Origin of the sequence: Brachybacterium sp. SW0106-09, from assembly GCF_001293905.1 — a bacterium.
Lineage (GTDB): Bacteria > Actinomycetota > Actinomycetes > Actinomycetales > Dermabacteraceae > Brachybacterium > Brachybacterium conglomeratum.
In genome coordinates this window covers 57360-110364 of sequence record NZ_BCAK01000056.1, presented here as the reverse complement: position 1 = coordinate 110364, position 53005 = coordinate 57360, and the positions used below count along the sequence as shown (strand labels likewise).

Below are 53005 nucleotides of genomic sequence, written 5' to 3'. Positions count from 1 at the left end.
CGCGGGGGCGGGCGCCCCGCCCCCGCGGCCGCCCCCAGTGCGCCGCCTGCCCCGACGCAGGACGCCCCGGCCGCCGCACGGGGCGGGAGTGCGCAGGGCGAGCCGACGCGGACGGCACCCGCCCAGGACTCCTCCTGGGGTGCGCTTGCTGGTGCTGGTGCTGGTGCTGGTGCTGGTGCTGGTGCTGGTGCCGGCCAGGCCTCGGGCGAAGAGCGTCGAGAGCCGCGGGCCGGGCAGGGGGAGCCCGGCGGCCAGGGCGCTCCGGCACCGACAGCCCCGACAACCGCCGACGGCCCGACCGTACCGCTGGGTGCCCCCGCCTCGGGCGGCGGGCTCGATGCCGACGCAGTGCGCGGGCACTGGTCCGCGATCCTCGACGAGCTGCAGCAGATCCGCCGCCCCAGCTGGGCCTTGATCTCGCAGAACGCGCACGTCAACGGGCTGAACGGCAGCACCCTCGTGCTCGGATTCCGCACCGAGGGCCTCGTGAGCGCTTTCCGCCGCGGCACGGCGGCGGAGAACCTCGCCGACGCCGTCCGACGCATTGTGCACGTCGACGTCATGGTCGATGCCGTCGTCGGGGAGGATCCCGGACCCGGCAGCGCTGGCCCCGGCAGCGCTGGCCCCGGTGGCGCTGGTCCCGGTGGTGCAGGCCCCGGCGGAGGTGGCGCCGCAGGTCCAGGCTCCGCCGGCAGAGCTCCTGGAGGGAACGGTCCTGGCGGTGCCGGGCCGGATAACGCCGGTCCCGGCGACCCTGCCGGCTACAGCGGCCCGAGCGGCCCGAGCGGCCCGAGCGGCCCGAGCGGCCCGAGCGGCCCGAGCGGCCCGAGCGGCCCGAGCGGCCCGAGCGGCCCGAGCGGCCCGAGCGGCTCGGGTGGTCCGGGTGGTCGTGGCGGATCGGGCGACTGGGCTCCCCGCGGACAGGGTTCCGTCGGGCAGGACGCTCCCGACCCGGGCGGGCAGGGAGGCGGAGCCGCCGGCGGCCCGAATGCGGCGGACCCGTCCGGCCGCCAGGTTCCGCGGACCGGGGGAGCGCCGTGGGGAGATGCCGCCTCCGCGATCGCGCCGCGCGACTCCGCACCCGCCGCCGCCCCGTCCGCGCCGGGCTCCGCACCGTCCGCGCCGGGCTCCGCAGCTCCGTCGGCAGCTCCTTCGGCTGCGTCGTCGGCCGGCCCGTCGTCGGCCGCCCAACCGGCGGCGCCCGCCGTCGGTGACAGTCCCGAGCGGCAGCAGCCCGCGTCCGTCGGCCAGCGCGCCTCGGAACGAGCGATGGCCGCCGCTGCACGTGCCGCAAGGAACGCTCCGGCCGGACCCTCCTACGCCCCGGCCGACGACTTCCCGCCGGAGCCCGACGACCCCTACCCGCCGGACCCCGAGGAGTACGGCCTGCCCGCGCAGCACCAGCCGCCCGCCGCGGCGCAGGGCGGAGGCCGCTGGTCGGACGCGCTCGAGGACCGAAGCACCGGAACCGGCGCCCCCGCCGCCCCGAACCGATCCGCCGCGCCTGCCGCCCCGTCGGCCCCGTCCGCGTCCAGGGCCTCCGCGTCCACGGAGTCGGCAGCGGGCGATGCTCCTGGCCGGACGCTCCCGGACTCCGCGCCGGCGGGCCCGCCGCCCGAGGTCGAGGACGAGGGGCGCGACAGGCTGCCGGCGGAGGAGCCCCGCACCTTCGGCCAGAACGCGCTCAAGCGCGCCCTCGCGGAGGGTCGCGTGGTCCGCTCGCTGCCCGCCGCGCACCTCGCGCAGGGGGAGGACGCCTCCGCCGCCGGACCGGGCGAGGCCCCGGGCCAGGAGCCGGAGGACGTCGCGCAGGGCGGTGACATGCCGCATGAGTTCACCGCGGCCCCCGAGGTCGCCTCACCCACCTCGCCGGACTCAGCCCCACCGGCCGGGCTCGGCCGTGCCGTCCCGCACGGCGACGACGTCCCGCACGGCGACCCAGCTCAGCCTTCCGGCAAGGTCGCGCCGGGCGGCGCGGATGGCTCCGCCTCCGCACGCGCGTCGAGCTCATGGGGCGCCGCGGCGGCGGTCACCGGCACCGCCTCGGGAGCATCCCCGGCGCCCTCCGCGGCACCGTCGGCTCCGCCCGCCGCAGCTCCGACCACGCCGCCCGCCGCAGCTCCCAGCACCGCACCCGCCGCACCGTCGGCGGCAGACGCGCCGCGCAGCGGTGCCGCGCTCGTCCGCGAGGCCGCGATGGCGTCCCGCACCGCGGGTCAGCGCCTGCGAGGAGGGCGAGGCCAGTCGGATCAGGCACCCGAGGCCGATCTGGACCCGACCGGCGGCGCGACCCGGGACGACGAGGACGCCGTCGTCGCGACCCGGAACGGCCGCGAGGTGATCGAGAAGATGCTCGGCGGCAAGGTCCTCGAGGTCATCGACGAGAACCGTCCGCGCTGACTCGGCGAACGTCGCATCGGCGCATGCCTCATCGGCGCGCGCCGACCTGCATCCTTCTCAGCGGCGCGGCTCGAGCAGGGAGAACAGGTCCGTGCGCAGGGTCGCCGGGTTCATGTCGGGATGCGGCTCGGTGACGTAGAACTCCCAGAACGGGTACGTCATCTGCTCGTCCGACTCCCCGACCTGCTCGGTGAACGCCCCCCACTTCTCCGCGAGGCCGCCGTAGGCACCGATGTGCGAGATCCAGGCGATGCGACCGCCCGGGATGCTCGACCCGATGACCTCGTAGTCGCTGGGCAGCTCGAGGGTCTCGGTCAGCGGCGCGTCCACCGGGAAGCCCACCTCGAGATCGGCCGTCGCGACCGGTGCCCGGTGGTGAAGGGAGAACGCGGGGCCGATCGGGCGGATGCCCTGCGCCGCCAGCGCCTCGGCGAGGTGGGAGAACGTGCCGTCCATCAGGGCGGGCATGTCGTACATCGGGAAGTCGTGCTGGACCACGACGGCCGTCGTGATCTCGGGAGCCTCCGTGATCCGGCAGGAGGTGGCGGGCTCGGCGGCGTCGTACGGGGCGGGCATCGGCGACATCGGGACTCGTCCTGTTCGCGGTCGGCGGCGGGCCGGGCAGGATGGCGGCGGCCCGGTCAGACGCTATCGCGGCAGGCTGGACGCCACCAGCACCGCCGGGGGCCGGCGACCTCCGGGGCCGCCCGCCGTCATCGGTCCCGAGCTCCGGTCGCGCTCCGTCCCGGTCCGCCGCGCTCCGTCCCGGTCCGCCGCGCTCCGGGCTCAGGAGCGCTCCGTCGCTCCCTCGTGCGTGCCGGCACGATCCCTCTCCACACCGGCCAGGTCCAGCGCCAGCTCGCAGAACATCGAGTTCGACCAGGAGAACCACTCCCGCGTGAACACCGTCGGATCGTCCACGTGCACGCCCTCGTGCATCATCCCGGTCCCGCCGTCGGTGCGGGCCATCAGCTCGAGCAGATGCAGCTTCTCGCCACGCTCCGCACTGGTCAGCCCCTCGACCGCGAGCGCGATCGGCCACACATGGTCCTTCGGGGTGTGCGGGGAGCCGACGCCCTCGAGGTACAGCCCCTCGTAGTAGCAGGGGTTGCTGCGCGAGAGCACCGCGGCGCGCGTGGCCAGGTATAGCGGATCATCCTGCGCCACGCAGCCCAGGTACGGCAGGGCGAGCAGGCTCGGCACGTTCGCGTCGTCCAGGAACCGGTGGTCGCCGCGCCCGTCGATCTCATAGGCCCAGACCCGTTCGCCCGTCGGCCCCTCGATCGTGCCGTGCTCCACCAGCGCCGCACGGATCTGCTCCGCGCGCTCCCGCGCCTCGTCCGCCTCCGCCGGGGCGTCCGCGACCTGCTCCAACAGCTCCGCGAGACGCTCCAGGGCGAGGGCGAGGAAGTGGTTGCCGGGGATGTTGTAGCCCAGCTCGCAGGCATCGTCCGAGGGGCGGAATCCCGCCCACACCAGGCCGTTCGGCGTGGTCAGGGAGCCGCGCCCCTCCCGGGCGAGGGTGTCCTGGACGGGCACGCCGGAGCGTCGGAAGAAGTACGCGGAGCGCTCCTCGTGGTGCTGCTCGGCCCGGACGGTGGAGAGGATCGCGCGGGCCGCCGGCAGGAAGCGCTCTTCGGCCCACGAGGTGTCGCCGGTCGCCCGCCACAGCCGCCAGGCGAGGTCGGGGCCGTAGGAGAGGGAGTCGAGCTCGAACTTGCGCTCCCACGCCCAGGGGTTCTCGCGCTCGGTCTCGTCCGCATCCCAGTGGGAGGAGTCCGGGGCGCGGTTGAAGGCGTTGGCGTACGGGTCGATCTCGAGATACTGCCAGTGGCGGCGCAGCAGCCCGGCGAGCAGCGCGACCAGCTCAGCGCGGTCCTCGTCGGCACCCACCCCGGCGACCACCAGCCGCAGCAGCGGCGTCAGCTGCGCGGCGGAGTCCCGCAGCCACATCGCCGGGATGTCGCCGGTGATCACGAAGGTGGTGCCGTCCTCCTCCACACTCACCGTCGTCTCGAAGGTGTTGCGCAGGTACGCGACCACGCGCTGCGCGATCTCGGCGACCAGCGCGTCGGAGGCGCCGAGGTCGGCGAGGCCCTCGAGCACGCGCGCCTGCACCGCGTCGAGGAGGGTGTCGGGAAGCCTGGCCATGGTTCTCCGCATCGAGAGTGGGTCGGGAACGCCAGCGTATCGAGGTCTCTCGCGCCCGGTCCGGCCGTCCGTGAAGCGCGCAGCGATCCACACCACCTCGGCGCCGTCGCCGCACTTCGGCCCCGGGAACTAGAGTGAGACGCGTGTACGAAGGCATCGTCCAGGACCTCATCGACGAGCTCGGCAAGCTGCCGGGCATCGGCCCCAAGTCGGCGCAGCGGATCGCGTTCCATCTGCTGGACGCCGACGACGCCGCCGTGCGCCGGCTCGCCGAGGTGCTCGTCCAGGTCAAGGACACCGTCCGCTTCTGCGAGATCTGCGGGAACGTCTCGGCGGAGGAGAAGTGCCGCATCTGCACCGACCTGCGCCGCAGCGACGAGGTGATCTGCGTGGTCGAGGAGTCCAAGGACATCGTCGCGATCGAGAAGATCCGCGAGTTCAAGGGCCGCTACCACGTGCTCGGCGGCGCGATCGACCCGATCGGCGGCGTAGGCCCGAACGACCTGCGCATCACCCAGCTGATGAGCCGCCTCGGCTCCGGGCAGACCCAGGAGGTCATCCTCGCGCTGGACCCGAACATCGAGGGCGAGGCCACCGCCGCCTATCTCTCCCGCCTGCTCGGACCGCTCGAGCTGACCGTCACGCGCCTGGCCTCCGGGCTGCCCGTCGGCGGCGACCTCGACTACGCCGACGAGATGACCCTGGGCCGAGCCTTCCTCGGCCGCCGCACCGTCTGAGGCGCCGCCGGTTCCCGTGATGACCTCTCCCCACTCCCGGACGCTGCCGCCGCTGACGGACCTGCCCTCGCCGCCGCGCCTGCCGGAGGAGGAGACGCACCTGGTCTCGCCGGGGGAGATCATGGTCGAGTCCCGGCGCGAGATCCTCCGCAGCCTGCTGCGTCGACTCTGGGCGCCGGCGCTCGTGCTGCTCGGCCTCTGGTATGTGCTGCTGACCCTGTACGTCGTCGGCGCCTCGCCGACCTTCTGGCTCTTCTCCCTCCTCGCCGGCCTCGGCGATCCGGCCTACCTGCGCCAGGCGATGAGCGCCCTGAACTTCACCTCCGAGGGGCTGTGGACCGCGTTCCTGCTGCTGCCCGCCCTCGCGACGGTGCTGAGCCTGCTCGGGGCGCTGCTGGTGCCGCGCCTGGTCGCGCCGCTGCAGCCCCGCCGCTTCCTCTCCGAGACGCAGTTCCAGCGCGGCGTCGAGGACCGCACCACCGCGATGCTCCTCGCGCTGCCGGTGCTCACCGTCCTCGCCCTGCCGCTGACGGTCGTGCTCGGCCTGCCGCAGCCCTGGACCGGGCTCGGCGCGGGCCCCCTGTCCGTGTGGTGCGCCGGACTGGTCGCCCTGGAGCTCGCCTGGGTGCTCGTGCGTCGCACCGTGCCCGCCGCGCGGCTGCTCGGGATCACCTCCCACGAGGTGCTGCACACCGAGGCGCGCATCGGCACCGACCCGGAGCGCCGACGCGCCGCCGCCCGGCAGCACCTCGCCCAGGACCGCCGGCACCTGCCGCCGAACCCCGGCACCCCCGCGGCCGACGGGGCGAGGAGCCCCCGCGGCGCCCTCAGCGCGCTCGCCCTCATCGCGCGTTCGGCACTGACCTGGGTGCTGCCCGCCCTGGCCGGGACCTCCTGGCTGGTGCTCGGCATCGCGGACCTCGTCACCGTCCTGGGCTCCCTGTCCGCGACGGGACTGTCCCAGGTCGAGACCCCGCTGCGCTGGCAGCACCTCGCCGTCGGCCTCCCCCTGCTCGGGCTCGTCGCGGCCGGCTGCGCGCTCGCCCCGGCGCTCGCGGTCCCGCTCTCCTCCGGCCACCGCGCCCAGGTGCGGGACCAGCGCACCTACGCCGAGTGGGCGCACCGGGCCCGCGTGAACCCGTGGGAGGCGCGGGTGTGCGCGCTGACCGGCTGGCTCTGCGCGGGCTGGGCGCTCGCCGGGACCGTGCTCGCCGCGGTCCTGCTCCCGCTGCTCGGCGCCGGGACGGCCCTGACCTGGGTGTTCCTCACCCTCCTCGCGCTCATGGCCGTGCCGCTGCTGGGCGTCGCGGCGACGCAGGCGATGAAGAGCGGACTGCGCGACGTGCTCTACGGGCCGGCCGACGGATACATGCGCCGCGAGACCCCGTACGCGCTGGTCGCCCCCGAGTTCGGCACCCGCGCCGACCGCGCGAAGGACCCCGCGGTGCGCGCCGCGCTGCGCAAGCGCCTCCAGGCCGACGGCGGCGACCACGCGCTGGAGATCTTCGACCTCGACGCGGCCGGGGAGCGGCTGTGGGTGGACGAGAACGCCCCCGGCGCCTCCGACACCGCCGTGCGGCAGACCGACCTCGCCCAGGGCGTGCTGCCGGACTTCGGCTCCGAGGGATCGGCCTTCACCGGCGGCGGCAACAGCCCCTCCGAGCAGGCCTCGCACCTGCACGACATCCCCGACACGGTCACCGGGCTGCGCGAGCGCTGAACCGGCGGCCCTGTACCGGCCCTCGGCGCGTGGTCGACTGATGGCGTCCTGCGTCCCGGTACGGATATATCGCCGTACCGGAACGCAGGACGCCATCACCTGACCACGACCGGCCCTGTCGCCTCAGGCGATCCGGGTGCCCGCGCCGAGGTGCCTGACCGGCACGGCGAGCCGCCGCACCGCGACCAGGAGCGACAGCGCCCCGACGAGCAGCCACAGCCCGAGACCCATCGGCCACACCGGACGGTTCGGCGGCGTCCCGAGATCGGTGGGATAGCCGGGGTCCTCCGGCGAGCAGTGCACGGAGTGGACGGGGTGGGTGGTGGTCGCGGCGGAGCGCATCCCGGTCTTCAGCGTCGTCAGCAGATCCGTGTCCGGGTCCTCGAGGGGGTCGTAGTCCGCGGGAAGGGTCGGCGCGGCCTCGGCAAGGAGCACCACCGGGTTCCCCCACAGCAGCGGCAGGGAGAGGTCCAGCCGCGGCACCGTCTCCTCGACCTGCTCCGCCACGCACCGGCTCTTCTCCATCGAGTACTCGTCGTCGTAGACGCTGTAGTAGTTCGTGACCTCCCGCTCCTCGTTCAGCACCACGGCGGTCGAGCCCCACGCGATCGGCAGCACCACCGTCACCCCGAACACGATCACGTAGGCGAGCACCACCGAGCCGAGCTGCCGCGAGGTGAGCGCCGAGAGACCGAGCCCCACCGCGGTCACGCACAGGGTGAGCAGCACGATCACCCCGAGCAGCCGCAGCATGTACAGGATCCCGATGCTGCCCAGCAGCGCGATCGGCACCAGCGAGGGCAGGGCGAGGACCAGGAAGGCCAGGCCGGTCAGGAAGCCTGCGAGCAGCTTGCCGAGCACGATCTCGGCGGGACTGAGCAGGCTCGCCTGCAGCGTCGCGAGGGTCCCGGCGGTGCGGTCGCCGTTGATGGATCCGGCTGACAGCGCCGGCACCACCAGCAGCATCGCGAAGAGCACCAGGATCATCTGCAGGCTGAACACCATCGCCGCGATCGGGCCGACCTCGTCCCACTGCGCGGAGTACAGCGTCGGCCCGAGGCCGAGCGCGCCGATCCCCATCATCACCAGCGTCCACACCGCCAGTGCCACGTACCAGCGCTTGGAGCGCAGGCGCTGGCGCAGCTCGAGCGAGGTGACCAGCCGCAGTCCGCGCCAGCGCAGCGCATAGCGGCCGCGGCCGCGGGGACGGTCGGTCCCTGGACCGGCCTCGAGGGTCTGGGGAGTGCTCATCACAGGGCTCCTTCTCGCTGGGCGGCGTCGGAGGCGAGATAGGCGGCCTCGAGCCTGCCCGTCGTCGGGCCGAAGCCGATGATCTGGGCGCCCGCGGCGGTGAGATCCGCGAGCAGGCGGGCGGCGGTCGCGTCGTCGGGCAGCTCCACCACCGCCTCCGCATGACCGGAGGTGGTGCGGTCGCCGGGCAGCGCCTCGCTGTGGCGCACCTGCAGGTGATCGAGCGCCTCGACGAGCGCCTGATGGTGCAGCGAGGAGATGCGCCACGGGCGCGGCCGGGCGGCGAGGTCGCGGAGGCTCGAGGCGTCCACGGCGCGGCCGCCGTCCATGAAGACGACGTGGTCGGCCATCTCCTCGAGCTCGCCGAGGATGTGGCTGGAGACCAGCACGGTCGCCCCGTCGGCCGCCCGTGAGCGGACCACCTGCAGCAGGCGGCGTCGCGAGGCGGGATCCAGGCCGGAGGCGGGCTCGTCGAGGACCAGCACCTGCGGGTCGTGCACGAGCGCGCGGGCCAGGCCCAGGCGCTGCTTCTGCCCGCGGGAGAGCACGTGCGCGGGCTGCTGCGCGAGCGGCACGAGGTCCAGCAGCTCCAGCAGCTCGTCCACCCTCCCGCGCAGCTGCGCGGTGGGCAGGAAGTAGGCGCGGCCCATCACCTCGAGCACCTCGGCGACCCGCAGCGAGTCCCACGCCCCGAACTGGTCCGGCATCCAGCCCACCTGCGCGCGCACTGCGGCGGAGTTCTCGGCGGGGTCGACGCCGCCGACGAGCACCCGGCCAGAGTCGGGGGCGAGCAGCGAGGCGAGCATGAGCATCAGCGTCGACTTGCCGCAGCCGTTCGGGCCGACCAGCGCCGTGACCGCCCCGCGCGGCGCGGTGAAGCTCAGGTCCGCCACCGCCTGCACGCTGCCGAAGGCGCGGCTGACGTGCTCGGCGACGATCCCCGGCCCCTCCGGACCGGGAGCCCTCTGCGGGGAGGCATGGTCGACCGGCGGGAGGGGCGGAGGCGGGCCGTCCGCGGGTGTGCTCTGTGTCATGGGGCTACATTCCCACGCCCTGACCTGGAGCGACAGCCCTTCCTGGGCACGTTCGGGGCACGAACTGTGAGGGAGCGGTGGAGAGCCCGCGGCTCACTCCGCCATGGCGGCGTTGCCCTCCTCCTGCGCCTGCGGGATCCCGTCGGCGGCGGAGAGCCGGCCGATGAAGACCTCCTGGAAGATCGGCATCGCGGCGGTCAGCCCCGCGTTCGCACGGGCGCCGGTGTCGGCCTCGGCGGGGTTCTTCGCCGCCTCGACGAACACGCTCACGTCCACGCCCTTGCCCTTCCAGAACTCGATGTACGCGTCCTGCGCGTCGACGTGGCCGGGGAAGGAGACGCCCTGCTCCGCGAGCGGCAGCTGTCCGTCCTTCGAGCCGAGCCAGGTCAGCAGCTCGGCGATGCCGGCCTGCTGCTCGTCGTCGGCTTTCGCGTTGCCGACGGCGACCACGCCGTGGACCAGCGACTTCGCCCCGTCGGGGCCGGCGACCGGGGCGGCGAGCGCCCACTCGAAGGAGTCGGCGACGCCGTCGGAGACCGGCAGCAGGTTGTAGGGCCCGGACTGGAACAGGGCGAGCTTGCCCTGGGTGAACAGGTCGCGGGTGAAGTCGCCGTTCTCGTTGGTGTCCGCGGCGCTGGGCGCGATGTTCTCGACGTTGATCAGGTCCGCCATGTACTGGAATGCCTCGATGCCCTCGGGGGAGGCGAAGGTGTACACGTCCTCGTCCTGCCACTGCGCGCCGTTCGAGGCGAGCATCGGGCCGATGATCGCCTGCCGGTCGGCCTGCGAGTTGAAGCCGAACTGCGCGCGGGAGTCCACGTCGAAGCCGTCCTCGCCCGGGTGGCGGCCCTCGCCGTCCGCCGTGAGCTTCCGGCCCGCCTCGCGCAGGGAGTCCGTGTCGGCGGCCGGGTCGAAGGCGAGAGCCGACGGGTCCACGCCCGCCTCCTCGACCAGCGCCTTGTTGTAGAACACGGCGATCGAGTCCCAGATCTGCGGCACGCCCCAGAGCCCGCCGTCGCGCGAGTACAGGTCCACCACGGCCTTCTCCCACTGGGAGGCACCGTCGGGGACGACCTCGTTGATGTCCAGCAGGTCGCCGGAGTCCTTGTACAGCACGTAGTTCGCGGAGTTCATCCAGTACACGTCGGCCGCATCGCCGCTGGCGACGTCCAGCGGCAGGCGCGTCCAGTAGTCCGCCCACGGCACCACGTCGATCGACACGTTCCAGCCGGACTGCTCGGTGAACGCGGCGAAGGACTCCTCGTAGGCGGCCACCGCGTTCTCGTCCCACAGGCGGAAGGTCAGCGTGCCCTTGTCGCCGCCGCTGCTGCCGCCGGCGTCGCTGCCGCCGCCCTCGCCGCCGGAGCCGCTGTCACCGCCGCCCGACGGGGAGCAGGCCGCCGCGGTGCCGAGCAGGCCGGCGGCGGCGAAGGAGGAGAGGAGGGTACGACGCTTCAGCATGGGAGGTCCTTCCGGGAAGTGATGTCCTGCCCATTATCGTCCGCCGGCCCCGTCGTGGGGCGCTAGATGACCTTCCGAGACGGGGCGGGGTGCGGCCCTCAGCGCAGCGTCGCGTCGCCGACCGAGCGCGTGATCTGCTTCTGGAAGACGATCATCAGGATCACCAGCGGCAGCATCGCCAGCGTCGTCCCGGCCATCACCAGGGTCCAGTTGTTGTTGTACTGCGACTGCAGCGCGGAGGTCGCCACGGTGATCACCCGCCATTCGGGCCCGGAGGTGATCACCATCGGCCACATGAAGCTGTTCCAGTGGGTGACCACCGTGATCAGCACCAGGGTGACGATGATCGGCCGGTTCAGCGGCACCACCAGGTGCCACAGCAGGCGCAGCGTGCCGGCGCCGTCGATCCGCATGGCGTCCATGAGCTCGGAGGGAATGCCGCGGAAGTTCTCCCGCAGCAGGAAGATCGCGTAGGGGGAGCCGAGCACGAAGGGCAGCACGAGCGCCCAGAAGGTGTTGCGCAGCCCCATCTCCGAGAGCATCAGGTACAGCGGCACCACGACCACCACCTGCGGCACCATCAGCGTCGCGATGTACACCCAGAACAGCAGGTCACGGCCGGGGAAGCGGAGCTGGGCGAAGGCATAGGCGGCGAGCACCGAGAACACCATCTGCCCCGTCAGGATCACGGCGACCATCTGCACGGTCACCGCGACCGGGGTGACGAAGCCGTCCTCGGAGCTGAACAGGGCGATCACGTTGTCCAGCACCGGCGGGGCGGGGAGCGACAGCGGCCCCTCCTGCGCGAACTGCGCGGTGGAGGTCAGCGCGGTCATCACCGAGAACAGGAACGGCCCGAGCGTGAGCGCGGCCGCGACGATCAGCACGAGATAGGTCGCGCCGTGGCCGAGCACGCGGCGCGCGAGCAGCGAGCCGGTCAGCGGCCGACGGCGCCCGGAGGGGCGGGCGGTGCGCCGGTGATCGCGGCCGCCGGAGCCGCCGCCGTCGGCAGGCGCGGAGCGCTCGTCGGCCGGTCTGGTGCCGTGGCCGCCAGCCGGGCTCGGATCCTGAGCAGTCATCTCGTCCCTCCTCTCAGCTCATGTCGTAGGTGATGCGCCGGGAGAACCAGCGCTGCTGGATCACCGTGATCACCACCAGCAGGACGAACAGGATCACCGCGACGGCGCTCGCGCGGCCCAGGCGGCTGGCCTCGAAGGCCTCGTGGTAGATCAGGGAGGCGATCACCTCGGTGCGGTGCTGCGGCCCGCCGCCGGTGAGGGCGAAGACCATGTCGAACACCTGGAAGGAGGCGACCACCTGGGTGACGGCGAGGAAGAACGTCGTCGGTCGCAGCAGCGGGATCGTCATGAACCACAGCTGCTGCCCGGCGTTCGCGCCGTCGATCCGGGCGGCCTCGTAGATCGAGCCGGGGATCCGCGACAGCCCCGCCTGGAAGAACAGCGAGATGTAGCCGACGTTCTGCCAGATCGCGACGAAGGCGACCGCCGGCAGGGCGAGCGAGGGATCGGTCAGCCACTCGATCCGCATCCCGAGGATCTGGTTCAGCGCGCCGACCGACGGCTGGAAGATCCACTTCCACACCACGCCGAGCGCGAGCGGCGCGCACACCCACGGGATCACCACGATCACCCGCACGATCGCCGAGCCCGGCAGCGCCCGCACCAGCTGCGTGGCGAGCACGAGCCCGATCGCGAGCGACACCGGCACCGAGATCAGTGTGAACACGCCCGTGACCAGCAGGGAGTTCGCGAGCGCACCGTCGGCCAGCAGGGAGGCGTAGTTGTCCAGGCCGAGGAAGGTGCGTGTCCCCAGCAGGTCCCAGCGGAACAGGGACACCACGAAGGCGAGCACCACCGGCAGGATCAGGAAGCAGGTGACGCCGATCAGGCTCGGGGCGATCAGGAGCCAGCCGAGAAGGGGTCTGCGGGAGCTCATCGTCGATGCCTCCCGCCTGCGACGTGCCGATGTTCCACCGGGTCAAGCTATCGCAGCGCAGCCCAGGTCGTGGTGCTGTCCGTCCCTGTCGACACCGACCTGCCCCGTGTGCGCGGAGCTGTCCACGGGAGGGCGCCGAGCGGCACCGGGCCTGCATGTGACAGGCCGTGTGCCGCTCACGTCCCCTCGGCGGACACGGCCCATTACGCTCGGGCCATGACCTCTGCGACGGACACCGCCGGTCACGCGGCCGCGGCCACGGACCCCCATGCCTCGATCTACGACCACGGCTTCGTGCGCGTCGCCGCGGTGACCCTGCCGGTCGCGCTCGCCGACCCGGCCGCGAACGCCGAGCGCCATCTCGAGGCGCTGCGCGACCTGCACGACCAGCAGGTCGGGATCGCGGTCTTCCCCGAGCTGTCCCTGACCGGGTACTCCCTCGACGACCTCGTCCTGCAGGAGCCGCTGCTGGACGCGGCCGAGCAGGCGGTGCTCACCGTGCTCGAGGCGAGCGAGGAGCTGATGCCGATCATCGTGCTCGGCGCCCCGCTGCGCGCGAAGGACCGCTCCCGCGTCTTCAACTGCGCCGTCGTGATCCATCGGGGGCAGATCCTCGGCATCGCCCCGAAGCAGAACCTCCCCACCTATCGCGAGTTCTACGAGCGGCGCTGGTTCTCGCCCGGCGACGACGCGGCGGGCGAGGAGGTGATCCTCGGCGGACAGTTCGCGCAGCTCACCCCGCACGGCATCATCCGGGTCGAGGACGTACCCGGGCTCGCGCTCTACGTCGAGATCTGCGAGGACATGTGGGTGCCGGTCCCGCCGTCGGCCGAGGCCGCGCTCGCCGGCGCGACCGTGATCGCGAACCTGTCGGGCTCCCCGATCACGATCGGCCGCGCCGAGGACCGCAAGCTCATGGCCCGCTCCGCCTCCGCCCGCACCCAGTGCGCCTACGTCTACGCCGCGGCCGGCGAGGGCGAGTCCACGACGGACCTCGCCTGGGACGGACAGACCTTCGTGTACGAGTGCGGTGACCTGCTAGGGGAGTCCGAGCGGTTCCCGACGGGGGTGCGCTCCACGATCGTCGACGTCGACCTCGACCGGATCGTCGCCGAGCGGCGCCGCCAGAACACCTTCGATGACAACCGACGCACCCACGCCGCCTCGCTCGAGAAGTTCGACGGCTGGGAGGAGACGAGCCTGTTCGGCCCCTGGGACGTTCCCGACTGCTGGGACGACGCGGACGAGGACGACGAGGAGATGCCCGAGCCGATCCTCCTCGGCGGCCGGCGCCGCGCCGCGCAGGCCCGGCACGACGCCCGCTCCGCCGCGACCGGTGCCGAGCTGCCCGACCTGCGGACCCCGCCCGCGACCGGCCCGCTGCGCCGCCACCACGACCGCTTCCCCTTCGTGCCCGACGACCCCGCGCGCCTCGCCCAGGACTGCTACGAGGCGTACAACATCCAGGTCGCGGGCCTCGTGCGGCGCCTGAAGCAGATCGGCGGGGACATGCCCGGCGGCACCCGCCCCGTCATCGGCGTCTCCGGGGGCCTGGACTCCACCCACGCCCTGATCGTGTGCGCCCGCGCGATGGACCTGCTGGGCCGCGACCGCTCCGAGATCCTCGCCTACACGATGCCGGGCTTCGCCACCACCGAGCACACCCGCTCCAATGCCGAGCTGCTCTCGAGGGCGATCGGCGCGAGCTTCGAGACGATCGACATCCGTCCCGCGTCCACCCAGATGCTGAAGGACATGGGCCATCCCTTCGGCGAGGGCGAGCCGGTCTATGACGTGACCTTCGAGAACGTCCAGGCCGGGATGCGCTACGACTACCTGTTCCGTCTCGCGAACCATCACGGCGGCATCGTCGTGGGCACCGGCGACCTCTCCGAGCTGGCGCTGGGCTGGTGCACCTACGGGGTGGGCGACCACATGTCCCACTACGGCGTGAACGCGGGCGTGCCGAAGACCCTCATCCAGCACCTGATCCGCTGGGTCATCTCAGAGGGGATCTTCGACGCGGCGACCGCCGAGGTGCTGCGCGCCGTGCTCGACACCGAGATCTCCCCGGAGCTGATCCCCACCGCGCCCGGGCAGAAGGCGCAGTCCACCGAGGACTCCATCGGTCCCTACGCGCTGCACGACTTCGCGCTCTACCACCTGCTGCGCCGAGGCTACGGCCCCGGCAAGATCGCCTATCTCGCCCATCAGGCCTGGGGCGACGCGGAGGCGGGGGAGTGGCCGGCCGGCTACGCCGAGGACGACCGTCGCGCCTACTCCCGCGAGGAGATCAAGCACTGGCTGACCGTGTTCACCAGGCGCTTCTTCAACAACCAGTTCAAGCGCTCCGCCCTGCCCAACGCCCCGAAGGTGCTGGCCGGCGGCTCGCTCTCCCCGCGCGGGGACTGGCGGATGCCCTCGGACGCCGCCTCGACCGCCTGGCTCGCCGAGATCGAGCGCGACGTCCCCGGCGACTGACGGAACCGGGCGTCGGCCGGACCGCGGGCTCCGGCACGCATCGAGACGTAGGTTCCTGCTCCTATCGCGCTCGATAGGGGCAGGAACCTACGTCTCGGTGGTCGGCCGCGCGGTCCGACTGGCCGGCCGCTTACTTCACCGCACCCATCGACAGGCCGCGCACCAGCTGCTTCTGCGCGATCCAGCCGGCGAGCACCACCGGCAGCGAGGCGAGCACCGAGGCGGCCGAGAGCCGGGCTAGGAACAGGCCCTCCGAGGTCATGGTCGACATCAGGAAGATCGGCACGGTCGCCGCGTTCGCCGCGGTGAGGTTCAGGGCGAAGAAGAACTCGTTCCACGCGAAGATCACGCAGATCAGCGCCGTCGCGGCGACGCCCGGGGCGACCATCGGCAGCAGCACCGTGCGCATGGTGCGCAGCAGCGAGGCGCCGTCGATCGAGGCCGCTTCGAGCACCTCGCCGGGCACCTCGAGGAAGAACGAGCGCACGACGTCGAACTCGCCGCCGCCGGAGGCGACCGAGGCGGTGATCTTCGCGCGCGCCTCGTTCTCCGGCAGGGACACGAAGCGCACGTCGATGTCGGGATGCTGGGCGGTGAAGCGGTCGATGAGGCTGATCGCGTCCTGCATCTGCGGGTTCGAGACGATCGCGACGACGATCGGCTCCTTCCCGCCGGCGGAGGCGCCGGCGCCGCATCCGGCGAGGCCGGCGGCGCCGAGACCCGCGGCGAGCCCGGCGCCGAGGACAGTGCGCCGACGGGGACGGGAGGGCCGTGGCGGGGGTGAGGGGTGGGGACGGGGACCCATGCGCTGTTCTCCTGTGAACATCGCGGAGACGGGCCGCTCGGGCGCGTCGTCGCGGAGGGCGGGCACGGTCGGCGCCGAGGGGGCGTACCCGGGAGGGCACGGCCGACGGCACGACCGTTCGCTCAGATGAGCGGGGAGACTTCTCAACTGAGGGTGAGCGTAGTCATATACGCTCAGCCGAGCAACCATCTGCCCTCACCTGAGGGGTCGATGCGGGCTGCGGAGGGAGGACCGATGGGGAGCGAGCAGGCCGGAGTCGGGAGACAGGCCGGGGTCGGGACGCAGGACGGTGCCGGGGCGCAGGCGGATGCCGGGATGGAAGCCGGACCTGGGTCGGAGGCCGGCCCCGGGGTTGCGGACGCGATCGCGCTCAAGGTCGCCCTCGCGAGCGAGCACCACCTCGAGGGCGTGCCGAAGATCGAGCTCGCCCGGCGCCACGGACTCTCCCGCTTCCAGGTCGCGCGCCTGCTCGACGAGGCGCGCGCCGAGGGCATCGTCCGCATCGAGGTCGTCGACCCGACCGCCGCCGGCCGCGACCTCTCCCCGCTCGCCGAGCGCCTGGGCATCTCCTCCGTCACCGTCGCGGTCGCCCGCCCCGGCGAGGCGCCTCGCGCCGCGATCGCACGCCAGGTCGCGGGCCTGCTGCTTCGTCACCTGCGCGAGGGTGGACGGGTCGGCGTGGCCTGGTCGCGCACCCTCATGCACCTGCCCGCCGCGCTCGACGCGCTGCCCGTGGCCGACATCGTCCAGCTCGTCGGCCCCGTGAGCACCGCCGGGCACTCGACCGCGCAGTCCTCCGCGCTGGTCCACGAGCTCGGCGCCCGCTCCGGCGGGCAGGTCTGGGCCCTTCCCACCCCCCTCATCGTCGACTCCCCGCAGGTCGCGGCCTCGCTGCGCTCCATGGAGGAGGTGCGCACAGCGCTCGATGCGGCCGACGGGCTCGACGTGGCGACCGTGTCCGTCGGCGCCTGGGCCGACGGGGCCTCGACCCTCTGGAGCCGCCTGCGTCCCGCCGAGCAGCAGCGCGCCCTCGACGCCGGCGTCGTCGCCGAGATCTGCGGGATCCTGCTCGGCGAGAGCGGCGCCGTGTGGCACTCCGCCGTCGAGGACCGCGTGATCGGGGTGCGGCCCGACCAGCTCCGCCGCGCCCGCGTCATCGCCGCGATCCCCGCCGTCGGCCATCCCGAGGCTGTGCTCGCCGCGGCCCGCTCCGGGCTCGTCGACGACATCGTCCTCGCCCCCGAGCTCGCCGAGCAGGTCGAGGCGCTCCTGGGTTGAACGCGGCCCCTCCGTCCTCGGTCGGCCGCTCCGCCTCTGCCGTGCTGGCCGATCCGGTCGCGCTCTGCGTCGCCGTGTCGCCTCGGGTCGACCGCGCCGCAGCTCGGCCCCCTCAGGCCCGCGGTGAGCCCGGCGTCGAACAGGTGAGCGCCACCCTCTGCTCATCTGACGCAGAAGTGTGTATCGTCGGGCGCACCCCCGCTTCTCGTCGAAGGATGAGCCGATGACCGCTCCGACCGCCCTGACCTCCGCAGCCCTCTCCGAGATCGCCGCGCGCGGCGAGGTCGCCACCCCGCAGCAGCCCCTGGACGAGCGACGCGTCGGCATCGTCCACTTCGGCGTCGGCGGCTTCCATCGCGCCCACCAGGCGATGTATCTCGATCGCCTCATGAACGCCGGACGCGACCTCGACTGGGCGCTCTGCGGCGTCGGCCTCCTGCCGGGCGATGCCAGGATGCGCGACGCGCTCGACGCCCAGGACTCCCTGTACACCCTGGTCACGAAGGCGCCCGACGGGACGCGCGACCCCCGCGTGATCGGCTCGATCGCCCGCTACCTCTTCGCGCCCGACGACCCCGAGGCCGTGCTCGCGCAGATGACCGACCCGGCCGTGCGGATCGTCTCGCTCACCGTCACCGAGGGCGGCTACAACTACAACCCCTCCACCGGGGAGTTCCAGTACGAGACCGAGGCGGTCGCCGCGGACCTCGCCACGCGGTTCGATCCTGCCGACGCCCAGGCCGCGGCCCTCGCGGGCTCGAACGACGGCGGCGCGAACTCCGCGCAGCGGGTGGGTCAGCCCCGGACGATGTTCGGCTACGTGGTCGAGGCGCTGCGCCGCCGACGCGAGGCCGGCACCGTCCCCTTCACGGTCATGTCCTGCGACAACGTGCGCGGCAACGGCGATCTCGCCAAGCGCATGATCCTCGCCTATGCGCAGCGCCGCGACGAGAACGGCCTGCACGGCGATGCCCCGATCGCGGACTGGATCGCCTCCGACGTCGCCTTCCCCAACTGCATGGTCGACCGCATCACCCCTGTCACCGCGGAGTCGGACATCGAGATGATCGCCGAGGAATACGGCATCGAGGACGCCTGGCCCGTGGTCAGCGAGGACTTCGTGCAGTGGGTGCTCGAGGACGAGTTCCCCGCCGGCCGTCCCGCCTGGGAGGAGGTCGGCGTGCAGATGGTCGAGGACGTCGAGCCGTACGAGCTGATGAAGCTGCGCCTGCTGAACTGCTCCCACCAGGCCATCGCCTACTTCGGCCTGCTGCTCGGGCAGACCTTCGCCGACGAGGCCGCCGTCGATCCGCACCTCGCCCCCTTCACCCGCACCCTGTACATGGACCGCGAGGGCACCCCGACCGTGCCCGAGGTGCCCGGCATGGACCTCGATGCCTACAAGGACGAGCTCATGGCGCGCTTCGCGAACACGAGCGTGAAGGACACCCTCGCCCGCCTCGCCGCCGAGTCCTCCGACCGCATCCCCACCTGGCTCGTGCCCGTGATCCGGGAGAACCTCGAGGCCGGCCGAGAGGTCTCGGCATCGGCCGCGATCGTCGCCTCCTGGGCCCGTTACGCCGAGGGCACCGGGGAGAACGGCGAGCAGTGGCCCGTTGTGGACCGCCTCCACGACCGCGTCATGGCCGCCGCCGCGAAGCACGACGAGGACCCGCTCGCCTTCCTCCGCGACGAGGAGCTGTTCGGCGACCTCGTCGAGCACGAGGCGTTCACGACGCCCTACCTCCACGCCCTCGAGGTGCTCCGCACCGACGGTGCCCGCACCCTCCTCACCGAGCTCACCGCCGCCCTCTGACGTCCGGCGGGGCTGGTCTCGCCGGCCTCGCTCGTCGCCGGCCGAACCGTCCCGGCCGCCCCTGTCGACACCCCCACCCCGCCCGTTCTCGTCATCGACTCGTAGGTTCGTGTCGGTTCAGGAGTGAATACGGGCATGAAGCTACGTCTCGATTGCAGGTCTCCCGGTGGGCGTCGCCTCCTCGGCAGGCCTGTGCCCTCCAGCCCCGGCCGTCCGATACGCGTCCCCTCGCCACGGGCTACCTCGCCTCATCCGGTCATGGCCTGCCGTCGCAGCTCGGCGCGCACCCGAACGACAGCCTGCGAGGCGTCGTGCGCCATGTCCTCCGCGGTGACGATGAGCTCGGTCCACCCGGCCAGGCGGCGTCGCTCCCCGCGGCGGACGTCCTTGGCCTGCTGTGCCTGGGTGCGGTGATGTCGGCCGTCGTACTCGACGCAGACCTTCCAGTCCCGCCATGCCATGTCCGGGTCCCCGAGCCACTGTCCGTCCTGGCGGATCGTGGCGTTCAGAAGGGGATCCGGCAGCCCTGCCCGCTGCAGCGCGAGGCGGAGCGCGGTCTCGGGAGGGGAGTCCGCCCCGACGCGCACATCGGCCAGCGCCGCGCGCAGTCGGCGAGCACCTCGTCCGCTGAAGCTGCCGACGGCCTCCGTGAGCAGGGAGAGTTCGACGAACGGCCTCGAGCGTCCTTCCACGGACGGGCGAGGGATGCGCACCAGATGATCGCCGATCACGACCAGGTCATCCTGTGCCAGGACGTCGGCGAGATCGAGGAACGTGCGGAGGCGCGAGGTGGCCCCGACGCCGCTCACGCGACTGACGTCCGCCGGGGCGAGGTCGAAGGACCTCCACGCTACGAGCCCCCGACTCAGCCGATGAATGCCGGGACGGCTCATCTCGACCTGCGCGACAGGAGCTCCCGCGTCCCACGAGGTAAGTCCCCTCGGCAACGGCAGCCTCCACAGTCGAGCCGCGCTGAGTCCGCACGCGACAGCGTCGGGATCGGCGCGCTGGAGCGCCCGGATCACGTCAGCCTCACGAACTGCGTGCACGCCGTCGTGCGACGGGTCAGCGGAACTCGGAGGTGGGCCCTCGCGGTCCGTGGTCGGGTCGTGCACGAGGTGGCCTGAGGTGTCTCGCCGTTCGTGGATGCCCGCCTGGCCGGGCGCCGACCCGGACTGGTCGACGGAGGCGTCGGTCGCGTCGGTCGGCATCTCGGATCGGGCATAGAGCCCGCGGCCGATCCGGATGACATCGCTCGCTTGGAGGCGACCGCCCGAGACCCCGGCCGCCCGAGCCTCTGCGGTCGTGAACACGTTCCATCGCAGCGAGTCGGGCAGCGGACGGAGGCGGCGTGGCATGACTGGAGACTGCCGCGACGAGGCGGTCGCTGCGTCCGCCCTCCACATCTCTCCGGTGGGCGGTGCGGGAGCCCTGGTCAGGAAGGTGGACCCTTCCTCCCCAGTCCCTCTCCGTCCGGCCTCCCCCATTCCTCCCCGTCGTCAGGCACTACGAGCGTCACTGTCGCCGCTGACCGGTCTCCCCGAGGCAGGGGCGCACGCCGTTGGTGCGCTTCCGTCGAGTCGAGTCGTAGATATCTATCGGTACAGCGCCCGATATCGATGCCTTCCTACGTCTCGACGGGGTTCTGGGGCCGGAGCTCTCCGCCGCGCCCCGTGCGGGCCGGTCTCTCGGCCTGGCCGACGTCGCTCCGTGTCCTGCCCGCCGCCACCCGCCGCGCCCCGGCCCGCACGGCCCGCTGCCCCGCCGCGCCCGGGGCGGTGTTGCGCCGGTCACGTGCGCGAACCGTCCTGACCTGGCCCCCTGTCTCGAATGACGAGGTCACTGGGGCTCAGGGGAGCCGTCTTCGTAGACTGGCCTGCGTGTCGCGACGGCGTCACCGGATCGTCCGGGACGAGCGGTGTCCGGCGGGAGGCGTGCGTCTGCGCCGCTCCCGCGAGCCCGGCTCGGACCGCACGGCACGGGGCGTCCGATCGGCTCGAGCGGACCCGCGACAGCGGATGTCCGCGCACCCACGCACGATCCGCACCGCCCCCGACAGTCAAAGGAACCCGCTCATGAGCCTGGTCGTCCAGAAATTCGGAGGATCCTCCGTCGCTGACGCCGACTCGATCAAGCGCGTCGCGCGCCGCATCTCGATGTACTCCCGGGCCGGACACAAGGTGGTCGTGGTGGTCTCCGCGATGGGCGACACCACCGACGACCTGATCGACCTCGCCGAGCAGGTGAGCCCGAACCCGCCGCCGCGCGAGATGGACATGCTGGTCACCGCCGGTGAGCGGATCTCGATGGCGGTGCTGTCGATGGCGCTGAACGACACCGGCGTCCACGCCCGCGCCTACACCGGCTCGCAGGCCGGGCTGATCACCGACGAGGTGCACGGAAAGGCGCACATCCTGCGCGTCACCCCGGGTCGGATCGAGGAGGCGCTGGAGGAGGGCGCGGTCGCGATCGTCGCCGGATTCCAGGGCGTCTCGCAGACCACGAAGGACATCACCACCCTCGGCCGCGGCGGCTCGGACACGACCGCCGTCGCGCTCGCCGCGGCGCTCGAGGCGGACGTGTGCGAGATCTACTCCGACGTCGACGGCGTCTTCACCGCCGATCCCCGCATCGCGCCGGCCGCGCGCCGCGTCCCCGTCATCTCCAGCGAGGAGATGCTGGAGATGGCCGCGAACGGCTCGAAGATCCTCATGGCGCGCAGCGTCGAGTACGCGCGCCGCTACGGGGTGCCGCTGCACGTGCGCTCCTCGTACTCGGGCCGGCTCGGCACGATCGTCACCGACGAGCCCGAGCGCGAGATCCCGATCGACCCCGACGTCACCCTCCGCCCCGCGGACGCCGCCCGTCGCGACGCCGCCGACCCGACCAAGGAGCTCCCCATGGACGACATCGCAGCACCGGGCCTCGAGGCGCCGATCATCTCGGGCGTCGCCCACGACCGCAGCGAAGGCAAGATCACCGTCGTCGAGGTCCCGGACGCGCCGGGCAAGGCGGCGCTGCTGTTCGACGTGGTCGCCGGGACCGGCGCGAACATCGACATGATCGTGCAGAACTCCTCGACGGTCGACGACACCGTCGCGATCTCCCTGACCCTCCCGGAGTCCGACGCCCCCGCCGCCCTCGAGGCGATCGAGCAGGCGCGCGAGGCGATCGGCTTCACCGAGGTCCGCTACGACGACCAGATCGGGAAGGTCTCCATCGTCGGCGCCGGGATGCGCGCGCACCCGGGCGTCTCGGCGACCCTGTTCCGCTCGCTCGGCGAGGCGGGCATCAACATCGACATGATCTCCACCTCGGAGATCCGCATCTCCGTCGTCACCGAGCAGTCGCGGCTCGGCGACGCGGTGCGCGTGATCCACACGGCGTTCGGCCTCGACGCCGAGCAGACCGAGGCCGTGGTCTACGGAGGGACCGGACGATGAACACCACCAGCACCCCCAGCTCCACCACCGCGCCCGACTTCTCGGGCACCCCCGGCTACGCGGCCGACGGGCCCGTCCTCGGCGTCGTCGGCGCCACCGGCCAGGTCGGGCGTGTGATGCTCGCCCTGCTCGCCGACCGCTCGGTCGCACACTCCGCGATCCGTGTGTTCGCCTCCGCCCGCAGCGCCGGCAGCACCGTCTCCTATGCGGGTCTCGACCTCGTGGTCGAGGACGCGGAGACCGCCGACATCACCTCCGAGGGGCAGCGGCTGGACGTCGCGATCTTCTCCGCCGGCGGCTCGACCTCGAAGGCGCTCGCGCCCCGCTTCGCCGAGGCGGGCGCCGTGGTCGTCGACAACTCCTCGGCCTGGCGCCGTGACGAGGAGGTGCCGCTGGTGGTCTCCGAGGTGAACCCGGAGCAGATCACCGCCCCGGAGCGCGGCATCATCGCGAACCCCAACTGCACCACCATGGCGGCGATGCCGACCCTGAAGGCCCTCCACGACGAGGCGGGCCTGGCCCGGCTGAAGGTCGCCACCTACCAGGCGGTCTCCGGCTCCGGCGTGGCCGGTGTCGCGGAGCTCGCCGCGCAGGTCAGGAAGGGGGTCGACCACGTCGAGGAGCTCGCGCTGGACGGCTCCGCGGTGGATCTGGGCGAGCCCGAGGTGTACCAGGCGCCGATCGCGTACAACGTGGTCGCACTCGCCGGGAACCTGATGGACGACGGCACCGGCGAGACCGACGAGGAGCAGAAGCTCCGCAACGAGTCCCGCCGCATCCTGGGCCTGCCGGACCTGCCCGTCTCCGGCACCTGCGTCCGCGTGCCGGTGATGAGCGGCCACGCCCTCGCGATCCATGCCGAGTTCGATCAGCCGATCACCCCGGAGCGGGCGCGCGAGCTGCTCGAGGCGGCGCCGGGCGTGACCGTCGTGGACCTGCCCACCCCGCTGATGGCGGCCGGCAAGGATGGCACATTCGTCGGCCGCATCCGACAGGACGCCTCGGTGCCGGGCGGCAAGGGGCTGATCCTCTTCGCGGTGGCCGATAATCTTCGCAAGGGGGCGGCGCTGAACGCGATCGAGATCGCGGAGCTGATCGTCTCCCGCTGATGACGAAGGAGGAACGCCGATGACGAGTGTCGTGACCAACGGGTCCCTGGGGGCCGGGACGGGACCGGTGCCGCCGTCGGCGGTCTTCTCCGATCGGGCCGGCGAGGAGTCGCCGTGCCGCGCGGGCGGCGGGGCGCTCGAGGAGCCGCTGGGCCGGGTCCTGCGCAACCTCGACACCCTCACCGAGTCCCAGGACGGGCTCGGCGCGGGCCTCGAGGGCGCGCCCGGCGCCTCGGCCGACGGGGCCGCACGGGTGACCGTCGGGGCCGGCACGACCATCGGCTCGGGCACGGCCGACGGGGCCGTCGCAGCCGAGGGCGCGACCGCCGCCGAGCCCTCGCGGCGGGAGATGATCCTCGACGCCGCCTCGGCCCTGTTCGCCGAGCGCGGCTACGACGGCGCGAGCCTGCGCGACATCTCGCGCCGCGTGGGGATCTCACATCCCGGCATGCTGCACCACTTCTCCTCGAAGGACGTGCTGCTCGGCGCGGTGATCGACCGGATGGAGGCGCATGCGCAGGGGCTGCTGGACTCGGCCGACTCGATCGCCTCGTCGCCGGAGACGCTGATCGCGGCGCTGGGCGGTCCGTGGGATCCGCGCAAGCACTCGATGGCGCTGCTGGCGACGCTGTCGGCGGAGATCGTGGACCCCGGGCATCCCGGCCGCTTCCGCATCGCCCGGCTCCGACTGGTCCACGAGCACGTGCTGGAGCGCGTGTTCGGCGGCCTCGGCGAGCAGGGGCGTCTGGTCGCCGGGGCCTCGCCGAAGTTCCTCGCCCGCTCGCTGTTCTCCCTGCTGCTGAGCCTGACGGTGCGCGAGCACACGGTCCGCGAGCTGCAGAAGACGTCCGACGCGGACCCGATCGAGGACGTGCAGGAGTTCGTGCGGCTCTGCTGCGTGACCGACCGAGCGCCGGAGCCCCGTCGGTAGACTCACTGGGCGTGACCCCCTGCGAGGAGACCCGATGAGCGCCGAGCGCACCCCGGAGGATCGCACCTCCGGCCTCACCGGCGGGCCGGAGCCCGAGGACGCGCGGGACCAGCCCCTCGTCCACCACTGGGCGCCGGGCCTCCAGGCGCTCGCCGGGCTTACCGTGCGCGGCAGCGACGACCGGGTCGTCGGCCGGGTGCGCGACGTCTACCAGCACGATGCGAGCGGCGAGCTCGCCGCGCTCACCGTGATGCCTCGCCAGCTGAGCTCGCGCACCGTGATGATCCCGGCCGCGGCGATCGGGGGGCTGACCCCGCCGGGGGCGAGCCCCGCCCCGGACAAGGACGCGGTGGTGCGCCTGCGCGTGGACGCGGCGACGGCGCGGGCCGGGAGGCGCCCGCCCGCGACCGCGCACGTCGGCCCCGAGGAGCTGCGCGAGGCCGCCGCGGCGCTCGGGCTGGTGGCCGAGGACGCCGCCGGCCCGGACGACGGCGGGGCCCCGGACCGCGGGCACCACGTCGAGAGCTCCGCCCTCGAGGACGAGCCCCGCTAGATGTACTGACCGGGCACGTTGATCAATCGTGAGGAGGGCGGCTGGTTGCCGCAGGCGGTATGCGGACGGTGTTCGTTGTACTGGTGCAGCCAGTCCGGCAGGGCGTCACGTCTTTCTTGCTCGCTGGTGTAGCAGCGGGCGTACGCCCACCCGTCGGCCATGGTCCGGTGGAAGGGTTCCACTTTTCCGTTGGTCTGCGGCCGGTACGGACGGGTCCGCTTCGGGGTGATCGATAGGGCCTCGCAGGTGTCGCGCCACAGGTGTGACCGGTATGCCCCGCCGTTGTCAGACAGCACCCGTTCGATGGTGACACCGCGGTCTGCGAACCACTCGACCGCCCGGTGCAGGACGGCGACGGCGGTGATGGCGGTCTCGTCGTCGTGGACCTCGGTGTACGCGACGCGGGAGTGGTCGTCGATGACGGTGTGCACGAACGCGTACCCGAGCTTTGGGTTGTGCCACTTGCTCTTCGGCTTCCCGGGCGTGGCGGCGCGGTTGCGTTCGCCTTGGAGTCGGCCGACATAGCGCCAGCCGCCGCCGTCGGGGATATTCCCGAGCTTCTTAACGTCCACGTGCACCAGCGAGCCGGGATGGGGGTGTTCGTACCGGCGGATCGGCTCGCCGGTGGCACGGTCGACGTAGGACAGCCGGTTGAGGCGTGCCGTCGTGAGAATTCGGTGCACCGTCGATGGTGCGATGCCGAGTCGAGCGGCGAGCTGAACTGGGCCTTCGCGCAACCGCATTCGCAGGCTGACGCACCGCTTGGTCACCGTCTTCGGGGTCTTGTTCGGCGACACCCTCGGGCGCGAAGACCGGTCTTCCATGGACTCGCCGGCGAGGTAGCGGTCGGCCCACCGCTTCACCGTCGGCCAGGACACCTGGAACCGAGCGGCCACCTCGCTGATCGGCCAGCCATCCTCGACGACGAGGCGAGCGACCTGCAGGCGGTGGCGGGGTGTCAGGGCGGCGTTCTTGTGGCTCATGGGGGCTTTCGGAACGGGATGGAGGGGGTCAGCGGCAGTGGCTGACCCCCTTCATCGGTGACGAGGAACTCAGGAGGCGAGAGCGGCGGCGGCGATCGCGTTGGCCAGATCTTCGGAGCGGCTCCACATCGGCCAGTGCCCAGTGGGCAGGTCGACGATCTGGACGTCGATCAGGTCGTTGACGGCGGCGAACATGGGGTGTCGTGCCTGGGCCAGCTCAAGGACCTGGTTGGACGGCAGGGAGCAGCAGATCAGGGTGGTCGGCACACTGTGGCGCCGATCATTGGTCAAGGAGACCGTGGCGCGGGCGACACCTGCAGGCTCGGGGACAGCGCGCGCGCGGAAGGTCTTGAGCTGACTGTCGCTGAGCCCTTCTAGGCTGGCCTGCTGACCGAGCGTGTCAAAGTCGGGCAGCGGGAGCTCCTCGATGTCCTGCGGGAGCTCCGGCGCGAAGGCTCCTCCGTCTGGCATGGGCCCGGAATCGACCCAGATGACCCGGCGGAGCAACTGGGGGGTTCTGTCCGTGACGGTGCTCACCGCGGCGTTGGCGCCGCTATGCCCCACGAGAACGACGTCGCCGCCGGCCTGTTCGACAAGGGCCTGGAGGGCATCGACCTGGTCCTGCAGAGTGGTGTTCTTCCGATTGGGATCCTGCTCGTCGAGGCCCGACGGAGTGATGGCCTCGACGTCGAGCCCCTGCTCCTTCAGGGCGGGCACCACGTCATCCCAGGCCCAGGCGCCTAGCCAGTAGCCGGGAACGAGGATCACGTGCGGTTGGTCCGTTGCGTTTGATGTCATGTGCTCGATGCTGGCAGGGCTCCTGGACAACGGAGTGGCACTATTTATGACATGAATATGGCGATGGTTTCCTGATGAAGCGTTCGGAACGCCTCCACGCGCTGTCGGAGGCCCTCAGGCGCAGCGGGAAGCGTGGGAGGAGTGCTGGGGGACTTGCCCGTGAGTTCGGGGTGTCTGTCCGGACCATCAAACGAGACCTGACGGCACTCGAAGCTTCCGGGGTGCCGCTGTGGTCCCGCCCTGGTCCAGGCGGCGGGTACGGGATCGTAGAAGGTGGCTCCCTGCCGCCGATCGCGTTGTCACCGGCTCAAGCCTTGGCACTGCTGGCAGCGGTCAAGGCCGCACCCGATGCGCCGTACTCGGATCTCGCGGCAGCCGCCGTCCGCAAGATCATGGATGTCCTCGACCCGCACACTCGCGAGCAAGTGAGCGAGCTCGCTCAGCGCGTCTGGGTCGACTCGCCCCCCAGCTCCTCTCGGTCCGTCCTCTCGACCTGCGAACAGGCCATGACAGATCAACGAGTGCTGCGCATCCACTTCGTCTCCGCCGCTGGCGAGCACACCCGTCGCGACGTCGAGCCCATTCTGTTCGCCAGCACCCGTGGTAGCTGGTACCTCATCGGGTGGTGTCGACTGCGCGGCGCTGTGCGGTGGTTCTCTCTCGACCGCATTCGCAAAGCTACGCTCACGCGCCATCCATGCTCGGGCCACACCGTCGACGAGATCGGCACACCACCGGACACCTCCGCCAGCGTCACCTTGGACTGAACTCGATCGGGTCGATCAACGTGCCCGGTCAGTACAGCTAGAGCACCGTCTCGGCGCCCATCACCACGGTGCGCGACGGCGGCAGATGCAGCACCTGGGTGCGGTTCGCGGAGCCCTTCTCGAGAAGGCGCACGAGCCGCTTCTGCCAGCGCGGCATGACTGGCTCCTGCCCGGCCTCGATGCGGAACACCGACAGCACGTACATCGCCTCGTCCGCGTCGACCGCGAGCGCGGGCAGATGCCGCCGGCAGTCGTCGGGGCAGTCCGCCTCGTGCGGGTGCCCGAGCAGCGCGACGGCGGTGCGCAGCGCGGAGGGGACGTCCTGCGAGTCGTGGAAGCCGACCAGGTAGGTCACCTGCACGATCCCCGGCCCGATCTCGCGGGCATGGACCCGGTCGTCGCGGTGGGCGTGCGGCACCCCGATGTGCTTCATCGTCACGATGACGACGTGCTCGTGGAGCACCCGGTTCATCTCCACCCCGGTGCGCAGCGCGAGCGGCACGGTGGTCGGATCGCCGTGCGGGTAGACGACCAGGCCCGGCACCCGTCGCACCGCGCACTCGGGACCGGCGACGAACTGCTCGAGCGGCCCCTCGAGCTCCCGTCGGCGGCCGAAGAGGATCCGAGCCCCGCGATGCCACACCAGCATGATCGTGGTGAGCGCGGCGGCGATGACCAGCGAGATCCAGCCTCCGGCGGGGATCTTGACGATGTTCGCGGCGAGCAGCAGCAGCTCGAGCCCGCCCACGACCGCCGCGAGCGCCACCACCTGCCACAGCGGCCGGTGCAGGATCCGTCGCGCGTACAGCAGGTACAGCGCGAGCACCAGCAGGATCGTCGCGGTGACGGCCAGGCCGTAGGCCGCAGCGAGCGCCTCGGAGCGGCGGAAGACGAGCACCAGGGTGACCACCCCGGCGAAGAGCAGCAGGTTGATGGCGGGGAGGTAGACCTGGCCGCCGTGCTCGAGGGAGGTCTGGGTGACCTTGAGCCGCGGCAGCAGCGACAGCCGCGTCGCCTGCCGCGCCACCGAGAACGCCCCGGAGATCACGGCCTGGGAGGCGATCACCGTCGCGACGGCCGAGAGCGCCACCAGCGGGATCCGCAGGGCCTCGGGCACGAGGGTGAAGAAGGGGTTCGCGATCGCGGCGGGGTCGGCGAGGATCAGCGCGCCCTGGCCCAGGTAGTTGATCACCAGCGCCGGGAGCACCAGCGCGAGCCAGGCGACCGCGATCGGGCGGCGCCCGAAGTGGCCCATGTCGGCGTACAGCGCCTCCGCGCCGGTGATCGCGAGGACCACCGCGCCGAGCGCGATGAACGCGACGAAGGGCCGGTCCGCCATGAACGCGATCGCGTGGTGCGGGGACAGCGCGCGCAGGATCGAGGGGCCGGCCAGCAGGTGCGGCAGCCCGATCGCGGCGAGGGTCAGGAACCACAGCGCCATCACCGGGCCGAAGAACCGCCCGATGCCGCCGGTGCCGCGGTGCTGCACGGCGAACAGCGCGGTGAGCACGATCAGCGCGCCGGGCACGATCACGGCGTTGGGCACCGCGGCGGCCGCCTCGATGCCCTCGAAGGCGGAGAGCACGGAGATCGCCGGGGTGATCACCGAGTCGCCGAAGAACAGCGCCGCGCCGACCACGCCGAGCACCAGCGCGACGGACGCCTCGCGCGGACCGACCCCGCCGGGCCCGTGCAGCTTGCGCAGCACCAGCGCGGTGAGGGCGAGGATGCCGCCCTCGCCCTGGTTGTCCGCCCGCATGATCAGGCCGATGTAGGCGAAGGTCACGATGATCAGCAGGCACCACACGACCATCGAGATCACCCCGAGCACGTCGGCCTCGGTGGGGGCGACGGCGTGGTGGTGGAGGCTGAACACGGTCTGCAGCGCGTACAGCGGGCTCGTGCCGATGTCGCCGAAGACCACGCCGAGCGCGCCGAGCGAGGCCGCGGCGAGCGGGGTCCTGGAGCGGGGCATGCCGCGGTGGTCGAGATGGTGATGGCTGTGCGGGTGGTCGTGGGGCGCGGCGGGGGAGCGCGTCGCGGCGCCGGTCGGCGGGATCGCGGTCGACGGGGAGATCGGCCCGGCCGACGGGGAGCTGGGGCCGGCCGATGGGGTGTCCGGGCCGGCCGACGGCGAGGGCGGCGCGGCCGGTGGGGGAGGGGCCTGCGAGGCGGGCTCGTCGGCGGGAGGGGTTCGCTCGGGATCTGGGGTGAGGGGCTCGTCGGAGCGGGGCGAGCTCGAGGTGTCCTCGTGCACGGAGCGAAATGATGCCACCGCCGCGCCCCGATGCACCCTCCGGGAGCGTGCGGGTTCTGCTCCGTGCGTCACATCCCGCGCCAGATGACTCACACGAGCGCACCCGCGCCGCGATCCTCGACGCCGCCGCGAGCATGATCGTGGAGCACGGCAGCGGGGTGAGCCTCGCGGACATCGCTCGGCGGGCCGGGGTGTCCAAGGGGGCGCTGACCCATCACTTCCCGCACCGCCTCGAGCTCGAGAAGGCCCTCGTCCGCCGCTCCAACGAGCAGTTCTGGGCAGATGCGCACGCCCTCGTCGACCTCTCCGAGAACCGTCCCGGCAAGCTGCTGCGCGCCTACGTGCGCGCCCTGACCGCACCGGACTCGCGGGCGGCCGAGATCTTCTCCCCGTCCTCCCTGCTGACCGTCCTCGGCGACCGCCCGGGCATGGAGGAGCTGGTCGACGAGGACGCGGCGCGCTGGCGCGAAGCGCTCTCGGCCGACGGCTTCGACCCGGCCCAGGCCCTCGTGGTGCGCCTGGCCAGCGAGGGGCTCGCGATGAACATGGGCACGCCCTACGCGACCGCGCAGGAGCGCGAGCTCGCCCACGCCCGCCTGCTCGAGCTGGCCGAGCCGCGCTGATCGCGCTGGCCGGCCCGTCTACGATGGCCGCCATGACGTCACCGAGCCGACCCGTGCGCGGGGCGGCGGACGGGACGCCCGGCCCCGCCGCCTCGGCCGGTCGCGCCGCCCCGGTGGGACACGCCGCGATGCGCTCGGCCAACCTGAGCCTGCTGCTGCGCCACCTCCACGCCCGCGGCGGCCGCTCCCGTGCCACCCTCGCCCAGGAGACCGGGCTCTCCAAGGCCTCGGTGACCTCGCTGATCGGTGACCTCGCCGAGCGCGGGCTGGTCCAGGAGGGGCGGGTCGAACGGCGCGGCACCGTGGGCCGGCCCGGCACCGAGGTGCGCATCGACCCCGGTCACGTCGCCGGCATCGGCCTCGAGCTCAACGTCGACCATCTCGCGGTGACCCTGCAGGACCTCGGCGGCCAGGTGCGCTTCCGCTCCTCCGCCCCGACGCCCGTGGTGGACGGCCAGGACGGCCGCTCGCACCCGGTCGCTCCCGTCCTGGACCTCGTCGCGCAGCAGCTGCGCCAGACGCTCGAGGCCGCCGCAGCGCAGGGCCTCTGGGTCGCCGGGGCCACCATCTCCCCGCCCGGCCCCGTGGACTACGCGGGCGCGGGCGTCCGCTTCGCCTCGAACCTCGGCTGGTCCGGCGTCCCACTCGGCGAGGAGCTCGCGAGGCGCCTCGGTCCGGACATGCCGCCGCTCTCGATCGAGAACGACGCCAAGCTCTCCGCGCTCGCCGAGGCGCCGCGCCTGGCCCGGCAGGGGATCACCGACCTCGTCTATCTCACCGGCGAGATCGGCGTGGGCGCCGGCATCATCGCCGACGGACGGCTGATCCGCGGCTGGTCCGGGTTCTCCGGCGAGGTGGGGCACATCGGCCTGGACCCCGCCGGGGCGGCATGCCGCTGCGGGCGGCGCGGCTGCTGGGAGACCCTCGTCGGCTTCGACACCGTGCTGGCCGTGCTGGACCCCGACGATCCCGCGCGGTCGGGCCACCTGCCCCTGCAGGAGCGGCTCCGCCGGCTCCGGGGCCTGCTCGACGCCGGGGACGAGCGCCTCGTGCAGCGCTTCCGGACCCTGCCGGGCGATCTCGCGCGGGGGGCCGGGGTGCTCGTGGACGTGCTGAACCCGCAGGCCATCGTGCTGGGCGGCTTCTTCGGTGCTTTCGCCGACGTGCTCGTGCAGCCGGTGCAGGAGGCGCTGGACGCGCGGCTGCTCACCCCGGACGGACGGGTGGAGGTGAGCGCCTCCGCGCTCGGCCTCGACGCGGCGGCGATCGGCGGCGCCGACATGGCCCTCGAGCGCGTGCTCGCGGACCCGCTCCTCGCCCCGGTCCTCCCCACCGGCGCCTCCCGCTGATCACCCGTCGCGCGGGGTCCGGCAGCAGGTTTTGCTGCCCTGGCGACTCATCCGGGCTCCCACATGGGTCGTGGCGGTACAGAAGGCGGGCGGCCGACGTGCGGCCAAGCCGGTGCGCGCCCCGTCCGTCGGGCGGCCCGCCCGGCTCCCGCGGTTGACACGTGGGCCGCCCGGCCCTAGTTTGTTCACAACGTGAACGTTTGGGGCTTCGAGGAGGAACCACCATGATCAGCTTCGGCACCGGCGGCTGGCGGGCCATCATCGGCGACGAGTTCACCCGCGAGAACGTGCGCCTGCTCGCGCAGGGCCTCGCCGATCGGATGCACGCCGAGGGCGTCGTCGAGCGCGGGCTCGTGATCAGCTACGACCGCCGCTTCCTCTCCGACGTCGCCGCGTGGTGGGCGATCGAGGTGCTCGCCGGCAACGGCGTGCCCGTCCGCGTGATCACCCGTCCCGTGCCCACGCCGATGTGCATGTGGACCGTGCGGCAGACCGGTGCGGCCTACGGCATCGCCGTCACCGCCTCCCACAACCCCGCCCTCTACAACGGGCTGAAGATCTTCACCGAGGGCGGGCGCGACGCCGAGCTCGAGGTCACCGACGAGCTCGCCGCCCACACCGCGACCCTCGACCCCGCGGACGTCCGCTCGCTGGCCCCGTACGAGGTGCGCGACTCGGAGCTCGTCACCCGGCAGTCCTCGATCAACTGGTATCTCGACGCGATCATCGAGCAGCTCGACCTCGAGGTGATCCGTCACGCGCACCTGAAGATCGTGCTGGACCCGATGTTCGGCGTCTCCCAGACCTCCCTGCAGACGGTGCTGATCAGCGCCCGCTGCGAGGTCGAGGTCATCAACGCCCGGCACGATCCGCTGTTCGGCGGGCGCATGCCCTCCCCGGCGGAGGGGTCGATCTCCCCGCTGCGCCAGGCCGTGCTCGAGCGCGGCGCCGACCTCGGCATCGCCACCGACGGCGACGCGGACCGGCTCGGCATCATCGACGACACCGGCGCCTACATCAGCCCCGACCAGGTGCTGGTGCTGCTGTACGAGTACCTGCTCACCGGGAAGGGCTGGACCGGCCCTGTCGTGCGGAACATGTCCACCACCCACCTGCTGGACCGGGTCGCCGAGGCGCACGGCCAGGAGTGCCACGAGGTGCCCGTCGGCTTCAAGTGGATCAGCGCGAAGATGGCCGAGACCGATGCCGTGATCGGCGGGGAGTCCTCCGGCGGCCTCACCGTGCGCGGCCACATCCCCGGCAAGGACGGCATCCAGGCCGCCGGGCTGCTGGTGGAGATGGTCGCCCGCGCCGGCAAGCCGCTCTCGGAGATCTACGCGGACATCGCCCGGCGCTACGGCTCCCTCGTGATGGAGGAGGCCGCCTACGAGTACACGCCCGAGCGGCGCGAGGAGCTGCAGCGGAGGATCTTCGTAGAGCACGAGCTGCCCGCCTTCGACCGCGAGATCGAGCGGATCTCCTGGACCGACGGCGGCAAGGTGTACTTCGCGGACGGTTCCTGGCTCACGATCCGCTTCTCCGGCACCGAGCCCGTGATCCGCGTGTTCTCCGAGGCGCAGACCGCCGAGGAGGCCCAGCGGCTCTCCCGCACCGTCGCCGAGCACTACCGTCTGGGGGCATGACGATGATCGACACCGCAGTGGTCCTGGCCCGGGGACTCGGCTCCCGCATGCGCAAGGAGGGCGCCGGCGACCTCACCCCGGAGCAGGCCGCGGCCGCCGCCTCCGGCCACAAGGCCCTGATGCCCATCGGCCCCCACCGCCTGATCGACTACTCCCTCTCGGCCCTGGCCGACGCCGGCATCCGTCGCGCCGTGCTCGTGGTCGCCCCGGAGCACGAGGAATTCGCCCGCCACGCCCGGCAGCTCGCGCCGCGCCGGCTCGAGATCGGCTTCGCCGTCCAGGCCGAGCCGCAGGGCACGGCCGACGCCGTCGCCTCCGCGCGCGACGCCGTGGGCGAGCGGCCCTTCGTGATGGTCAACGGCGACAACCTCTACCCCCGCGACGGGATCGCGTCCCTGCTCGAGCAGGAGCGCACCACCCTGCTCGGCTTCGAGCGGACCGCGCTCGTGGAGCACTCCAACATCGCCGCCGACCGGGTCGCGGCCTTCGCGATCGTCGAGCACGAGGACGGCGCGCTGCGGCGGATCCTCGAGAAGCCGACGACCGAGCAGCTCGCCGCCGCCGGCCCCGACGCCCTGGTCAGCATGAACGCCTTCGTCTTCCAGCCGGAGATCTTCGAGGCCTGCGCCGCGATCGAGCCGTCCGAGCGCGGGGAGCTCGAGATCGTCGACGCCGTCCGCGCCCTGCCCGATGTGCGCGTGCTGCCCTTCGCGGGCGGGGTCCTGGACCTCTCGCGCCGCGACGACATCGACGAGGTCGAGCGCCGCCTGGCCGGCGTCGAGGTCGCCCTGTGAGCGGTGCGGCGCGCTGGACCATGCCCGGCCGCATCGAGGTGCTCGGCAAGCACACCGACTACGGCGGCGGCCGCGTGCTGGTCTGCGCCGTGGACCGCGGCGTCACCGTGCACGCCGAGCGGATCGACGGGCCGACGGGAACCCTCCGGGCGAGCACCGACGCCTACCCGGGCACGCTCCGCCTCGCCGCCGGCACCGCCCCGGACCTGCCGGCCGGGCACTGGGGCCGCTACGTCCACACCGTCATCGAGCGGCTGGGGGCGAACTTCGGTCCGCTGCCCGCCGCGCGGCTCACGATCACCTCGGACCTCCCGCCCGCCTCCGGCATGTCCAGCTCCTCCGCGCTGCTGACCGGCACCGCCCTCGCGCTCGCCGACCTCGCGGGCCTGCCCGCCACCGAGTCCTGGACCTCGCAGATCCCCGACCGGGTGGCGCTGGCCGGCTACGCCGCCTCGATCGAGAACGGGAGGACCTTCGGGGCCCTCGCCGGCCGGCCCGGCGTCGGCACCAGCGGCGGCTCGCTGGACCACACCGGCATGCTCGCAGGCCACGACGGCATGATCTCCTACGCCGAGTTCGACCCGATGCGGATCCTCGACCAGGTCGCCCTGCCGGAGGGCTGGTCCTTCGTCGTCGCCGTCTCCGGCGTGCTCGCCGAGAAGACCGGCGCCGCCCAGGCCTCCTACAACCGCGGCCCCGCCCTGCTCGGGCAGATCCTCGAGCGCTGGAACCGGGAGACCGGCCGGGCCGACGCCTCGCTGCAGGGGGCGCTGCGCTCCCTGGTGGGGGAGGACCTCGCCGCTCCGCTCGCCGAGGACGAGACCCGCTGGGAGCCGCTGCGCCGCCTCGCCGCCGAGGGCGCCGAGCGGGACCGGCTGGACCAGTTCCTGCTCGAGTCCGCGGTGCTCGTGCCCCGCGCCCATCGCGCCCTGCGCGGCGGCGACCTCGACGCCTTCGCGGCCGCGGTCGACGTCTCCCAGCGCCTCGCCGAGACGCACCTCGGGAACCAGGTCCCCGAGACGATCGCGCTGGCCCGGCACGCGACCGCGCTCGGGGCCCGGGCCGCCTCCTCCTTCGGCGCCGGCTTCGGCGGGAGCGTCTGGGCGCTGGTCCCCACGGCCGACGCCGACGCCTTCGCCGCGGACTGGATGGACCGCTACCGCGCCTCGGGCACCGCCCCGGAGGGTGCGTCGGCGCTGGTCACCCGCCCCGGCGCTCCCGGCAGGCGGGTCGATCCGGTCGCGGGCTGAACCGGGCTCGATGGCTCGGGCCGCCTGAGCCGGGCGCCCGACGGGGCGCCGACGCAGAGGCTGCCCGAACGATGAGTAGACTCCGTGGTCGTGGCTGTGCGCGGAGAGCTCCGAGGTGCAGGAGCGGGATGAGGATCCTGGTCCTGACCCATTACTACGCCCCCGAGTACGGGGCTCCCCAGCGCCGCTGGTCCGCGCTGGTCAGCCGCTTCATCGCGGCGGGTCATCGCGTCACGGTCGCCGCCCCCGTCCCGCACTATCCCTCCGGTCGCCCGACGGTCGAGCAGCGGCGTGACCACCGGGTCGGCGGAGCGGAGCACGGCGCGCACGGAGAGACCGTGCTGCGTACCGCCTACCTGCCGCATCGCGGCGACATCGGGACCCGCACCGCGGACCACCTGGTCGCCGCCCTCGATGCCCTGTGCCGTCTGCGTCGACGCTTCGGCCGCCCGGAGGACCGGCCGGAGGTCATCGTCGCGACCGCCCTGCGTAGCAGCGTCGTGGCGCTCGGCAAGCGGGTAGTGCACCGTCAGGTCACCGACTGGCAGACCGAGGCGTATGCCGTGGTCACCACCACCTCCCGCTTCGCGACCGGCCGCCATGTCACCGCGCTTCTGGAGGGGGAGGCCGCGGACATCGTCCGCGATTCCGGGGCCGGGGACGTCCTGCCGCCCGAGGACGTGGCGGCGTTGGTGGAGCTGTGGCGCGGACTAGCCGCGGACCGCTCCCGCACCGCGGTGCGGGCGAGCGGGCGGGACTGGGTGAGCGAGCACGCCGATGACGACGAGCTCGCACGCACCTATCTGGAGATCCTGCGCGAGGTCGTCGCGGACTGATGCGGCCCGATCAGCCCGCTCGCCGCGCCGCCGCGTAGGCGGGACGCACGACCTCCTCGCGCAGCGCCTCGCGCTGAGCGGCCGGGGCGAAACCGCTGTCGAGCGCGGTGAGCGCGACCTGCTCGAGCTCGTCGACGCCCCAGTCCAGCGCCTCCGCGACCAGCGCCGTCTCACGGGTGGTGCCGGTGCGGCTCATCAGCCGGTTGTCGCTGCTGAGCGCGAGCGCGAAGCCAGCCGCGTGGAGGCGGCCGACGGGATGCTCCGCGATCGTCCGGGCGATCCCGGTCTGCAGGTTCGAGCTGGGGCACACCTCCAGGCAGATCCGCTCCCGGTGGACGCGCTCGGCGAGCGGGCCGAGGGCGTCGCCGTCGTCGGCATCGAGGTCCTCGACCAGGCGCACCCCGTGGCCGAGCCGCTCGGCGCCGGTCTCCAGCGCGTCGGCGATCGAGGCGGGGCCGTCGCCCTCCCCGGCGTGGAGGGTGACGCGCAGCCCCTCGGCCCGGGCACGGGCGAACTGCGCACCGAAGCGGGAGGCGGGGAAGCCGGCCTCGGGGCCGGCGAGGTCCAGCCCCACCACTCCTGCGGAGCCGACGGGCGCCCCGGGGCGCGGGCCGTCGGCTCGCCGCGCGAGCGCGATCTCCACCAGGTCGCCGCCCGGCTCGAGATGGCGCAGGTAGCACAGCAGCTGGCCGACCATGATCCGGCCGCCGCGGGCCTCGACCGCCGCGACGCCCTCGTCGAGCCCGTCCTGCACGGCCTGGACCGCCTCGTCGAGGCTCATCCCGCCGGCCGTGTGCTGGTGCGGTGCCCAGCGGGTCTCCGCGTACACGACCCCGTCGGCCGCCATGTCCTCCACGAACTCGCGCGCGATCCGGCGCAGGTGCGCGGCGGACTGCATGAGCGCGACGGTGCGCTCGAAGGTCGAGAGGTACTCGGGCAGCGAGCCGGAGTCCGCGGCGTCGTGGAACCAGTCGGCGACCTGCTGCTCGGTGACCTGCTGGGCGTCCGCGCCCGGCGGGTCGATCCCCAGCTCCCGGCACAGGTCGATCACGGTCGCGGGGCGCAGCCCGCCGTCGAGGTGGTCGTGCAGGACGACCTTGGGCAGGGAGCGGACGAGGTCTCGGGGCAGCGGCATCCCCGCAGGATACGCGGCGCGAGGAGCGGGCCGGCCGGGCGCTGTGGCGGCCCGGCCGGCCCTTCCCGTCGACCCCGGCGGATCCCCATCCAGAGGCCGGGTCGACGCACCGGTGCGGCCTCGCCCGTCAGGAGGCGGCGCCCTTGCGGTAGCCGCTCGCCACCAGATGATCGGCGAGGCCCTCGACGTCCGTGATCGTGGCGGCGGCGCGGCGCAGATCGCCGACCAGCGCCTCTGCCGCCGGGGTGCGGACCGGCGGCGCGAGCGCGGCCTCGAGCGCGCGGTCCAGCGCTTCGCGGGCCGCGGGGTCCGCCTCGCCCGGCAGGCCGCTCTCCCGAGCGAAGACCTCCCAGGCCCTCTCGCGCATCTGGTCGGTCAGGCGGGTGCCCGCCTGTGAGGTGCGGCGGACCAGGGCGGAGAGGGTCCCGCCCTCGACCTCGAAGCCGCGGTCCACGACGGACCGCACCACATGGGTGGGGAAGGGGCCGACGGTCACCTCCTCGGGGCCGCTGGTGCACGTGATCCACGTCGACTCGTCGCGGATGTAGATCGTCAGGGCGTCCCCGTCGACATCCGTCAGCTCGATGTTGCTCATGACTCTCCTCAGGTTCAGGGCCGGGCCGCCCCCGGTGGGCGCCCTGGCCGTTCCACGCGCCGGAACGTGCTTCGTGACGCGCGTCGCCGGATTCATGACCCACTGGTGACTTTTCGCGCAAATGGGACATCCTGGGGCAAGTCGCCCGTGGTCCTCCTGAGGGCCGTCGGCGACGTCACCGGTGGAGCCGAACGTCGCGGCTCCGAGAAGGGAATGGCCGAATGCTGACGGAGTCGGAGTCGGAGTCGGAGCCGGGTCCTCGCCGCCGCGGCGGCGCCTCCGAGGCGCTCTCCGAGGACGCCCTGCTCGACGCCGTGCGCGCAGGCGACACGGGCGCCTATGCGGAGCTGTACCACCGCCATCATCACGAGGCGCTGCGCCTGGCGCGGAGCCTCCCCGGTCACCACGACCCCGACGACGTCGCGCAGGAGGCGTTCTTGAAGATCCTCAAGTCGATCCTGCGAGGAGCGGGCCCGCGCCGCGGCTTCGCGCCCTATCTCATGCGGGTGGTGCGCAACGAGGCCGTGGACCGCGGCCGCCGCGCCCACGAGGACGCGGTCGAGGACCTCGAGCGCGCCGCGCCGGGCCGCCTCGTCTCCTCCGACGGCGTGGACGAGCTGTTGAACCGCCAGCTGGTCCGCACCGCCTTCGCCCGCCTGCCCGAGACGTGGCAGCGGATCCTGTGGCTGACCGAGGTCGAGGGGGAGACGCCCCGGGCTCTCGCCCCGCAGCTGGGCCGCAGCCCGAACGCCATCTCGCAGCTCTCCCGCCGGGCGCGCGAGGGGCTGCGTGCCGCCTGGCTCGAGGCCCATCTCGACACCGCCCGTGCGTCCCCGCTCTGCCGCAGCACCGCCCGGGGTCTCGACGACCTCGAGCGCGGCCGCCTCACGCCCGTCCGGGCCGCGGGCGTCGAGCGGCATCTCGCGGCCTGCCCGCGCTGCGCCGCCGCGCGCGAGGAGCTGCGCGGCCTCGCCGTGCAGATGCGCTCGGTGCTGCTGCCGGTGGTGCTCGGCTCGCCGCTGCTGCTCGAGCACCTCACCTCCGACGTGGCCGCCGTCGGCCCCGCGGCCGACGGGGCTCCCGCACCGCGCACCGCGCTGCGCGCCCTCGAGCCGGTCGGGGCCGGGGGCGGCGGTCCCGGCGCTCTCCGGTCCGCGGTCTCCGCCCACGCCGGGGCGCTCGCGACCGCCGGGGCCATCGCCGCCGGGGTCGTCGGCGGCATGGTGCTGCTGGACCCCTCGAGCGTGAGCGGCCCGGTGCTGGGCACCGCGGCGACCTGGACCGACGAGGACGAGCCCGAGGAGGGCGAGGGGACCGCGGCCGGCCGGGCGCAGGACGACGCTGCGACGACCGGATCCCCGTCCAGCTCGGGCGGCACGGGGACGGCAGGGGCGACGCCCGCCACATCCGACGGCACCACGGCCCCGGTGCAGGTCCCCGCGGTCGACGAGGACCAGGCAGGCACCACGACGACCGCGAGCGGCACCGCCGACGAGGGCCCCGCCCTGCCCGACTCGCCGACCGGTCTCGCGCCGATCGGGGCGGGCCAGGAGACCGGCGCCCCGTCCGCGACGCAGGCCCCGGGAGGCGGCGCGACCGAGGAGGGCGCGGCGCCCGGATCTCCCACCGCTCCCGGCGGCGCCGAGGACGGCGCGACCGGCGGGACGACGCCCGAAGGCACCCCGACGGGCACCCCGGCGACGGACGGACCCTCGACGGGCACGCCCTCGGACGGTGACCCCTCGGACGGCGAGACCCCGGCGGACGGCTCCCCGTCGGGCGGCGGCACGTCGGACGACCCGGAGAAGGATCCGGCGACCCGCCCCACCCCGCCGGATCGCCTCGCGCAGGTCCCGCTGCCCGGCCTGCCCCGGCCCACCCTCCCGCCCGGGGACACGGACCCCGAGATCGTGGTCGGCGAGGGCGCCGCCGGAGGGCCCGGCGGCGGCACCTCGACGGAGGGCACTCCCGTCCAGGACGGCTCCGGGGGCAGCAGCGGGCAGATCATCATCAGGCCGATGCCGCCGCAGTCGGGGCCCAGGCCCGGGCCCATGCTGCCCCCTGGGTCATCAGGGCCGGGGCTGCTGATCCCGCTCCCGAGCAAGCCGCCCAGCGACTCCCCGCCGCCCAGCGACGGCGGCGGGGAGACGGGCGGCGGTGAGGCGCGCGTGGAGGGCTGACCCGCATCCGGCCCCGTCGGTCGGGCCGTGCGCAGGCCCGGCCCGGGAACGTGCGCTGGCTCCGGACCGGCCCGTGCGCAGGACCGGTCCGGGCGCGCGGCAGCCCTCAGCCCGCGAGGCGGACGGTGAACTCCGGCTCGGTGACCTCGCGGACCTCGTCCTCGGTGACGCCGGGGGCGAGCTGGGTGAGGACGAGTCCGTCGGCGGTGACGTCGAGGACGGCGAGCTCGGTGATGATGCGGTTGACGACGCCCACGCCGGTCAGCGGGAGCGTGCATTCGTGGACGATCTTGGCGGTGCCGTCCTTGGCGGCGTGCTGCATCATCACGATGACGCGGCGGGCGCCGGCGACGAGGTCCATCGCGCCGCCCATGCCCTTGACGAGCTTGCCGGGGATCTGCCAGTTGGCGATGTCGCCGGTGGCGGTGACCTGCATGGCGCCGAGGATCGCGGTGGCCATCTTCCCGCCGCGGATCATGCCGAAGCTGGTGGCGGAGTCGAAGATCGCGGCGCCGGGGCGGAGGGTGATGGTCTGCTTGCCGGCGTTGATGAGGTCGGGGTCCTCCTCGCCCTCGTAGGGGAAGGGGCCCATGCCCATCACGCCGTTCTCGGACTGGAGGGTGATGTCCACGCCGCCCGGGAGGTTGTTGGCGACCAGGGTGGGCATGCCGATGCCGAGGTTGACGTAGTCGCCGTCGCGCAGCTCGGCCGCGGCGATCGCGGCCATCTCGTCACGGGTCCAGGCCATGTCAGGCCACCTCCTGCTTCTGGTCGGCCGCGTCGGGGCGGGGGCGGGTGGTGCGCTGCTCAATGTCCTTGGCGGCGGTGGAGCGCATCAGGTGGTGCACGAACACGCCGGGGGTGTGGATGTCGTCGGGGCCGATCTCGCCGGGGTCGACGAGGTGCTCGGCCTCGGCGAAGGTGGTGCGCCCGCACATCGCGGCCAGGGGGTTGAAGTTCCGGGCGGTGAGGCGGTAGCGGAGGTTGCCGTAGGTGTCGGCGGTGTGGGCGTGGACGAGGGCGATGTCGGCGTCGATGGCGCGTTCGAGGACGTAGTGGCGGCCGTCGAACTCGGCGACGGGCTTGCCCTCGGCGATCGGGGTGCCGTAGCCGGTGGCGGTGTAGAAGGCGGGGATGCCGGAGCCGCCGGCGCGCATCCGCTCGGCGAGGGTGCCCTGGGGGACGAACTCCACGTCGAGCTTCCCGTCGATGTACTGCTGCATGAAGTACTTGTTCTCGCCGACGTAGCTGGAGAGGACCTTGTCGATCTGGCCGTTCTCCAGCAGGATCCCCAGTCCCTTGCCGTCCACGCCGAGGTTGTTCGAGGCGACGGTGAGACCGCCGACCCCGCTGTCGCGCACGATCTCGATGAGATCGCTGGGGATGCCGCACAGGCCGAATCCCCCGACCGCGATCGTCATCCCGTCGCGCAGCGTCTCGCCGAGCACGGCGGCGATGTCGTCCGAGACCTTGGACATCGATGTCCCTCCTGTCAGTCGGTGCGCCCGGTGCCGGGGTCGGCGACGGTGCCGACGGCGGGGCGGATCTGCCCCGAGCCTATGCGTCGGCGGGGCGGTGTCGCGGGGATCGCGCCGACGTCAACCGTCCCGATCGGGCCAGGGAGCCGGTGACGCGTCCGGTGCCTCCTCGTGGTCGTGCCCGGGCGCCGCCTCCCGCACCCCGGGGATCGGGGTCGTGCCGGAGAACTCGGACGCGAGGGCGTCGACGCCGTGTTGAGGATGCGCTCGGTCGAGCAGCTGCTGCCGCCGCTCCCGGGTCGCGTCGGGGTCCAGGCCCAGGACCCGGGCGCGATCGGAGGCGAGGCCAGGGTCGCCTTCGCCGTCGCGGTTGAACGACCACATCAGCATCGGGTCGCCCAGGGGGAGCGGATGCCCGCCTCCCGTGTCATGCCGTCCCGTGTGCCAGGTGTGCCAGGTCTTCCCGTACGAGTTCACCAGCTCGGCCATGAGCTGCTGCTCCGCGAACGCCGGCAGGCCCGGAGCGATGAGCTGACCGGAGAGGATCTCGTAGTTGTGCGGGTGCCAGTACCCGCGCTCCTCCTCGGGGAGGCTCCCGAACAAGGACTCGGAGACGATGTACTCGATGCCGATCAGATTCGCCTCGGAGGTGTTGCCGTCGAAGAGGACGCACTGGATGAGGTCGTCGTCGACGACCTTGCAGTAGTGATGGGCCTCCATCTGCATGTCCGGCGAGTCCTTCGCAGGATGGAAGCCGACGAGGTAGGCGTCGAACCCGCGCAGCGGGGCGGCGGACTGGAGGGCTCTGGCGCCGAGCTGGAGCGCGGCGAACTTCGGGCCCTTGGCGGTCCCCGGGGGACGCAGCGGTGGGGGCCGTTGCGGGATGCCGATGCCCATGGGTCCTCCTCTCCTCAGCGGTTCGGCTCGCCCTCGGCCTGGGAGGGGCGGCGGGAGCTCGGATCGTCGGGCTCGGTGCCGGACTGGGCGGCGTCGGCTTCCTCGTCGGCGCCGCTCGAGGGCTTCTCCTCCTCCTGCGCCTCGCCCTCCGCCTGGGAGGGGCGGGCCGGGTTCGGGTCGATGTGCTCGTGCTGGTTCTCGGTCATCGTGCTGACTCCTGTCGGTGTCGGTGTCGGTGTCGGTGTCGGTGTCGGTGTCGGGTGGTCGTGTCGGGCAGGGGTGGGGCGTTGTGGACGCGCGAGATCTGGTACAGGCCCAGCAGCATCGCCCCGAGCGGTGCCCGCTGTTCCTCAGCGCGTCGACATCGGTGGTGAGGCAGAGGGGGCGGTAGGGAACCGGTCGGCCCGACCTTCGGCGGGTCTCTCGGAGTCGTGCGCTCTCTCGCACGCTACGCATGCACTCGGTCGCTGAGAAGGACACGGACCGATCGGATCGTGACCGGGTCGGACCGGACCAGGGAGGACCGGCGTGGATGGCGAGTGGACGCAGCCGGTCATCGACCCCGCGAGTCGCGAGCTTCCGTGCAGGTGATCGTGGAGAACGGGCTGCGTCCGGGCGGATATGCAGTAATCTGCCACCACGGCGTCATGACATCGATCGCGGTCGGCGCCTGCAGCCAGGTCGTCGGCTGCCGCCTCGGCCCCGCGGGACCACAGATGAGGAGAACGATGTCTGCACAAGGATCCACGGTCGACAGTCCGGAGGCCCCGCAGCCGATCGCGAAAGGGTCGGGCGCCACGACGTCGGCGAGACCGGCCGGTGAGGAATCCCCCGAGATCCGCACCGGTGCTCGAGGACGCCGCGAGGAGATCATCGACGGTGCGGCGGAGATGTTCGCGGACCACGGCTATCACGGCTCCAGCCTGCGCGAGATCTCGAAGCACATCGGTATCTCCCACTCCGGGATGCTGCACCATTTCGACTGCAAGACCGCGTTGCTGGACGGCGTGATCGACCGGCTCGAGGAGCACGCCCAGAGCGCACTCGACCGCGCTCCGGAGCTGCGCGCGAGCCGGCGTGCGCTGCTGCAGGGGCTGGTCGAGCTCTGGCACCCCGCTGCTCTTCCCATTCGTCTGCTCGCCACGCTGGATGCGGAATCCGTCAGCGAGGACCACCCCGGTCGCTACCGGATGGCCAGGCTGCGGAAGGTGCACGAGCACATCCTGGAGGACTGCTTCACGAGCTTCGCCGAGCAGGGGCTCCTGCGTGCCGGAACGGATCCGGCTTTCGCCGGCCGCGCCCTGTTCGCCCAGGTGCTCAACCTCGCCGTCCGTGAGAAGACCGTGCAGCCGCTGCAGCACCGCTCCCACGACGATGCGCCGCTGAAGGACCTCGCCATGCAGGTGGACATCTTCTTCCTCGAGGAGCAGCTCTCGGTCGATTGACGGCGGTGTGCTCCTCGGCTGCCCTGCCCTCGCGGACGTGACTCAGCGGTCGTCCCGATAGCGGTCGGAGAGGGCGCTCTCGTCGGCGCCCAGAGCATCGAGGGCGGAGCCCAGCCCCGGCGGCATGTCGAGGCGCACCACCTGGTTCACCGCACCGAACCGGCCGAGGCGCAGCAGAACGTTGCCCGCCGTCCGATCCACCTCGACAGCGAGGAGCTCGCCGGTGGCGTCCTGACCCACCAGGATCTCTCCCTCGTCGACCGAGCAGGGTTCGCCGGCACGCAGCTCGAGTTCATGCCTGCCGCATATCTCGTACTCGAAGCTACCGGCGGAGTACCACGTCTGCGGTGGTGCCGTGCATCGACGGACCTCGCATATGCGCGGGAAGATCTCGGAGTTCTGATGTTTGTGAAGTGTCATGAAGGCTTCCACTCTCCCCGGTCCAGAGGTCCGCGGACGTTCGGAAGGGTGCGCCTGCCTTCCGGCACAGGACGATGAGCGCCTGCGGTCAGCCCTTGTCGCGGTGCGGCAGGCCTCCCTGCTCCTCGAGCCTGAGCGAGATGCCGATGGCGAAGAAGGTCGGTGCCCACTCGTCGACGAACAGGCCCCACCGGTCGGCCTGTGCGCGGGAGGCCTCGGCCTTCATCGCCGACATCCCCCATGCGGACGAGGGAGAGGCCGAGGGAGACGAGGCCGGTGGCGTACATGTGGTTCGCCATCACGCCCACCTCCTCGAGGAGGCGATGTTCGGATTCTGGGTTAGTGCATACCACCCTGGCACGCTCGGGTCCCGACCAGAAGGGGCCGGACCGATCGTATGGATATCGAACGTGCGGTCGACCATGACGTGGTGCCCGGTCCGGAACCGCATGCCGTCCGCGTCCCTCGGGCACCCGCAGGAGCCGTCCTACGCGCGGAAGTGGTTCTCGAGGTAGTCCGGGTCCAGGGACGAGAGGAGCTCGACGGCGAGATCGCGGAGCTTGACGTTGCGGTGGTTGGAGGCGTCCTTGAGGATGCGCATCGCCTCGGCGTGGGTGCAGCGGTTCTGGCCCATGATGATCCCCGCCGCGAGGCTGATCGCCGTGTGGGAGCTCATCGCGGCGTGCAGGTCGTGCTCGGCCTCGCGATGAGAGGCCAGGCGGATGGCGAGACGCAGGGCGCCCGAGGCCCGGTCGACCTCCTGCTGGATGCTCGCGATCACGTCCGCCTCGAAATGGTGGGGCGCGGGGGAGTAGACGTTCAGGCCGGCCCAGGCATCGTCGTCCACCTCGAAAGGGACGCCGAGGATGGAGCGCACGCCCTGTTCCGCGGCCGCGGGGAGATAGTCCGGCCACCGCGTGTCCTCGCGCACGTCGCCCACTCTGATCACGGTGTCCTCCCGGATCGCCGTCATGCAGGGCCCGTCGGTGAAGCTGTTCTGCAGCTCGTCGAGGGCTTGCGCCTCGAGCCCGGAGGCCGCGGCGGTGCTCGCCTTCCTCTTCCGCAGCAGAGTCACCGCGCACCACGCCGGGGCGTCGCCATCTGAGATCTCCCGAGCGAGCATCGCGGTGAAGTCCTCGAGGAACGCGGAGATGTCGTCGCTGTGCAGGAGAAGATCCTGGAGCTCCTGTCGATCCATCGCGACTACATCATCGGTCATCTCGGCTCCGTTCTTGCCGTGCGGGTGATCGGTCGTGGCCCGGGACGACCGACGGTCTTGACATCAACGGTACAGTCGCGCGAGGCAGACCCGCCCGGGGCGGCGCTGCAGGGGGAGCGAGAGGGTGCGCGAGCGGCCTGAGCGGGTTCGCCCGAGTGGCCAGCGCTCGCCGGACGATTCCTCTCTGCGGACAGTTCTCTCGGGGTGACCCGCACCGGATCGTGCACCACCGGCGCGCAGGACGCGCAGCGTCGAGCTGACCGCCGCGTGACGACGTCGCCAGATCCTGACTGTCGGCCTCTTCTACGCCCACTACGGGATCGGCTGAGTCCTCCGGGGCCCTGAGCACGCTGTGTCGGGAATCGGGCGAGGCGTTGCGGGATCGTCCGACCGATGTTCGCCGCGATTCATCCCGAGTCCATCTGCGGCGGTGACGGTGAGGGAGCACCCCTGCCCCCCGACCGGGAGTCCCCATGTCCAGCGCGCCCACCGCCGCCCCCCTCAGCCGTCGCCGCCTGCTCCAGCTCAGCGGCGCCTCCGCCGCCATGCTCGCGCTCGGCATCGACGCCCCCTCCGTCGAGGCCGCGCCGCCGCCGGGGACCGAGGGGATGTTCTCCCTCGGCGTCGCCTCCGGCGCCCCGCGACCCGACGGGGCCGTGCTGTGGACCCGTCTGGCCCCCGAGCCGCTGGCCGAGGACGGCCACGGCGGGATGCCGCTGAAGGAGGTGACGGTGCGCTGGGAGGTCGCGACCGACGAGGACTTCCGCGGCATCGTCGCCCATGGCAGGGCGCTCGCCCAGCCCGGCCTCGCCCACTCCGTGCACCCGCGCGTCGAGGGGCTCGAGCCCGGCACCGAGCACTTCTACCGCTTCCGGGCGGGTCGCGAGCTCAGCCCCGTCGGCCGCTTCCGCACCCTGCCCGGTGCGGGCGAGACCCCGGAGTCGTTCTCCTTCGGGCTCGTCTCCTGCCAGGCCTGGTACCACGGCCACTTCACCGCCCACCGCCACCTCGCGGCGGAGGAGGACCTCGATCTGGTCGTCTTCGTCGGCGACTACATCTACGAGTACGGCATCACGGAGACGAACCTGTGGCGCCAGGGAGCCGAGGTGGGCGAGGCGCACCGGGTCGAGATCGAGACGCTCGAGCAGTACCGCCTGCGCTACGCCCTGTTCAAGTCCGATCCGCACCTGCAGGCCGTCCACGCCCGCGCCGCGGCGGTCGCCGTCTGGGACGACCACGAGGTGCAGAACAACTACACCGGCCCCCTCTCCGACACCGGCATCGGCGAGGAGGACTTCGCCCACCGGATCGCGGTCGCCTATCGCGCGTTCTACGAGAACATGCCGCTGGACGTCGCCGCGCTGCCCGAGGGCCCGGACACCGACATCACCGCCGGCTTCGACGTCGGCACGCTCGCCCGCTTCTCCCTTCTGGACTCCCGCCAGTTCCGCGACGCGGAGCCGGCCGATGCCGCCGAGCAGCAGCGCGAGGACCGCACCATCCTCGGCACCGCGCAGGAGGAGTGGGTCGGCGAACGGCTCGCGAGCTCCGAGGCGACCTGGAACCTGCTCGCCAACGGGGTGGTGCTGGTCCCGATCACCGAGGACCGCACCGACATGTGGGACGGCTACCCGGCGGCCCGTCGGCGTCTGCTCGCCCAGATGGCCCAGGCGCAGAACCCGGTGATGCTCACCGGCGACATCCACAAGCACGTCGCCGCCGAGATCCCCGCCGACCCCGACGACCCGGGCGAGGAGCGGCTGGGCGTGGAGCTGGTGTGCACCTCGGTCGCCTCCGACGGCGACGGCGCGAAGACCGACAGCGCCACCGAGGACTGGATCCAGCACGACTACGTGCAGCTCTACGACGGCCGACGCGGCTACGTCCACGTGCGCCTCACCCCCGAGGAGATGGTCTCCAGCTTCCACGTCGTGGAGTGGATCGAGTCCGACGACACCGCCCCGAAGCAGCTCACCGCCCGCTTCACCACCCCCGCGGGCGAGCCCCGCCTCATCCCGGCCTGAGCCGGACGAAGGAGCACCGCCATGAGCCCGCGCCCCGCCGTCGTCACCGGCCTCGCCGCCGAGCCCGCCCTCGTCGCGATCTCCCTGTCCTGGGACTCGCTCGGCTTCGACCCGCTGATCGACCACTACCGCGTCTACGGCCTCGCCGGCGAGACGGCCCCCGACACGGCCGACGAGTCCGCGCTGCTGGCCAAGACCGTCTATCCCCGCTTCCGGCACACCGGCCTCGACGTGGCCGGCGAGACCTGGACCTACGCGGTCCTCGCCGTCACCGACGCGGGGGAGCGGGGCGAGGCCTCCTCCCCGGTCACCGCCGACTCCGAGCCCTCGGTCACCGCGACCGGGACGCCGGTCGCGACCATCGGCGACTTCGACGGCCGCACCCTCGAGCACCTCCTCGCCCCCGCCTCCTACGCGCAGATCCCCGAGCGGTTCCCCGATGCGCTGATCGAGTACACGGACGGCACCGACGCACCGGGCGAGGCCTGGCCCTACCTGCTGCCCGGGCCGGGCGACGCCTGGGCGGGGAGCACGGCCTACCGCGCCCGCTGGACCGTGACGCTCGAGGGCGCGCCGAGCGAGGACCACGACCTGGCCCTCTGGCTCGTGGACACCACCCGCCTCGGAGGCCTGCTGCGCATCGCGGCGAACGGCGAGCACATCACCGCTCTCGAGCTGCCGATCGGCGCGACCCGCGGCTCCCGCGAGGGGGACGCGACCGTGCCCGGCACCCCGCTGCGCCGCGCCCTGCTCGAGCTGCCCGTCCCGGCCGCCGTGCTCCAGGCGGGACAGAACGTGATCGAGCTCGAGCTCGCCGAGGGCGGCTGGGTGGCCTGGGATGCGCTGGGGCTGTTCGCACGAGCGTGAAGCCGGGCCTGGCCGGTCGTCGCCCGCGGCGGCGCGGCCGGGCGCCGCATCCGCTCACCGCAGCATGATCAGCTGGCGCAGCCAGGGCACGTGCCCGCCCAGCAGAGCGACCGTCCCGTCGGCGAGCACGGCGAGGCCGGCCAGGGCGAGCACGGCCGCCAGCACCGCCTGCAGCATGCGCCGGCGCGGCGAGAAGACCTCGAGCACCCGCGCCACGACCTCCTCGTGGCGGCCGACGGCGGCGGCGACGATCACCGTCGCCAGCGGCAGCTGGTAGACGAGGTTCCACACCACCAGCAGCGCGATCCGCAGCGTGAGGTGCTGCTCCTGGGACGCCATCCCCACGGCGATCGTGAACGACGGATCGGCCAGCGCGGTCCCGGCGAAGGCCACCCCGCCCAGGACCAGCGGGACGGTGGCCAGGCGCTTCGGCGCGGCCCTCTCCTCGAGCGGCCCGTGCGGTCCGGGCGGCTGCGACGCGGCGCGGAACTGGTGCACGCCGAACCCGATCAGCGCCAGGCCCACGACCGCCTCGACTGCGCCGATCGCGTCGTTCGACTCCAGCACGGGATGCAGCCAGCGTCCCAGCAGGGTCAGCAGCGGGTGCAGCACCAGCGTCGCCGCCACCACGACCGCGACGTAGCCGGCGGAGAAGGCCAGCAGGTGCCGCATCGTGCCGCCGCGCAGCAGCATCCCCATCGCGAGCACCCCGCCGAGCACGTCCATCGTCACCACGGCGAGGCCGAGGAAGGCGAGGAGGCCGGCGAAGGTCATGGAGGCCAGCGTATGACGTGCCGGGGACCGGAACGACCGGGCGACCTGCACGGACCGGGTGTGGGCAGCCCCCCGGGCGATGCATCGGCGGACGTCCCCACAGGGTCTCCCCGGAGGCGTCGGACCTCCGTCCTCGGGGGCGCCCGCACGGCGTCCGAGAGGGCGCCGGCACCCGTCGTCCGCGCCGCCTGCCGTGTCGGCCACATCCCGCGGAACGGACGAAGGATTCCGCCCCTCGCCTGCCAGAATGGGCACATGCGCGGAATCATCCTGGCGGGCGGCACGGGCTCCCGGCTGCACCCGCTCACCCTCGGCGTCTCCAAGCAGCTGATGCCCGTCTACGACAAGCCGATGATCTTCTACCCGCTGAGCACCCTGATGCTCGCGGGGATCCGGGAGATCCTGATCATCACCACCCCCGAGGACCAGGCCGCCTTCCAGCGCGTCCTCGGCGACGGCTCCCGCTTCGGGATCGAGCTCGAGTACACCGTCCAGCCTTCCCCGGACGGCCTCGCCCAGGCGTTCGTGCTGGGGGAGGAGTTCCTGGACGGGCAGCGCTGCGCGCTGATCCTCGGCGACAACCTCTTCTACGGCCAGGGCATGGGCACCCAGCTGCGCCGCTACGCGGAGGTCGACGGTGCCGCGGTGTTCGGCTACTGGGTCAGCGACCCGCGCTCCTACGGCGTGGTGGAGATGGGCGAGGACGGCCGCGCGCTCTCCCTCGAGGAGAAGCCCGCCGTGCCCCGCTCGAACCTCGCCGTGCCGGGCCTGTACTTCTACGACCACACCGTGGTCGAGCGGGCGAAGGCGCTGCGGCCCTCGGCCCGCGGCGAGCTGGAGATCACCGACCTGAACCGCGGATACCTCGAGGACGGGCAACTGCAGGTCGAGGTGCTCACCCGCGGCACCGCCTGGCTCGACACCGGCACCTTCGACGACCTCGCCGCGGCCGGCGAGTTCATCGCCACCGTCCAGAAGCGGCAGGGCCTGTCCATCGGCTCCCCCGAGGAGGTCGCCTGGCGGATGGGCCACCTCTCCGACGAGGAGCTGCGCGAGCGGGCGCAGCCCCTGGTCAAGTCCGGCTACGGCCGCTACCTGCTCGACGTCCTCGACCGCGAGACGACCCCCGGAGGTTCCTTATGACGGGGGAGACGCTCGTGACCTCGAGAGAGGCTCTCCGAGCCAGACGCAGAGCAAAGCCCCGGCGACGTGCGCTGAGCGCAGAGGTCGTACCGGGGCATCTGCGTCCACTATAGGGGGTATCGGGTCCGATGGCGAGAGTGAGGGGATGAGCACGTGACCGACACGATGGCCGCTGCGGTCAGAGACGGGATCACCGACGTCAGGTTGGCGACGTATCTCCAGGAGGTCGACGGCGATCTCGAACGGGCCTTGGAGCTGTACGACTGGAACGGCCGTATGGCGGCGGAGTGCTTCGTCGCCATCGGCCATCTGGAAGTGCTCATGAGGAACGCGATCGATCACGCGCTCCGGACTCTGGCTCACGAGGATACCCGGCGTGTTCCGTGGTACCTGCAGCGCGGGGTGAAGCTCGAGAGCAGCGTGCGCAACGAGATCGAGAACGTGAGGGACCGGCTCGTCGGCCTGGATCGCTCCGACTCACGGGACAACCTGATCGCCAATCTCAGCTTCGGGACGTGGACACAGCTCCTCGGCGCGAAGCATGACGAACTGTGGAACCGGGGTCTGCGCACGGCCTTCCCGAATGCCATGAATCGCAAACAGGTCCATGAGCTGGCGGAGGCGATCCGGAGGACTCGCAACAAGGTCGCGCACCACAACTACCTGCGCACGATGGACGTTCCGCACGCCATGGACCAGGTGTTCCAGCTCGCCGAGCTGATCTCGCCGGAGTATGCGCGGTGGATGAAGTCCCGTTCGTCATGGCAGGAGACGTTCTCCGCCTGTCCCAGGATCGAGGTCGACACCGTCGTCGTCGCGGCGAATGTCGCGTGGGATGTTTACGAGCATTGCGGGATCTACGTCTGTCGTGTCGGACGGTATTTCCGAGACGTCGAACAACTCGCGTTCTACGAGAGCCAGTCGATCCGACGGCAGTTCCCCAGGATCATCCACAGGTTCGACGAGGTGGAATGGAGTACGGCGGAGGCGGAACGACGCAAGGGATCCGCCGACGTCCTGGACCAGAAGCTCGGGCGCGCCATGCAGAAGGCATTGAGCGACGAAGGCACGGATCTCGCACAGGGATGGGGTTCGGACGTCTACCAGGTCTTCCTGCTCACCCCATCACGGCCTAGGCAGCACGGTGACGACGGACACCGGGTGAGGTCGACCGACATCCCGCATCTCAGGACGGGGCGAGGGTCCGCATTCACCCAAGGCCAGCGGTATGTCTCTCTGCATCGACTGCTGGGTGCGTCGTCGACCGATGATGTCGTGGTGAGCCGAACGGATATGGACGGTGCCTGAAAGGCCTCAACCCCATTTCCTTCGTAGCCCTCACATTAGCCTCTTCGGAAGGAGCATGCTCTGATATGTCCCCCCACCTGCTCGTCACCGGCGGCGCCGGCTTCATCGGCAGCAATTTCGTTCACCACGTCCTCGCGCACAGCGATGCGCGCGTGACCGTGCTGGACAAGCTCACCTACGCCGGCTCCGCCGCCTCCCTCGCGGGGCTCCCCGAGGACCGGGTGCGCCTGGTCGAGGGCGATGTCGCCGATGCGGCGCTGGTCGAGGAGCTCGTCGCGCCGCTGACCGGCGAGGGCGACGTGATCGTGCACTACGCCGCCGAGTCCCACAACGACAACTCCCTGGCCGACCCGTCCCCGTTCCTGCACACCAACCTCACCGGCACCTTCACCCTGCTGGAGGCGGCGCGGAGGCACGGCACCCGCTACCACCACATCTCGACCGACGAGGTCTACGGCGATCTCGCGCTCGACGACCCAGAGCGGTTCACCGAGACCACCCCGTACAACCCCTCCAGCCCCTACTCCGCCACCAAGGCCGGCAGCGACCTGCTGGTCCGCGCCTGGGTGCGCTCCTTCGGGGTGCAGGCCACGCTCTCGAACTGCTCGAACAACTACGGCCCCCGCCAGCACGTCGAGAAGTTCATCCCCCGCCAGATCACCAACCTGATCGACGGGATCCGCCCCCGCCTCTACGGGAAGGGCGAGAACGTGCGCGACTGGATCCACGCCGACGACCACTCCTCCGCGGTCCTGACGATCCTGGAGAAGGGCCGGATCGGGGAGACGTACCTGATCGGCGCCGACGGGGAGAAGAACAACCTCGAGGTCGTGCAGATGCTGCTGCAGCTGATGGGGCGGGAGGCCGACGACTTCGACCACGTCACCGACCGTCCCGGCCACGACCTGCGCTACGCGATCGACTCCACCAAGCTGCGCGAGGAGCTCGGCTGGGCCCCGGCCTACCCGGACTTCGCCGCCGGCCTCGCCGCGACCGTGGACTGGTACCGGGACAACGAGGACTGGTGGCGCCCGCAGAAGGCCGCGACCGAGGCGAAGTACGCGCAGGTGGGCCAGTGACCGCGCTGCCCGTCG

The 53005-nt window shown here is 72.5% G+C and carries 46 protein-coding genes and 3 pseudogenes (1 of these 49 running past the window's edge); 26 read left to right on the top strand and 23 right to left on the bottom strand.

Translation table 11 applies throughout. From position 1 onward, the window contains the following. Positions 1 to 1269: 1269 nt before the first annotated feature. On the top strand, positions 1270 to 2400 hold the full coding sequence (locus Y09_RS17000; RefSeq protein ID WP_082358916.1) for a hypothetical protein: 1131 nt from the start codon (positions 1270 to 1272) through the stop codon (positions 2398 to 2400). Between the two features lie 57 nt (positions 2401 to 2457). On the opposite strand, the gene Y09_RS15470 is transcribed toward Y09_RS17000, so the two are convergent. Both Y09_RS15470 and Y09_RS15465 read right to left on the bottom strand, forming a co-directional pair. After that, positions 2458 to 2985 (bottom strand): GyrI-like domain-containing protein, encoded by a 528-nt coding sequence (locus Y09_RS15470; protein ID WP_053918757.1) that lies wholly within the window; start codon positions 2983 to 2985, stop codon positions 2458 to 2460. 201 nt (positions 2986 to 3186) lie between these two features. Continuing rightward, positions 3187 to 4551: a glycoside hydrolase family 125 protein gene (locus Y09_RS15465; RefSeq protein ID WP_053918756.1), complete on the bottom strand. Its 1365-nt coding sequence runs from the start codon at positions 4549 to 4551 to the stop codon at positions 3187 to 3189. Between the two features lie 143 nt (positions 4552 to 4694). Here Y09_RS15465 and recR point away from each other — a divergent pair, with 143 nt between their 5' ends. Further along, complete coding sequence (recR, locus tag Y09_RS15460; RefSeq protein ID WP_053918755.1) at positions 4695 to 5288, top strand: recombination mediator RecR; 594 nt, start codon at positions 4695 to 4697, stop codon at positions 5286 to 5288. Positions 5289 to 5307: 19 nt separating this feature from the next. Beyond that, entirely contained in the window at positions 5308 to 7008 is a 1701-nt protein-coding gene (locus tag Y09_RS15455; RefSeq protein WP_053918754.1) for a hypothetical protein, read from the top strand. A gap of 123 nt (positions 7009 to 7131) precedes the next feature. Here the strand turns inward: Y09_RS15455 and Y09_RS15450 are convergent, their stop codons facing one another. The 5 genes from Y09_RS15450 to Y09_RS15430 all read right to left on the bottom strand — a co-directional run bounded on the left by Y09_RS15450 (position 7132) and on the right by Y09_RS15430 (position 12710). Next, positions 7132 to 8259 (bottom strand): ABC transporter permease, encoded by a 1128-nt coding sequence (locus tag Y09_RS15450; RefSeq protein WP_053918753.1) that lies wholly within the window; start codon positions 8257 to 8259, stop codon positions 7132 to 7134. Beyond that, positions 8259 to 9293, bottom strand: coding sequence for an ABC transporter ATP-binding protein (locus Y09_RS15445; RefSeq protein ID WP_082358915.1), 1035 nt, complete (start codon positions 9291 to 9293; stop codon positions 8259 to 8261). Before Y09_RS15445 ends, Y09_RS15450 begins: the two co-directional genes overlap by 1 nt. A 93-nt stretch (positions 9294 to 9386) precedes the next feature. After that, positions 9387 to 10754, bottom strand: coding sequence for a sugar ABC transporter substrate-binding protein (locus Y09_RS15440; RefSeq protein WP_053918752.1), 1368 nt, complete (start codon positions 10752 to 10754; stop codon positions 9387 to 9389). A gap of 98 nt (positions 10755 to 10852) precedes the next feature. Further along, on the bottom strand, positions 10853 to 11833 hold the full coding sequence (locus tag Y09_RS15435; RefSeq protein WP_234695768.1) for a carbohydrate ABC transporter permease: 981 nt from the start codon (positions 11831 to 11833) through the stop codon (positions 10853 to 10855). 13 nt (positions 11834 to 11846) lie between these two features. After that, positions 11847 to 12710, bottom strand: a complete 864-nt coding sequence (locus Y09_RS15430; protein ID WP_053918751.1) for a carbohydrate ABC transporter permease — start codon at positions 12708 to 12710, stop codon at positions 11847 to 11849. A gap of 216 nt (positions 12711 to 12926) precedes the next feature. On the opposite strand from Y09_RS15430, the gene Y09_RS15425 reads away from it, so the two are divergent. Next, positions 12927 to 15191: an NAD(+) synthase gene (locus Y09_RS15425; protein WP_053918750.1), complete on the top strand. Its 2265-nt coding sequence runs from the start codon at positions 12927 to 12929 to the stop codon at positions 15189 to 15191. Between the two features lie 130 nt (positions 15192 to 15321). Here Y09_RS15425 and Y09_RS17730 read toward each other — a convergent pair. Together Y09_RS17730 and Y09_RS18030 are read right to left on the bottom strand one after the other, a co-directional pair. Further along, positions 15322 to 15681 (bottom strand): annotated as a pseudogene (locus Y09_RS17730) (ABC transporter permease subunit); the annotation flags it as partial. Continuing rightward, positions 15682 to 15819: pseudogene (locus Y09_RS18030) on the bottom strand (sugar ABC transporter substrate-binding protein); the annotation flags it as partial. Between the two features lie 492 nt (positions 15820 to 16311). Here Y09_RS18030 and Y09_RS15415 point away from each other — a divergent pair. Continuing rightward, positions 16312 to 17274 carry a sugar-binding transcriptional regulator gene (locus Y09_RS15415; RefSeq protein ID WP_234695767.1) on the top strand — a complete coding sequence of 321 codons (963 nt, stop codon included), beginning with the start codon at positions 16312 to 16314 and terminating at the stop codon, positions 17272 to 17274. Between the two features lie 223 nt (positions 17275 to 17497). Beyond that, positions 17498 to 19090 (top strand): mannitol dehydrogenase family protein, encoded by a 1593-nt coding sequence (locus Y09_RS15410; RefSeq protein WP_053918748.1) that lies wholly within the window; start codon positions 17498 to 17500, stop codon positions 19088 to 19090. A gap of 248 nt (positions 19091 to 19338) precedes the next feature. Here the strand turns inward: Y09_RS15410 and Y09_RS15405 are convergent, their stop codons facing one another. Next, on the bottom strand, positions 19339 to 19899 hold the full coding sequence (locus tag Y09_RS15405) for a hypothetical protein (protein ID WP_053918747.1): 561 nt from the start codon (positions 19897 to 19899) through the stop codon (positions 19339 to 19341). Positions 19900 to 21165: 1266 nt separating this feature from the next. Here Y09_RS15405 and Y09_RS15400 point away from each other — a divergent pair. From Y09_RS15400 to Y09_RS15385, 4 genes are read left to right on the top strand one after another with little or no spacing between them, the layout of a single operon-like run. Beyond that, the gene (locus Y09_RS15400; RefSeq protein ID WP_053918746.1) at positions 21166 to 22533 is read left to right on the top strand and encodes an aspartate kinase; all 1368 of its coding nucleotides are present in this window, start codon (positions 21166 to 21168) and stop codon (positions 22531 to 22533) included. After that, entirely contained in the window at positions 22530 to 23642 is a 1113-nt protein-coding gene (locus Y09_RS15395) for an aspartate-semialdehyde dehydrogenase (protein ID WP_082358914.1), read from the top strand. The genes Y09_RS15400 and Y09_RS15395 overlap by 4 nt, the downstream gene beginning before the upstream one ends. Positions 23643 to 23661: 19 nt before the next feature. Further along, positions 23662 to 24573: a TetR/AcrR family transcriptional regulator gene (locus tag Y09_RS15390; protein ID WP_053918745.1), complete on the top strand. Its 912-nt coding sequence runs from the start codon at positions 23662 to 23664 to the stop codon at positions 24571 to 24573. A 34-nt stretch (positions 24574 to 24607) separates the two neighbouring features. After that, positions 24608 to 25126 carry a PRC-barrel domain-containing protein gene (locus Y09_RS15385; protein WP_053918744.1) on the top strand — a complete coding sequence of 173 codons (519 nt, stop codon included), beginning with the start codon at positions 24608 to 24610 and terminating at the stop codon, positions 25124 to 25126. Here the strand turns inward: Y09_RS15385 and Y09_RS15380 are convergent. Beyond that, positions 25123 to 26109, bottom strand: a complete 987-nt coding sequence (locus Y09_RS15380) for an IS481 family transposase (protein WP_053918743.1) — start codon at positions 26107 to 26109, stop codon at positions 25123 to 25125. The two genes, Y09_RS15385 and Y09_RS15380, sit on opposite strands and share 4 nt — an antisense overlap. Before the next feature lie 69 nt (positions 26110 to 26178). Next, entirely contained in the window at positions 26179 to 26907 is a 729-nt protein-coding gene (locus Y09_RS15375) for an alpha/beta fold hydrolase (RefSeq protein WP_053918742.1), read from the bottom strand. A gap of 74 nt (positions 26908 to 26981) precedes the next feature. On the opposite strand from Y09_RS15375, the pseudogene Y09_RS18255 reads away from it, so the two are divergent. Together Y09_RS18255 and Y09_RS15370 are read left to right on the top strand one after the other, a co-directional pair. Next, a pseudogene (locus Y09_RS18255) lies at positions 26982 to 27155 on the top strand (HTH domain-containing protein); the annotation flags it as partial. A 66-nt stretch (positions 27156 to 27221) separates the two neighbouring features. Then, complete coding sequence (locus Y09_RS15370) at positions 27222 to 27674, top strand: helix-turn-helix transcriptional regulator (RefSeq protein ID WP_371440371.1); 453 nt, start codon at positions 27222 to 27224, stop codon at positions 27672 to 27674. A gap of 37 nt (positions 27675 to 27711) precedes the next feature. Here Y09_RS15370 and Y09_RS15365 read toward each other — a convergent pair whose 3' ends face one another. Then, entirely contained in the window at positions 27712 to 29931 is a 2220-nt protein-coding gene (locus Y09_RS15365; RefSeq protein ID WP_082358913.1) for a potassium transporter Kup, read from the bottom strand. A 47-nt stretch (positions 29932 to 29978) separates the two neighbouring features. On the opposite strand from Y09_RS15365, the gene Y09_RS15360 reads away from it, so the two are divergent. The 6 genes from Y09_RS15360 (at position 29979) to Y09_RS15335 (ending at position 36426) form a co-directional block, all read left to right on the top strand. Further along, positions 29979 to 30554, top strand: a complete 576-nt coding sequence (locus Y09_RS15360; RefSeq protein WP_053918740.1) for a TetR/AcrR family transcriptional regulator — start codon at positions 29979 to 29981, stop codon at positions 30552 to 30554. Positions 30555 to 30586: 32 nt separating this feature from the next. Beyond that, positions 30587 to 31903: an ROK family transcriptional regulator gene (locus Y09_RS15355; protein ID WP_234695766.1), complete on the top strand. Its 1317-nt coding sequence runs from the start codon at positions 30587 to 30589 to the stop codon at positions 31901 to 31903. A gap of 224 nt (positions 31904 to 32127) precedes the next feature. Continuing rightward, the gene (locus tag Y09_RS15350) at positions 32128 to 33546 is read left to right on the top strand and encodes a phosphoglucomutase/phosphomannomutase family protein (protein WP_053918738.1); all 1419 of its coding nucleotides are present in this window, start codon (positions 32128 to 32130) and stop codon (positions 33544 to 33546) included. Further along, positions 33543 to 34340 carry a sugar phosphate nucleotidyltransferase gene (locus Y09_RS15345; protein ID WP_053918737.1) on the top strand — a complete coding sequence of 266 codons (798 nt, stop codon included), beginning with the start codon at positions 33543 to 33545 and terminating at the stop codon, positions 34338 to 34340. Before Y09_RS15350 ends, Y09_RS15345 begins: the two co-directional genes overlap by 4 nt. Next, on the top strand, positions 34337 to 35590 hold the full coding sequence (locus tag Y09_RS15340) for a galactokinase family protein (RefSeq protein ID WP_200716839.1): 1254 nt from the start codon (positions 34337 to 34339) through the stop codon (positions 35588 to 35590). Before Y09_RS15345 ends, Y09_RS15340 begins: the two co-directional genes overlap by 4 nt. Before the next feature lie 128 nt (positions 35591 to 35718). Then, positions 35719 to 36426 (top strand): hypothetical protein, encoded by a 708-nt coding sequence (locus Y09_RS15335; RefSeq protein WP_053918736.1) that lies wholly within the window; start codon positions 35719 to 35721, stop codon positions 36424 to 36426. A 10-nt stretch (positions 36427 to 36436) separates the two neighbouring features. Here Y09_RS15335 and Y09_RS15330 read toward each other — a convergent pair whose 3' ends face one another. Together Y09_RS15330 and Y09_RS15325 are read right to left on the bottom strand one after the other, a co-directional pair. Then, complete coding sequence (locus Y09_RS15330) at positions 36437 to 37561, bottom strand: adenosine deaminase (protein ID WP_053918735.1); 1125 nt, start codon at positions 37559 to 37561, stop codon at positions 36437 to 36439. Positions 37562 to 37688: 127 nt separating this feature from the next. Further along, on the bottom strand, positions 37689 to 38156 hold the full coding sequence (locus Y09_RS15325) for a hypothetical protein (RefSeq protein WP_053918734.1): 468 nt from the start codon (positions 38154 to 38156) through the stop codon (positions 37689 to 37691). Between the two features lie 221 nt (positions 38157 to 38377). On the opposite strand from Y09_RS15325, the gene Y09_RS15320 reads away from it, so the two are divergent. Further along, entirely contained in the window at positions 38378 to 40336 is a 1959-nt protein-coding gene (locus Y09_RS15320; protein ID WP_053918733.1) for a sigma-70 family RNA polymerase sigma factor, read from the top strand. Between the two features lie 106 nt (positions 40337 to 40442). On the opposite strand, the gene Y09_RS15315 is transcribed toward Y09_RS15320, so the two are convergent. The 4 genes from Y09_RS15315 to Y09_RS15300 all read right to left on the bottom strand — a co-directional run bounded on the left by Y09_RS15315 (position 40443) and on the right by Y09_RS15300 (position 42917). Further along, positions 40443 to 41084 (bottom strand): CoA transferase subunit B, encoded by a 642-nt coding sequence (locus Y09_RS15315; RefSeq protein ID WP_053918732.1) that lies wholly within the window; start codon positions 41082 to 41084, stop codon positions 40443 to 40445. A 1-nt stretch (position 41085) separates the two neighbouring features. After that, positions 41086 to 41814, bottom strand: coding sequence for a CoA transferase subunit A (locus tag Y09_RS15310; RefSeq protein WP_053918731.1), 729 nt, complete (start codon positions 41812 to 41814; stop codon positions 41086 to 41088). Between the two features lie 120 nt (positions 41815 to 41934). Next, positions 41935 to 42711, bottom strand: a complete 777-nt coding sequence (locus tag Y09_RS15305) for an OBAP family protein (RefSeq protein ID WP_053918730.1) — start codon at positions 42709 to 42711, stop codon at positions 41935 to 41937. Between the two features lie 14 nt (positions 42712 to 42725). Beyond that, on the bottom strand, positions 42726 to 42917 hold the full coding sequence (locus tag Y09_RS15300) for a hypothetical protein (RefSeq protein WP_053918729.1): 192 nt from the start codon (positions 42915 to 42917) through the stop codon (positions 42726 to 42728). A 522-nt stretch (positions 42918 to 43439) separates the two neighbouring features. On the opposite strand from Y09_RS15300, the gene Y09_RS15295 reads away from it, so the two are divergent. After that, on the top strand, positions 43440 to 44156 hold the full coding sequence (locus tag Y09_RS15295) for a TetR/AcrR family transcriptional regulator (protein ID WP_234695765.1): 717 nt from the start codon (positions 43440 to 43442) through the stop codon (positions 44154 to 44156). A 42-nt stretch (positions 44157 to 44198) separates the two neighbouring features. Here the strand turns inward: Y09_RS15295 and Y09_RS17360 are convergent, their stop codons facing one another. The 3 genes from Y09_RS17360 to Y09_RS15280 all read right to left on the bottom strand — a co-directional run bounded on the left by Y09_RS17360 (position 44199) and on the right by Y09_RS15280 (position 45795). Beyond that, positions 44199 to 44588 (bottom strand): hypothetical protein, encoded by a 390-nt coding sequence (locus Y09_RS17360; RefSeq protein ID WP_148639692.1) that lies wholly within the window; start codon positions 44586 to 44588, stop codon positions 44199 to 44201. A 76-nt stretch (positions 44589 to 44664) separates the two neighbouring features. After that, positions 44665 to 44802, bottom strand: coding sequence for a hypothetical protein (locus Y09_RS15285; RefSeq protein WP_200716837.1), 138 nt, complete (start codon positions 44800 to 44802; stop codon positions 44665 to 44667). Positions 44803 to 45063: 261 nt separating this feature from the next. Further along, positions 45064 to 45795: a GAF and ANTAR domain-containing protein gene (locus Y09_RS15280; RefSeq protein ID WP_053918726.1), complete on the bottom strand. Its 732-nt coding sequence runs from the start codon at positions 45793 to 45795 to the stop codon at positions 45064 to 45066. 473 nt (positions 45796 to 46268) lie between these two features. Between Y09_RS15280 and Y09_RS15275 the strand changes: the two genes are divergently transcribed. Both Y09_RS15275 and Y09_RS15270 read left to right on the top strand, forming a co-directional pair. Beyond that, on the top strand, positions 46269 to 47819 hold the full coding sequence (locus Y09_RS15275; protein WP_053918725.1) for an alkaline phosphatase: 1551 nt from the start codon (positions 46269 to 46271) through the stop codon (positions 47817 to 47819). A 21-nt stretch (positions 47820 to 47840) separates the two neighbouring features. Continuing rightward, on the top strand, positions 47841 to 48686 hold the full coding sequence (locus tag Y09_RS15270; RefSeq protein WP_053918724.1) for a polysaccharide lyase family protein: 846 nt from the start codon (positions 47841 to 47843) through the stop codon (positions 48684 to 48686). A 54-nt stretch (positions 48687 to 48740) separates the two neighbouring features. On the opposite strand, the gene Y09_RS15265 is transcribed toward Y09_RS15270, so the two are convergent. Next, positions 48741 to 49460, bottom strand: a complete 720-nt coding sequence (locus tag Y09_RS15265) for a GAP family protein (RefSeq protein ID WP_053918723.1) — start codon at positions 49458 to 49460, stop codon at positions 48741 to 48743. Positions 49461 to 49715: 255 nt separating this feature from the next. On the opposite strand from Y09_RS15265, the gene rfbA reads away from it, so the two are divergent. The 4 genes from rfbA to Y09_RS15245 all read left to right on the top strand — a co-directional run. Further along, positions 49716 to 50603, top strand: a complete 888-nt coding sequence (gene rfbA / locus Y09_RS15260) for a glucose-1-phosphate thymidylyltransferase RfbA (RefSeq protein WP_053918722.1) — start codon at positions 49716 to 49718, stop codon at positions 50601 to 50603. Between the two features lie 153 nt (positions 50604 to 50756). Then, positions 50757 to 51911, top strand: a complete 1155-nt coding sequence (locus Y09_RS15255; RefSeq protein WP_053918721.1) for an Abi family protein — start codon at positions 50757 to 50759, stop codon at positions 51909 to 51911. Between the two features lie 65 nt (positions 51912 to 51976). Then, on the top strand, positions 51977 to 52990 hold the full coding sequence (gene rfbB, locus Y09_RS15250) for a dTDP-glucose 4,6-dehydratase (protein ID WP_053918720.1): 1014 nt from the start codon (positions 51977 to 51979) through the stop codon (positions 52988 to 52990). Continuing rightward, on the top strand, positions 52987 to 53005 hold the beginning of the coding sequence (locus tag Y09_RS15245; protein WP_053918719.1) for a bifunctional dTDP-4-dehydrorhamnose 3,5-epimerase family protein/NAD(P)-dependent oxidoreductase. 1409 nt of this gene lie beyond the right edge of the window; the window shows 19 of its 1428 coding nt (coding positions 1-19); it begins with the start codon at positions 52987 to 52989; the stop codon falls past the right edge of the window. The genes rfbB and Y09_RS15245 overlap by 4 nt, the downstream gene beginning before the upstream one ends.

Excerpts from the sequence above, each read along its gene's own strand:
- Y09_RS17000 (WP_082358916.1), top strand. The coding sequence starts at position 1,270 with ATGGCCGCCGCTGCACGTGCCGCAAGGAACGCTCCGGCCGGACCCTCC.
- Y09_RS15470 (WP_053918757.1), bottom strand. The coding sequence starts at position 2,985 with ATGTCGCCGATGCCCGCCCCGTACGACGCCGCCGAGCCCGCCACCTCC.
- Y09_RS15465 (WP_053918756.1), bottom strand. The coding sequence starts at position 4,551 with ATGGCCAGGCTTCCCGACACCCTCCTCGACGCGGTGCAGGCGCGCGTG.
- Y09_RS15455 (WP_053918754.1), top strand. The coding sequence starts at position 5,308 with ATGACCTCTCCCCACTCCCGGACGCTGCCGCCGCTGACGGACCTGCCC.
- Y09_RS15450 (WP_053918753.1), bottom strand. The coding sequence starts at position 8,259 with ATGAGCACTCCCCAGACCCTCGAGGCCGGTCCAGGGACCGACCGTCCC.
- Y09_RS15445 (WP_082358915.1), bottom strand. The coding sequence starts at position 9,293 with ATGACACAGAGCACACCCGCGGACGGCCCGCCTCCGCCCCTCCCGCCG.
- Y09_RS15440 (WP_053918752.1), bottom strand. The coding sequence starts at position 10,754 with ATGCTGAAGCGTCGTACCCTCCTCTCCTCCTTCGCCGCCGCCGGCCTG.
- Y09_RS15435 (WP_234695768.1), bottom strand. The coding sequence starts at position 11,833 with ATGACTGCTCAGGATCCGAGCCCGGCTGGCGGCCACGGCACCAGACCG.
- Y09_RS15430 (WP_053918751.1), bottom strand. The coding sequence starts at position 12,710 with ATGAGCTCCCGCAGACCCCTTCTCGGCTGGCTCCTGATCGCCCCGAGC.
- Y09_RS15425 (WP_053918750.1), top strand. The coding sequence starts at position 12,927 with ATGACCTCTGCGACGGACACCGCCGGTCACGCGGCCGCGGCCACGGAC.
- Y09_RS15415 (WP_234695767.1), top strand. The coding sequence starts at position 16,312 with ATGGAAGCCGGACCTGGGTCGGAGGCCGGCCCCGGGGTTGCGGACGCG.
- Y09_RS15410 (WP_053918748.1), top strand. The coding sequence starts at position 17,498 with ATGACCGCTCCGACCGCCCTGACCTCCGCAGCCCTCTCCGAGATCGCC.
- Y09_RS15400 (WP_053918746.1), top strand. The coding sequence starts at position 21,166 with ATGAGCCTGGTCGTCCAGAAATTCGGAGGATCCTCCGTCGCTGACGCC.
- Y09_RS15395 (WP_082358914.1), top strand. The coding sequence starts at position 22,530 with ATGAACACCACCAGCACCCCCAGCTCCACCACCGCGCCCGACTTCTCG.
- Y09_RS15390 (WP_053918745.1), top strand. The coding sequence starts at position 23,662 with ATGACGAGTGTCGTGACCAACGGGTCCCTGGGGGCCGGGACGGGACCG.
- Y09_RS15385 (WP_053918744.1), top strand. The coding sequence starts at position 24,608 with ATGAGCGCCGAGCGCACCCCGGAGGATCGCACCTCCGGCCTCACCGGC.
- Y09_RS15380 (WP_053918743.1), bottom strand. The coding sequence starts at position 26,109 with ATGAGCCACAAGAACGCCGCCCTGACACCCCGCCACCGCCTGCAGGTC.
- Y09_RS15375 (WP_053918742.1), bottom strand. The coding sequence starts at position 26,907 with ATGACATCAAACGCAACGGACCAACCGCACGTGATCCTCGTTCCCGGC.
- Y09_RS15355 (WP_234695766.1), top strand. The coding sequence starts at position 30,587 with ATGACGTCACCGAGCCGACCCGTGCGCGGGGCGGCGGACGGGACGCCC.
- Y09_RS15350 (WP_053918738.1), top strand. The coding sequence starts at position 32,128 with ATGATCAGCTTCGGCACCGGCGGCTGGCGGGCCATCATCGGCGACGAG.
- Y09_RS15345 (WP_053918737.1), top strand. The coding sequence starts at position 33,543 with ATGACGATGATCGACACCGCAGTGGTCCTGGCCCGGGGACTCGGCTCC.
- Y09_RS15335 (WP_053918736.1), top strand. The coding sequence starts at position 35,719 with ATGAGGATCCTGGTCCTGACCCATTACTACGCCCCCGAGTACGGGGCT.
- Y09_RS15330 (WP_053918735.1), bottom strand. The coding sequence starts at position 37,561 with ATGCCGCTGCCCCGAGACCTCGTCCGCTCCCTGCCCAAGGTCGTCCTG.
- Y09_RS15325 (WP_053918734.1), bottom strand. The coding sequence starts at position 38,156 with ATGAGCAACATCGAGCTGACGGATGTCGACGGGGACGCCCTGACGATC.
- Y09_RS15320 (WP_053918733.1), top strand. The coding sequence starts at position 38,378 with ATGCTGACGGAGTCGGAGTCGGAGTCGGAGCCGGGTCCTCGCCGCCGC.
- Y09_RS15315 (WP_053918732.1), bottom strand. The coding sequence starts at position 41,084 with ATGGCCTGGACCCGTGACGAGATGGCCGCGATCGCCGCGGCCGAGCTG.
- Y09_RS15310 (WP_053918731.1), bottom strand. The coding sequence starts at position 41,814 with ATGTCCAAGGTCTCGGACGACATCGCCGCCGTGCTCGGCGAGACGCTG.
- Y09_RS15305 (WP_053918730.1), bottom strand. The coding sequence starts at position 42,711 with ATGGGCATCGGCATCCCGCAACGGCCCCCACCGCTGCGTCCCCCGGGG.
- Y09_RS15300 (WP_053918729.1), bottom strand. The coding sequence starts at position 42,917 with ATGACCGAGAACCAGCACGAGCACATCGACCCGAACCCGGCCCGCCCC.
- Y09_RS15295 (WP_234695765.1), top strand. The coding sequence starts at position 43,440 with ATGTCTGCACAAGGATCCACGGTCGACAGTCCGGAGGCCCCGCAGCCG.
- Y09_RS15285 (WP_200716837.1), bottom strand. The coding sequence starts at position 44,802 with ATGAAGGCCGAGGCCTCCCGCGCACAGGCCGACCGGTGGGGCCTGTTC.
- Y09_RS15280 (WP_053918726.1), bottom strand. The coding sequence starts at position 45,795 with ATGACCGATGATGTAGTCGCGATGGATCGACAGGAGCTCCAGGATCTT.
- Y09_RS15275 (WP_053918725.1), top strand. The coding sequence starts at position 46,269 with ATGTCCAGCGCGCCCACCGCCGCCCCCCTCAGCCGTCGCCGCCTGCTC.
- Y09_RS15270 (WP_053918724.1), top strand. The coding sequence starts at position 47,841 with ATGAGCCCGCGCCCCGCCGTCGTCACCGGCCTCGCCGCCGAGCCCGCC.
- Y09_RS15265 (WP_053918723.1), bottom strand. The coding sequence starts at position 49,460 with ATGACCTTCGCCGGCCTCCTCGCCTTCCTCGGCCTCGCCGTGGTGACG.
- rfbA (WP_053918722.1), top strand. The coding sequence starts at position 49,716 with ATGCGCGGAATCATCCTGGCGGGCGGCACGGGCTCCCGGCTGCACCCG.
- rfbB (WP_053918720.1), top strand. The coding sequence starts at position 51,977 with ATGTCCCCCCACCTGCTCGTCACCGGCGGCGCCGGCTTCATCGGCAGC.